The sequence below is a fragment of the Spirosoma areae genome (assembly GCF_054781775.1).
The window spans coordinates 230686-288356 of record NZ_BAAGTT010000023.1; the positions used below are offsets into that span (position 1 = coordinate 230686).

Below are 57671 nucleotides of genomic sequence, written 5' to 3' on the forward strand. Positions count from 1 at the left end.
CTGGCCTGGACGCTGGGCTTTGCGCTGCTGGGTGCCCTACTCTTCACGCTGACCCTGGTGCCGGTGCTGGCCAGTATGCTGCTCAACAAAAACGTGCGCGAAAAGCACAACCCGTTTGTCGAATTTATTACGCATCAGGCCACGCGGGCGTTTGCGTTCACCTTTGCCCATAAACGAATCAGTCTGCTGCTAACGGGTCTGCTCGTGCTTGTGGGGCTAATGGGCTTTAGCCTGCTGGGAACGGAGTTTCTGCCCGAACTCAACGAAGGGTCGATTTACGTGCGGGCGTCGATGCCGATGAGTATTTCACTGCCCGAATCGGTCCGGCTGACGACGCAGATGCGCCGGGTGTTTTCGCAGTTTCCCGAAGTGAAGGGCGTAATTTCGCAGACGGGCCGCCCCAACGACGGTACCGACCCCACCGGCTTCTACAACGTGGAGTTTCTGGTCGATATTTACCCGAAAGACGACTGGCCCGAACGTCGCAATGGTCACAGCGTCACGAAGCAGGAATTGATTGCCCAGATGCAGGATAAGCTGAAGGTCTTCCCCGGCATCGACTTCGGGTTTTCGCAACCCATCATGGATAACGTAGCCGAAGCGGTGTCGGGCGTGAAAGGGTCCATTGCCGTCAAACTCTACGGCAATGACCTGACGATCCTGGCCCGGAAAGCCAGTCAGGTAGAAAAGCAACTCGCCACCGTGCATGGAATTGAAGACCTCGGTGTGATCAAAAATCTGGGTCAGCCCGAAATGCGGATTGAACTGGACGAGTACAAACTGGCGCTCTACGGTGTGAACAAGGCGGATGCCCAGGCCGTCATCGAGATGGCTATCGGTGGTAAAGCCGCTACGCAGATTTATGAAGGCGAACGCAAATTTGACCTTCGGATTCGCTACGAGCCGAACTTCCGCAAAACCGAAGCCGAAATCGCCAGCCTGATGGTGCCCACCCAGAACGGTACCCAGATTCCGATCAAGGAAATCGCGAAAGTGTATACTCAGACTGGGCCGGTGCTGATTTTTCGGGAGGGCAGCCAGCGGTTCACCGCCGTGAAGTTTTCCGTTCGGGGCCGCGACATGGGCAGCGCCATTGCCGAAGCGCAGAAGAAAGTAGCGGCTGCCGTGACCTTCCCACCGGGCTACACGGCCAAATGGGCGGGCGACTTCGAGAATCAGCAGCGGGCCACCAAACGGCTGGGCCAGATGGTGCCCGTCAGTTTAATCATGATCTTTGTGATTCTGTTCGTACTGTTTGGCAATGCCAAAGACGCCGGGCTGGTGCTGGTTAATGTACCGTTTGCCATCATTGGCGGCATTGCGGCCCTGCTCATCACGCATGTCAACTTCAGCATTTCGGCGGGCATCGGCTTCATTGCCCTGTTTGGTATCTGCATCCAGAACGGCGTCATTCTCATTTCGGTCTTCAAGAAAAACCTGAAAAACAAGCTGACCCTGCACGAGTCAATCGTTGAGGGGGTCCTGTCGCGGGTGCGGCCCGTGGTGATGACGGCTATGATGGCAGCCATTGGTTTGATTCCGGCGGCCATCTCGACCGGTATCGGCTCGGAGACGTCGAAGCCGCTCGCCATTGTGGTCATTGGTGGCCTGCTAACCGCAACACTGTTAACGCTGCTGATCTTTCCGCTGATTTTCTATGTGTTTTACCGGAGCAGCACAAAAGAACGCGCGTCTGGAGAGAAGGAATTGGCGGATGCGTAGAAGTAGGCAACACGTTTTTGTCGTCCAGGCTAATCATCGTATTGCCCGCTAAATAGCCTCAATTCGTAGGCGCCCCAATGCCCAGTTCCGCTTTCACGCGCATGGCCTGATTCATATGCCGTTCGGTATGGGCCACTAACATTCGGAAAGCATCGCCAAGCCTGATTTTAAGCCAGTTACCAACCAGTGTCATTACTTTTTCCCGATTCCAGTCGAGGTAAACGGCTTTGTCGAGCAGGGTGCGGAGCAGGGTTTGAAGCTCAACAAACTGGCCCATCACATCGGTCGGTACCAGATCGGCGGCTGGGCGGGGGCGGGTTATTCCCGGTGCGGGCAGCTTGATTTTCACCTGCGGGTCAATGGCATACAGCATAGCTTTCCCCACCCAATCGCTTTCAATGAGTTGGTCGGTTGGGGTTGTCTGAATCAGGCCAAGTGTCTCTACTTTGTGCTGAAGGTTACGGATATAGAACCGTTCGGCCAGATTCAGGTGCTGCAGGCATTCCAGAATACTCCAGCGGTCGGGAGCGGGTTTCCAGCGCAGTTGGGCCTCGGTAAGCGTGGCAAATTCCCGGTCAACCGTTTCCAGAACTGTGGAAAGGCGGGTTTGCAAGTCGTGGGCGGTTTGGATTTTTTGCATGTGCAGTTAAACACGGAGAAAACAGAAATGGACACGGAGGTAACAGCGTTTCTGAAATACATAAGTAATCAGGCAAAATTGAGTTCAACTTTGACAAAGCTAATAACTCTGTTAATCAGGCGGTTAGACTTATCAGCTTTGTCAAAGTTTTTTGCACGGAGGTAACAGCGTTTCTGAAATACATAAGCCCCACAAAAGAATTATATGCGCTGTGTGACCGTAGCAACGGCCCGGCTTTATTACCTCCGTGTTTAAGCACTTATTGAACGTGGGCCAGCCCTTGCCTGAACAGGTCAACGTCGCGTTTGGAGTCTAAGTCGATGGCTCCGGCCTCAAACGGCACTTCCGAACAATCATCCCGGTGTCGGCCAACTACCCATTTTACGCCCTTATCGCCCGCTAACTGCAACAACTCGTTGATGTAGGAGCGGTCGAACAGAGCCGGAACGCTAAGCTGTGTATCGTAGCGGCAGGCCACAATGCCTTTGCCGCCATCCCGACGAACGTCGAGCATGTGAAGCAGCAACCCCAGCGACACCATGGGCTGGTCGGTATGCAGCACCAGCACAGCATCGATAGACTTGTTGGTCAGATACAGAGCCGCCAGCCCTGTTTTGAGCGAGGATGCCTGCCCCGTTGGCCAGCTTGCATTATCGACCAGTGTAACGGGCAACTCAGTCAGTTCCGGCACGATTCGGTCACGATTAGCACCCAGCACAACCACAACGGGGCCTCGCTGTAGGGCCAGCGCACTTTCCGTAATCCGACGCAGCAGCGACTGGCCTTTATACATCAGCAACTGCTTGGGTTCACCGCCCATGCGCGACGAATCCCCGGCAGCTAATATGATGGTTCCGATTGTCAAGAGAAATGCGTTTTGGTTGATGAAAGATAAGAAAAGGAATGATGAATGATGAATGATGAATGATTCTATAAAAAATAATCGCTCCGGCGACCCGGTCATCATTCATCATTCATCATTCCTTTTTTAAACACCTCCGCCGGGTAGCCCACTTCCATTAAAAACAGCCCGTCGGCAGGAGCCGCCCGTCCGGCCCGTTTTCGGTCTCGGGCCAGAATAATCTGCTCAAAATCGGCAACACTGAGCTGCTCCTGCCCGACGGCCAGCAACGTACCCACAATGGCCCGGACCATGCCGTGCAGAAATCGGTTCGCCTGAATATGAAAAATTAAATCGCCAGTAGGTTTTCGTTCCCACCCGGCCCGATCAATTCGGCAATCGAACGTCCGAACATCGGTTTTAACTTTACTAAAACTCTCAAAATCTGTGTGTTGCAACAGGGTTTGGGCGGCTTCATTCATTCGCTCAATAGCTACCGATACCGGAAATACATAAGCCATGTTCTCCTGAAAAGGGTCTTTTCGGTGGCTAATCCGGTACTGATAATACCGAAACGTAGCCGTATAGCGGGCATGGTCGTCGGCGCGGACAGGAAAACAGTCATACACCGCAATATCGCCCGGAACCAGGCTGTTCAGCGACCGCAACAGGTGAGCAGGCAGTGGCGTATCTATCTCAAAATGAGCAAATTGCTGCCCGGCATGAACGCCCGCATCCGTGCGACCACTGCCCACGATGGCGATGGGTTGCCGCATCACGGTAGTCAGTGCAGTTTCGAGTACCTCCTGCACACTTAACCCATTGGGTTGCCGCTGCCAGCCGTGATAGTTGGTACCCCGATAGGCTACCTGAAGAAAATAACGCATAACAGAGACAAAAATACGGCGCGTGGGTCGGCGAAAAAGAGAGGGGCCTTCGTTCCGGATGATTTCCTGAAACAAAAGCCCCTGCGTTAAAAAGAGGAAGGCACAAAAAAGTTGATTTGTAATTCTTTGGACTTAATTTTCTTCCCTAAGGATACAATTAAGAAGAAAAATATAGTGAATTACGTTAGTTTCCCTCTTAACTCCTTGTTTAAGTAAAAGTTTACTTTTTTCATCAGCGCAATACGTTGCCCTCTACAGCCGCTCGACTTCAAAGCGAAGTTCATCGACCAACTGCCGCAGCCGGTCTGTGTTGGGGGCCGGTGGAGGCAGTTTCTGACTAACAAAGGCGCAGACTTCCCATACTTCCAGTACGTCTTTCAGGGCTACCTCGCGATTCGGAACATCGGCGCGGTCAGCCGTAGTGAGCAGCGTTCCTTTCACTTTCACCTGATTGTACACCCGGCGGCAATAAATGCCCGACCCAGCGGATTGCTGGTGAACGAGCAGCACATAGAGTTTGCCATCGGCAATATCGAACCAGTTTTTAATGAATTTTCCGATGAGCAGTGCCCCCGGAAACGTAAAATCATCGCCCGCTTCGAAGGCACGGTAATGCCCTTCGGGTAGCGTAGGGAGGTGCATAGCCGGGAGCCGATGCAGAAAATCAGCCTGTTGGCTGCGTTGCCCATATTCGGCAAACTGACGCTGCATAACTACCGGAATGGTTTGGGCAACGGATTGAGTGGCCAGATTGGGGCGGGCAGCATTGCCCGTGCCTTCGTATATATTGTTGAACGTCAGCGTGTCGGCCTGTCGGGCGGGCGATGAGGACATACCCGACGAAAACTCGGGCTGCAGACTAAACAGTTCGTCGGCAGGCAAACGGCCAGCCGGTTTGGCCGGTCCCGATTGATAGGCAGTTGGTTGCAGACGCTCGGCTGCGGGCCTGGGCTGACCCGGCACAACCGGCGATGTAATGACCGGCGGAACCGGCCGGGGAGCGTCGTCCTGGGTTTTGTAATACTTATTCAGTACCGACGACAACGGCTGTGGTTCGGGGGCAGGAGGTGTTGGCTGAGCAAAAATATCCGGGAAGTCGGGGTGCTGAAAGGGGTCGTCTTCGTCGGGGTCGATTTTGCCATCGGTACGAATCGTTGGCGGGCGTGACTCTGCCGGTCTGCCGGCTTGCCCAAGCGGAATGCTCAGGTTTGGTGTTTCGCGAAGTTTGCGGAGGTCCTGCCGCGTCAGCAGTTCGACAGTTGTATTGAACGCTTTGGCAATGGCCTGCATATTCTGTCCATTTGGATTGGCCCGACCTTCTTCATAAGCGCCTAATAATGAACGCTTTATATTTATTTTTCGTGAGAATTGCTCCTGCGTTAAACCGTTCAGTTTGCGTAGGTAGCGGATGTTGTCACTAACGAGTGTCATCCGGTTCGGGTTTGCTAAAGTTTCAGCTAAGTTATACGATTCGTGATTTAAATCCATATCCCCCGCTTTTTTGTATTTTTAGCATAAAAATGTTCAATGTTTCAGGTTCGGTGTCCTGGAACATTGAACATTGAACAAAATGAGACTTTGACTAAAAAACGTCAAGATGACCACTCTTCCCCAAAAAACGGATTTCCGGGATGCGCTGCAAACGGTTTTCAACGCGCAGCGCCAGCACGCCCTCCCGATGGCGCTGACCTCCGCCAGCCAGCGGATCGAGCGCATCCGGCGCATTCAAACCTGGGTTACCAGCCACGAAACCGACATTCAGCGGGCGATGTACGACGATTTCAGGAAGCCGGTGGTTGAAGTGATGCTGGCCGAGGTGATGCCGCTTATGGCCGAAATCAAGCATACCATCCGGCATCTGAACCGGTGGATGAAGCCCCAGCCGCTGCCCACACCACTGTCGATGGTGGGCACCAAAAGCTACCTCCGCCACGAACCCAAAGGCAACGTGCTCATCATTGCGCCCTGGAACTACCCGTTTGTGCTCACGATTCGCCCATTGGTATCGGCTATTGCCGCTGGCAATGTGGCCATCCTGAAACCGTCGGAGATGACGCCCCACACGGCGGGGTTGATCAGCCGAATGATTACCGACCTGTTCCCAATCGAAGAGGTAGCCGTTTTTGAGGGCGATGCCGACGTGTCGCGTGCGCTGCTGGAGCTACCATTCAACCATATTTTCTTTACCGGAAGTCCTGCCGTTGGCCGAATCGTGATGGCCGCTGCCGCCAGCCATTTGGCCTCGGTTACGCTCGAACTCGGTGGTAAGTCGCCCGCCATTGTCGATGCGTCGGCCGATGTTAACCAGGCCGCCGGTCAGTTGGCCTGGGGCAAATGCCTGAACAACGGCCAAACCTGCATTGCGCCCGATTATCTGCTGGTGCATGAGTCGATTAAACAGCCGTTCATGCAGGCCATGACCCAGCGGCTGACGGGCATGTATAGCCCCGACGGCAAGCCCGTTGAGGCTTCCGACAGCTACGCCCGAATTGTGAACAGCAGCCATTTTGCGCGACTTAAAGCGTTGATCGACGACGCCGTGCAGAAGGGCGCAACCGTTACCGTTGGCGGGCAGATGAACGCCGACCAGAATTTTATGGCACCGACTCTTCTCGAAAACGTTACCGATGAGATGCGGGTGATGCAGGAAGAAATTTTTGGGCCGGTGCTGCCCGTGCTGACCTATTCAACCCTCGACGAGGCCCTCCAAATCGTGAACAGCCGCGAAAAACCTCTCGCTCTCTACATTCACAGCCGCAACCGAACCAACACGCAGTATATTATGGATCGGACCTCGGCGGGCGACACGGTGGTGAACGATACGATGCTCCAGTTTGGCAATGTTGAACTGCCCTTTGGTGGCGTCAACAACAGCGGCTTAGGTAAGTCGAATGGGTTTTTCAGTTTCCAGGAATTTTCCAACCAGCGGGGCGTAATGCAGCGCGACTTCGGCACCATGAAATTCGTTTATCCGCCGTATACAGACAAGGTGAAGAAGCTGGTGGATTTTCTGGTGAAGTATTTGTGAACTGGCTGGGGACTGGCCAATTCTAAAAATTAGAACCTTCCATGCCTATTACTGCCAGGCAGATCATCAAGCATGAAATTATAAGTTTCTTATGAATGTACTGTAAATGTTTTGCTAATCAGTTAACAACAAGGCTATGTTTTTTGCAATAATATTTGAAGTAAAGTTTAGCTTGAATATGGGTTCAGAAGTCTTCGATGATATAAAATGGGTTGAATGTGACGATTTCGACAAGGATAGGTTTATAGAATTGATTCAACAGGATTGGTATTACAATCATGAACAAGCTGACGTTGATGTTAGGATTATCAATACTACGCCCTTCACATCTAAGAAAAAACTATTACGATATATGAGTGAAGTAATAGATGAAATTAGACTGGATTGGAAAAGACCACTTCATGGAGAAGATTGGGAGTATTATCACAATTTATCTCCTGATAATTGGGTTTATTGATACTGATGTTTCAACGATGTTTTTCTTTGGCTCTTCTGCTGCTTGTTGCACACGCGGCCACGGCCCAAACCCTGCCCGTTCTCAACCAAAACCCGGCCAGCCTGCGCTGGTATCGGCTCGTAACGCCCCATTTTCGGGTGCTTTATCCGGCTGGATTCGACTCCACGGCTCAACGAACAGCCAACCGACTCGAAAGCCTGTATGAACCCGTCAGTGCGTCGCTGGAGAAACGGCCCCGGCCCATTTCGGTGCTGCTCCAGAACCAGACCACCAACAGCAATGGCTTTGTGACGCTGTATCCGCGCCGGTCGGAGTTTTTTGCGGTGATGCCACAGGACCCCAGTTTAGGCGGCACCTTCGACTGGCTCGATCTGCTGGCCGTGCATGAATACCGGCATGTTGTGCAGTATGACAAGGCCCTGCAAGGCTACGGGCGGGTGCTGTATACCCTGCTCGGCAACACGGGCCTGAGTCTGCCGCTCCTGACGGTGCCCGACTGGTTTGCCGAGGGCGATGCCGTTAGTACCGAAACACTCCTGAGCAGCGCTGGTCGCGGACGCATGCCCAACTTCGACCTGGGCATGCGGGCAAACCTGCTGGCCGGAAACCAATTTGACTACCCCAAAGCCGTTTGCGGCTCATTTCGAGACAACGTGCCGAATCATTATGTGCTGGGTTATTTCCTGACGACCTACCTGAAACGTACCCACAGCCCGGAGGTATGGAGCCGCATCCTGAACCGAAACTACCGCCGGTTTCCGTGGCCGTTTGCGTTTTCGGCCAGCATTAAAGACGAAACGAAGTTGCGGACGGAAGACCTCTATCGACAAACGATGGACGACCTGACCGAAACCTGGCAAAAACAACAGGAAGGTCTGGCTATCACGCCCGCAACCGGATTTGCCGTTACGGTCGAGAAGCAGCAAACAAACCCGGAACTGCAACGGCGGAACGGGCCGGTCTTTACCAACTACCAGCATCCGCAATTCCTGACCGATTCGACGGTGTTGTGTGTAAAAAGTGGACTCGGCGATACGCCCCGGCTGGTTGTTCTGTCGAAAAACGGGCGTGAGCGAACCCTGCACGTACAGGGTTTTCCGAACGATCCGGGCCTGTTATCGGCAACGCCGACGAAAGCCTGCTGGATTGAGTTTGGCTACGACCCGCGCTGGGGGCAGCGCATCTACTCGAACATTCGGCTGCTCGATCTCAAAACCGGAAAACTCACCCGGCTGACTCACCGCGCCCGCTACACGACGGTGGCACTCTCGCCCGACAACACGAAATTGGTTGTTGTGGAGAATACCGACCGCTACAAAACCCGGTTGCTCGTGCTCGACGCACAGACGGGTAAGTTGCTACGCCAGTTACCGAACCTGAACAACGAGTTTTATCAGCATCCACGCTGGCAGGCCGACAACCGAACCCTCGTAGCGGTCGTACTCAAAGATGGCCTGAAAACCATTCAACAACTTGATACCGAGTCAGCTACAGGTTTTGATTTGCTGCCCCGCGCGAACGAGAATATCAGCCACCCGCAGGCTTGGGGTAATTACGTGCTTTATAACTCTCCGCGCTCAGGCATTGATAATGTGTATGCCGTTGATGTTCGCTCGAAGCAGGTCGTTCAGGTTACGTCGCGGCCCTTAGCGGCCTATCACGCGGCTGTGTCGCCATCGGGCGCGCGGCTGGCCTTCGAGGATTTTTCGGCCACGGGCTTCCGTATTGCCGATATGCCACTTGATCCTGCCGACTGGAAACCCGTTACCAAACCTGTCCGCGATCAGGGCGTGTATTATTTTGGGGCCGGACTGAATGGGTCACTGATTCAGCGGGAACCGGGCGCGGCTCAGGGTCGGCAGATTCTGCGGAATGATTCGCTGGCCATCACGCCCTATGCTCCTACCCGGTTTCGGCGGTTAGCCAACGCGCTGAATGTGTATAGCTGGGGGCCAACCATTGGCAGCACGGGTCAGGCACTGTCGGTAGGAATCAGTTCGCAGGATTTGCTGAGCACAATGCAGGTTGGCGTTGGTTACACCTACAACCAGGCCGAGCAGGTTGGCAATGCCTACGCGCTGCTGAGTTATCAGGGACTTTACCCGATCATTGACGTAAGTTTTCAGCGCGGCACCCGCAAAACGGCGCTCTACATCGACAAAGTTACCCCGTTCGATAGCCTACGCACGGATCGCTGGCAGTATAACCAGTTGACTGCCGGTTTCCGGTTACCGCTGCAACTGACTCAATCCAAGTACATTCAGAGCCTGAGTTTGTCGGCGTATTACAATTACCAGCACGTAACCGGGTACGATTTGCCCGTGCGGTACATCACCGAAGTGGGTTCGTCGGGGTCACTTAACGCCATGACCTACGGGTTCAGCTATGCCCGTCAACTCCGGCAAAGCAAACGCGATGTAGCTCCCCGCTGGGGACAGGCCCTCTCGGCGACCTACCGGAACACACCCTTTGGCGGGAAACTAACCGGCGAACAGTGGGGCGTTCAGGGAAACTTGTTCCTGCCGGGTTTCGCCAAACACCACGCCATACGACTACGGGCGGGCTATCAGCAGCAGGCGCAGGGAACCTATCGGTTTAGTCCGGTTGTGTTTTATCCGCGTGGGCAATTGTACGTCAGTGATGATAACATCAGCACGGGCAGTGCCGAATACCGGCTGCCGGTAGCCGACATGCATTGGTCGATGGGGCGATGGCTGTACGTGCAGCGCATCAAAGCAGGCGGATTTTATGATTTGGCTCAGGGACAAAGTCGCGTAGACGTTCGGGATGGGACCGGGCAGTTGCGTGGCTACGAAACCCGCTCCCGCACGTTCCAGACAACCGGCGTCGATGTATCGGTTGTATTCAATGCCCTTCGGCAGCGGAATTCCCTGGAAGCTGGCATTCGCACCATCTATAACCGCACAACCGGCGAATGGGTCGTGCAGCCGTTAGTGATTGATATAGGGTTTTAGTTTACCCTTTATAAAACACCCACTTCGATAATTCGCGGAAGGAGACTTTTTTGCCGTACATCAGAATACCAACGCGGTAGATTCGGGCGGCTAACCAGGTTGTGCCCACAAAGCCCAGCACCAGCAGCAGCATCGACAGGGCGATTTCCCAGGCCGGTACGCCAAACGGAATGCGAACCATCATCACCACGGGCGATGTAAACGGGATCATGGATGTCCAGAATGCCAGTGGGCCGTCGGGGTCGCGAACGGCAATTTGCGCGAAGGCAATGGCGGCAATAATGGGCATCATAATTGGAAACATGAACTGCTGCGTCTCGGTCTCGTTGTCGACAGCCGCGCCAACAGCACCAAACAAGGCGCTGTAGAGCAAGTACCCGCCTAAGAAATAGAAGAGAAAACAAACGACGATGAGGGGAATGTTGAGCGTTTGAATGGCCTTCATCACCTCGGCGACGGGATTATTGGCCGATTCCATTTTACGCTGTACCTCCTGCTGACCGGGCATTCCGTTGGCCCGTGCGCTCAGCGTCGATACAGACGCCTGCGGTCGGCCCATAATGCTGGACCCAAGCGTTATCAGGCCCGCCGTCAGCACAATCCAGAGCATAAACTGGGTCAGACCCACCAGCGCCACCCCGATAATTTTGCCCAGCATCAATTGAAACGGCTTCACCGACGAGATAATCACTTCTACGATGCGGTTGGTTTTTTCTTCCATGACGCCCCGCATCACCTGCGTACCGTAAATCAGCACCGAAATGTAGATCAGCATGGCGCAAAACCCGCTGATGATAGTGGTGGCAATGCCGCTGTTGTTTTTTTCACCATCGTCGCTCAGGCTGATTGTCTGGGCGTCGACATTGACTTTCGCATCCTGAATAATTTTCTGGGTTATACCGGCTTCCTTGAGCTTAATGGTTTCAATTTCTTTCGAAATGGCTCGTTCGATGGTGCTTTGGAGGGATAAACTGACACTCTTTTCGGCAAAAATCCGGACCGTTTTCGGCTGCTCGATAACGTCTTTCGGAATGAAAACCAGCGCATTATAGCCCTGTTTCACAAACGTTTTTTTGGCGTTGGCCAGTGACTGTGTCGGGTAAGAAAATACCGTTTCGTCGTCGTTCCTGAACTTATTGGTAAACTGCCCGCTCTCGTCGATAATGGCAATTTTTTTCTGATTGATGGAGCTCACAGCCGCCCAGCCAATGATGGCATAAAAGCCAAAAATGAGCAGCGGCCCCAGAATCGTCATGATGATGAACGACCGTTTGCGAACCCGGACTAAGTACTCGCGCTTGATAATGAGTAGGATTTTGTTCATAGTTTCAATGAGTGAATGAGTGAATGAGTGAATGAGTGAATAGCTATGCCGGATGGTATTCGCTAATTCACTCACTCGCTCATTCACTCATTGGATTCGCCGACAGTTTTGATGAAGATGTCGTTCATACTGGGAATGTTCTCGCCGAAGGAACGGACGGCCACACGGTCGAGCAGGTAACGAATGAGGTCATTAACAGCCGCATCGGGCGGAATTTTAATATCGGCCCGCAGGAATCCGTCGTCGGTTTCGCGCGTATTCAGGACAGTAAAGGCGGCAGGCATCGTATCAAGCGCACCCTGATAGTCAACGTGGTAGGTATGCGTTTTGAACTGCTCTTTAATGGCCCGCTTCGACCCGTCGAGCACCTTATGCGACTGGTTGATGAGGGCAATGTAATCGCAGAGTTCCTCAACGGACTCCATGCGGTGGGTCGAGAAAATGATCGTTTTGCCCGCATCGCGCAATTCCAGAATCTCGTCTTTGATGAGGTTGGCGTTGATGGGGTCGAAGCCGGAAAACGGCTCATCGAGAATAATCAGGTCGGGGTCGTGCATCACCGTTGCGACGAACTGCACCTTCTGCTGCATGCCTTTAGAGAGGTCTTCCACCTGTTTGGTCCACCATGTTTTGATGTCGAACTTCTCAAACCAGATTTTCAGCTTTTCCATGGCCTGCTTCTCGGTCAAGCCCTTGAGTTGGGCTAAGTAGAGGAGTTGTTCGCCCACTTTCATTTTTTTATACAGCCCCCGTTCTTCGGGCAGGTAACCGATACGCCTGATGTGGTCGGGTTTGAGCCGTTCGCCCGCCAGGATGACCTCGCCCGAGTCGGGGGCTGTAATCTGGTTAATAATCCGGATGAGAGAGGTTTTACCCGCGCCGTTGGGGCCAAGCAAGCCAAAAATACTACCTTCCGGCACGACTAAACTTACGTCGTCCAAGGCCCGGTGTTGGGCATACTGTTTAACGATGTGATGCGTTTCAAGAATATTCATTCAGTTCAGGTTAGCCATTCGCTGGCATTGGCAGGCCCAAACTACGCATTTTAGCCATGCAAGGGCAATCAATTTACGGATAAACTGCCAAACGGCTATATGGGCGGTCATAAAAAAGCCACAACCCGGCTGGATTGTGGCCAAAACCCTTAAACCGACCCATCAGGATGAGAGGAGTAATGAAAGGCAGGAAAATAGGTTCTAACCCATTTTGATTACGTTTTAACTATAATCATACAACCCCTCCAGGGTTGAAAAGCAGGACCCGTCGGGTCGGTTTAGGGTTTTTTTAAAGTCAGGCTTTCACGACGATGGTTTTGGCCCATTTATCGCCAAACCGTTTCCGGTCATCGCTAAATACCATTAGGGCATCGACAATGTTAAACAGAGGAATTAACAATGACACCTGCCGGGTAATGGCGGTTCCGTAATCGCCCAGAAGGCTGCCCCCTGTTTCTTCCTTAATGGCTTTAATACCCATTAGTTTTTTACCGATACTTTGCCCCCCCAGAAAACCACCCGTAGCCGGTAGTGCATCCTTCGTAAGCAGGTAAGCAATCGTAATTATATACCCTATCATGGCCATTCTGGGCGATACCATAATCAGCAACCAAAAAGGTATGTTACCAATGATGCCGTCAATAAAAGCGGCAATGAACCGTTGGACAGGCGTAGCCTTAACGTGGGTACTGATGGAGGTGTAAGTGGGTTGCACAAGCGTAGGGGTTTAGGTGAAATAAAGGAATGATTATTCTCCCCGAACCTACGAAATCAGGCGGATTTCTTTATAGAATCCCGTATAAAGGGCAAATGATTTATTAAACGGTAATCTCTTCACTCTCAACAGGCTGCGTCCTGAACTCACCTTCCCATTTCGAGATCACACAGGTGGCCACGGCATTGCCGACCACGCTCGTGGCTGAGCGGCCCATATCGAGCACCTGATCGATGCCCAGCAGCAGGGCCAGCCCTTCGATGGGCAGGTTAAACAGCGACATCGTACCGGCAATAACTACCAAAGACGCTCGCGGTACGCCCGCAATCCCTTTGGAGGTAATCATCAGCGTGAGCATCATCGTAATTTGCTGTTCGATGCTCAGGGGAACATGATACGCCTGGGCGATAAAAGCCGTGGCAAAGGTCATGTAGAGCATCGACCCGTCGAGGTTGAAGGAGTAGCCCAGCGGTAGTACGAATGAAATAATGCGTTCGGAGCAGCCAAATCGGCGGAGAGCTTCGATGGTTTGCGGGAACGAAGCCTCCGAACTGGCCGTGCTGAAGGATAGAATAACCGCCGAGCGAATTTCCCGCATCAGGGCGAAGTACGGAATGCGAACAACTAAACAAATGACTGCCAGCACCACAAAAATAAAGAACAGCAGCCCGCCGAAGAAACACAAAATCAGGTAGACATAGCCGCCCAGAATACCCAGCCCCTGCTGGGCAACAATAGCCGCAATGGCACCCAGCACACCAAAGGGCGCAAAAGACATTACATAGCTGGTAATTTTGAACATGATGTGCGAGAGCGCGTCAAGGGCCTTTATCATGATTTTCCCCTGCGCCCCAACGGCCCCAACGGCTATCCCGAAAAAGATGCTGAAGACCACAATCTGGAGAATTTCGTTCGTGGCTAACGCGTCGATAAAACTGGTCGGGACGATGTGCTCAATAAACGTATTGAACGACATTTTCTGCACCTGTACACCCACATCCGTGCCTTTGGCAGGTAGTTGGGGGATATTCATGACCTCGCCCGGCCGCATAATATTGACCACTAATAAACCCACCACTAAGGAGAGGATGGTGGCAAAATAAAAGTAGGCTAATGTTTTCAGGCCAACCCGGCCAACCGTACCAAAATCACCCAGTTTCGCAATGCCAACCACGAGGGTGGCGAAGACCAGCGGCCCGATAATCATTTTAATAAGCCGCAGAAAAATCTTCGACAGAATATTCAGGTCGGTGCCCGAAAAGCCGGAGCCAGTGTCTGGAAAAAAATAACCAATCGCAATTCCGAGCACCATGCCCAAAAAGATACGTGTTGTCAGGTTCGGTAGTTTCATGCAGTGAAATTAGTAAAAACCGTATCAGGCAAATGTAACGGAATCCAGACAGTTCCAAAAGCGCGTTTATACCCCTTGTAGGTTTATGACAATGCAGACTATCACTATTTAAGGGAATACCGACCGTATAAGCTATTTTCTTGCTTTTTTTGAAATTTACACCGTATTATGCGACTTAGTCAGTGGACTAAGTAAACAAAACCAGTAGATAAGAAACTAAGCAAATAGTCGTCGGTATATGGGCTTCCGGCACGCAAATTGTAACCAGAGAAAGGGATACAGAAGATAATCTGTCAGGCCAAACGGTGTTTTGAACGTAATATCATCCGTGATGATGGTTTGTCCGCCGGTAGTGCCAGCAGGCACGCGCTGAAGGTGGTGCCGATGGTGCCAGCGGGTCAGAAAAAACGGCAGGCGCGTTCCCTGATCAATAAAATAAATGGCGTCGTCGGTGGTCTGCTGATCAACGATGAGGCTAATCCAATCCTGACGAAACAGGAAAAAATTTAACCGCAGATGCACGACGTCACCCGGGAGGCAGCCATCAAAGCGAACCACCTTCACGGGCGGGAAAGGTGGGGCAAGTTGCTCGAACAGGGTGCGATTAAATCCAGCCCAAACGGTAGGCAATGATTGGTCAACTGAGGTTTTAAGGACAAGACGCATGACAGGTGAACAAATTGTAGCGTATAGTAGTAAACGTAAACTTTACCTTTTACAAAATAATACTCCTCTAAAGTTGATTGTAACAACTAAAAGGGATACTTTGTCTTTGCATTGCCGATTCATACTGGCTCGTGTTGTGCAACTACCTACCCTATTTATGTATCGGTTTCATTGCTGGGCGGTTTGCTGGCTGGTTATTGGCTTACTAAGTGGTGCATCCCGCACACACGCCGGGATGCCCGAACCCGAGTACATTACCGTGCGAAATGGCCTGCCGCAGGGCCTGGTTAACTCCCTGATTCAGGATAAGCAGGGGTTTATCTGGTTGGCCACCCGCGATGGCCTCTGCCGGTACGACGGTATCCGATTCCGCATCTACACACACGACCCTCAAAAAGCCAACTCACTGTCGTTCAGCAGCATCTATGAAATAAAAAACAATAATAAAGGGCAACTCTGGATTCGGACGGAAAACAATAAAATTGATCGGTTCGACCCGGTAACCGAGCAGTCAAACCGAATGTCTAACTCACCCGCGTTTCAGCATGTGCTGGGCCGGGACCAACTGGTGGGTATGCAGCCCGACCGCTCCGGGAATGTCTGGGTGGCCACACAAACGAACGGCTTTTTTCGGCTGAATGCAAACGGGTCGATCTCGCAGCGCCATTGGGCGCCCCAGGGCGATTCGGCTCAGCAGTTCATCCACACCATGCTGCTTGACCGCTACAACCAACTGTGGCTGGCTACCCGAACGGGTCTGTTTCGCTACAACGTTGCCTCGGGGCAGTTTACGCTTTTTACCGTGGCTCAGGGCCTGCCGGGCAACGATGTCTATCGGCTGCATGAACGGGCCAATGGCGAACTAATGCTGGGATTTCCAGGGCATTTTGCCATTCTCGATCCCGATGGCGGGCGCGTTCGGCAGGTGGTTCCCGTAGCGGGCAATCGGATCACCGTTCCGCTGTTTGCCAGAGACAGCCGGGGCGTCGACTACGTGAATCAAAGTCCGTATACCGATCAGACCGGCTTCGTATTAATACCGCCTGACCCTAAATTTGCCCGTTTTTCGGCCCTTTCGCTACTCGTTGACCGAACGAACGTTCTCTGGATTGGTCTGAATGGGGATGGCGTGATCAAATATGACCTGACTAAACGACCCTTTCAAACCTGGCCCTACGTCAATAATTTTCAGACTGACTGGCTCACCCAACAGGCTAACGTGCCGCTGGAAGCCATCCCCGCCCTTATCCGCCAGCAACCGTCGCGGGATATTCGCTACCAGTTCGACCGGCGTAAAAACCTCTGGCTCAGCAGCCCGCTAACCGATCCCTACCGCTACGACAGTTTCCGGAAAACGTTTGTCCCGGTGCGACCAACCGGCATAGAGGCCCGCTGGTTACCCAACGGTATGTTCCGGTTGACGGCCCTGTCGACCGGGGCGGAGGGAGAACTTTGGGGGTTACTCGGCCCTGCAAATCAGGCCGTTGTGCGTCACAATCCCGATCAGGAAACGTTCACGGCGTTTCCGTTGCCGTTGCCCCCCAACCATCCGTATGTCATTACAGCCATGGTGATCGATGGGGGCCGCGTGTATATGGCTACGGAGAATCATGGCCTGCTTCGGGCCGACCTGTCGGCGAAGCGACTGATTCACTGGCATGGTGGCAGTATGGGCACCCATTCGCTGCCGGGCGACGCACTCTTATGCCTGGCACAGGACCCGCTCCAGTATAATTTTCTGTGGATTGGCACCCTTGGCGAAGGGCTGTGCCGACTCGATAAAATGACGGGGCGGATTCAGCGGTTCACGGTTGGGCAGGGGCTGTCCAATAACGTCATTTACGCCATCCGTACCGATGCGAATGGCCATCTTTGGCTGAGTACAAATCGGGGGCTTTGCCGCTTCGATACCCGCACCTACGAAGTCAGGAACTACATGTCGGACGATGGGCTGCCGAGCGACGAATTCAGGCAATTTCATGACATAACCTTACCCGATGGGCGGCTCATTTTTGGTGGTATCGGCGGGTACACGGTGTTCGACCCGCGCCGGGTCAGTGAAGACTCCGTAAAACCAGTGGTGGCGCTAACCGCCCTGCGCCTGAACAACCAACTGGTTACGGTCAATACGCCCGATTCACCCCTTCAGCAGGACATTAACCAAACCAGTGCGATCACGCTGGACCACCGCCAAAATTTTCTCTCCATTGATTTTGCGGCCCTTGAATTCAACCAGAGTCACAAAAATCAGTACCGGTATAAACTCATCGGCTTAGATAAGGATTGGGTCTATAGTGGCAATCAGGCCAGCGCTACCTACACCAATCTCACGCCCGGCACCTATACCTTTGTGGTCAACGCGTCCAATACGTCGGGCATCTGGAGTCCGCACTTGCACCAGCTACAGCTTCGTATTGAGCCACCCCTCTGGGCAACCTGGTGGGCCTACTCGGCCTACATTTTTCTGCTGCTGGGAGCTATCGTTTTATTTCTGCGGGTCCGAATACGACGCATTCAGCAGAAAAGCCAGAGTCGACTACGCGAACAGGAATCCATTCAGCTAAAGCAGCTTGATGAGGTAAAGTCACGCTTTTTTGCCAACATCACGCATGAGTTCCGTACGCCGTTAACCTTAATTCTAACACCGTTAGAACAAGTATTAAACGACTCAACCGATTCGCCCTACCACGGGCGGCTCTCCCTGATTCACCGAAATGCCAACCGGCTTCTGCGGCTCATTAATGAGTTGCTCGACCTGGCTAAACTCGACGCCGGAAACCTCACCATTACCCCAACACCCGCCGATTTGCAGGAGTTTATCCGACGAACCGTCCTGGTTTTTTCCGAAGAGGCCCAGCGCAAACAGATTCAACTGCATTTTACGCCTGAGTTCGCCCAGCCTTTTTACTGGTTCGACCCGGATAAGATCGAAAAAATACTGAGCAATTTGTTATCTAATGCACTGAAATTTACAGCGGAGGGCGGGTCCATAACGGTTTCTGTGATCACGGCTCCGCTGGACCCGGAATTAACCAACCCGGCAAACACCGACCTGCTCCGGTTGAGCGTCCATAACACCGGAGCATTCGTTTCTGCCCACCAGCTACCGCACCTGTTCGACCGTTTCTACCAGGCCGACCCGTCGCCCGAGCAGGCCGTGACCGGGTCAGGTATTGGGCTTGCTTTAGTTAAAGAATTAGTTGAGATGATGCAGGGCACTATCTCCGTAGAAAGCCTGCCCGTCTACGGAACAACCTTCACCGTCGAACTCCCCTGTCGGCAGGCTCGTGCCGACCTTGTCGCTTCCACGAACACCAGCAATTCGTTTCCCCTATCATTCACCGCGCCTGAGCCTGCCAGCGCCGATACATCTGCCGAAAAGGTGCATCAATTGCTGTTGGTTGAAGACAACGACGAACTGGCCGACTACATTATCACGACGCTGAATACGGAATGGCGGGTGAAACGGGTTGGCAATGGTCAGGCAGGTATCGACGCGGCCGTTGCCGACGGACCCGATATGATTATCAGCGATGTGCTGATGCCTCAGGTAGACGGCTATGAACTCTGCCGGCAACTAAAGAGCAACCCCATTACCAGCCACATCCCGATTTTGCTCCTGACCGCTAAAGCCTCCGTGGAGAGCCGCCTTGAGGGGCTAACCGCAGGAGCCGACGATTATTTAGCCAAGCCGTTTCAGGTTGATGAACTCCGGGGGCGGGTTCGGAATCGACTGGAGCACCAGCAACGGATTCAACAGTTTTATCGAACCCGGCTCCTGCGGGAAGGCAACCTGCCCATGGCCAGCCAGAATCCCGGCGACGAATTTATGAACCGGGTTTATGCCATTCTGGAAAACCGGTTGGACGACTCCAGCTTCGGAGTCGAACCGTTAGCCACCGCCATGGGCATGAGCCGTATGCACCTCAACCGCAAAGTGAAAGCCATGACCAGCCTGACCCCAAACGAATTGATTCGGGTGGTTCGGCTGAAGCGAGCGGCCGAACTACTGCTAACCGGAGTGTCGGTTTCGGAAGTTGCCGACCGGGTTGGGTTCGACACACCAGCCTATTTCTCCAAAGTCTTCAAAGATCAATTCCACCTGACACCGTCCGAATACGTCGACCAAAATCGCCACGAAGTCGCCTAAGGCGACAAATCGTTTATTCCTTGTCGTTAAAGGCTAATTACACCTTCCAAAAACATACTCGATTATGTTTTTGGAGACATAACGACATTTATCATATGACTTCTCCTGGTGATGTTACAAATTTTATAGCCCTTGTTACGAAAGAGCAAGAGATGGGTATTCGTTGGACTTAGTATTGCAGTATCAATACATACTCATACTTCGTCCACTTCTGAAGCGATTTATATCTGTTAGCCCATGACGTTTCTCTCTTTCTCCGTTCGCACAAAACCGGCAGAATGGCCGCCCCTCAAACTTTACCTTCGCGAAACTGGCCGACAGCTTTTTTCGGTCGATGATTTAGTGTATTTGCAGGCTGTTGCCAATTATAGCTGGCTGAACTGGGTGGATGGTCGCCGGATGCTGATGCCCCGTACCCTTAAATATTATTCTCCTCAGTTGCCCACCGAGTTATTCATCCGGCTCCACCGCAATTGTGTTGTTAACCGGCAATTTGTGGAGCGTCTGGAACGCACCGATACGGGTGGGCTGGTTCATTTAACCACTGGCGACGTATTACCCGTTTCGCGTCGGCGGTGGAGTATGGTTCGGCGGCAGTTGACCAACAATAAAGTAGCCTATTTGAACTAATCGTTTTTCCGCTTCTTATCCAGCAGCCTTACACCCAACCCGCCGGTCCAGCATGATACCGGCGGGTTGGGTGTAAGGCTTTTTTGCGTCTTCCCTCACCCGCTGCGAAAACCCATGCCTGTTTTTGCGGGTTATTACCGTTACTTTGCTTTTCTTACCTTTCCCTATATGCTATCACAGTTGCCTTCGGCGTTTCGCCCTCCTTACCAAATTGACAGTCGTTATACGAAGTCAGTCGCTTATTTCTCCATGGAAATTGCCGTCGACCAGGCCCTCAAAACCTACTCCGGCGGGTTGGGGTTTCTGGCCGGTTCGCACATGCGAAGTGCGTTTGAACTAAACCAGAATCTCATTGGCATCAGTATGCTGTGGAAGTATGGGTATTATGATCAGATGCGAAAATCCGACAATGCCATGGACGTGCAGTTTCGGGAAAAGATCTACTCGTTTTTGCAGGATACGGGCATTACCTTCACCATCGACATTGGTAATCAGGCTGTTGGAGTTCGGGCTTATTTCTTACCGCCTACGACATTCCAAACGGTTCCCCTGTTTTTTCTGACTACCGATATCGACGGAAACGACGATGCAGCCCGGTCCATTTCCTACCGGCTCTACGACAACGATGCCCGCATGAAGGTTATCCAGTGTATGGTACTCGGAATTGGGGGCGCTAAACTCATCGACGCCCTCGACTACTCGCCAGACGTGTATCACCTCAACGAAGCCCACGCCTTATCGGCCGCTTTTTATCTATATCAGAAGCTGGGTTCTGCCGATGAAGTACGCCGGCGGCTGGTGTTCACGACCCACACCCCCGAAGAAGCGGGCAACGAAAAACATGATATAAACCTGCTGAACGAACTGGGCTTTTTCGGCGGAATGCCACTGGCGAAGGTTCGGGAACTGGGTGGCATTCAGGACAATGTATTTAACCATTCGCTGGTTGCCCTGCGGCTGAGCCGGCAGGCCAACGGCGTGTCTAAATTACATGGCGAAGTAGCCCGGCAAATGTGGGGTCGTTTTGACGGCATTTGCCCCATTACGCACGTTACCAACGCCCAAAACAGCCGTTACTGGACCGACCCCGACATCGAAACGGCCCGGCTGGCGGGTGATACGCAGGCCATTGCGGCCCGTAAAATCAGCCTAAAAAAACCCCTGTTTCGGGTCGTGGCCGACCAGGTTGGTAAACTCTTCGACCCGAATGTACTGACGCTGGTGTGGGCGCGTCGGTTTGCGACCTACAAACGGCCCGATTTGCTCACGCAGGACATGGAGCGGTTTACCCGACTGCTCAACCAGACCAGGTATCCCATACAGATTATCTGGGCAGGTAAACCCTACCCAATGGACTACGGGGCCGTCGAGGTGTTTAACCGGCTCTATTACATGAGCCATCTGTTTCCGAACATGGCCGTGCTGACGGGGCATGAGTTGGGGCTGTCCAAACTCCTCAAAGACGGCTCCGACGGTTGGCTCAATACGCCCATCGTAAACCGCGAGGCCTCCGGCACCAGTGGCATGACAGCCGCCATGAACGGGTCGGTGAATATCTCAACCAACGATGGCTGGATTCCAGAGTTTGCCAAACCCGGCAACAACAGTTTCTTAGTGCCCACGGCTGACCCACTTCTGCCCTACCACGCCCGCGACGAGCAGGACCGCGACCGATTGTTCGACCTGATCGAGAACGAGATTCTGCCCATGTATTATGACCGGCCCGCCGACTGGCAGGCCCTCGTTCTTCGCAGCATGAATGATGTGAATGCCTATTTTGAGGCCAACCGGATGGCTCGTGAGTACTACGAGCACGTGTATTAAGAGGTCCAGCCTGTTTCAGATGCAACCCAACGTTAGTTTAGCTGCCAAAACGTTCGACGCCCATGAGCGCCTGAATGCGGCCTATGGCATTCAGGCGATTCAGGGGTATGCCGACCCCATGCATGAACTCATCGGCACCATTTTATCGCACCGCACCACCCACGCGAATGAAGTTACGGCCTACCGCACCCTGCGGGAACGGTTTCCGACCTGGGAGCAGGTGCGCGATGCACCCCTCTCCGCTCTGATCGACGCCATCCAAACGGCGAACTACCCCGACGTAAAAGCACCGTATATTCAAAATCTGCTGACGCACCTTTTCCGGGAAACGGGTAGCGCTAACATTGATTTTCTGGGTGATTTATCCACCGAAGCAGCCATGAACTGGCTAACTACGCTGCCGGGCATCGGTTTAAAAACAGCGACGCTCCTGTTACTTTTCACGTTTCATAAGCCCGTATTGCCCATCGATACGCATGTGCATCGCGTTACGCAACGCCTGGGGCTTATTGGCCCGAAAGTGAGCGCCGAAAAGGCGCATTCGATTCTGCTGGCTTATCTGCCACAAGATGCTCTGTTGCTGTTCAACTTTCACAAACATTTTTACTGGCATGGCCAACGGGTCTGCACCTGGTATTATCCCAAATGCACCAACTGTGTTCTGCGGGATATGTGCGACTTTTACCAATCGGGTGGAACGGCATTACTAAGCAGCACACCCCGGAGAAAGACGAAATCGACAGATTCTTAAATTAACGTCAATACGGAATTATCCAGAAATAGTCAGCCCTGGTTCATGTTGATGAACCAGGGCTGACTATGAAGTTGTTAGTAAGCACCGTTAAGTCTTTCTACCGTGCTTGCGGGTATGGAAGTCTTTCGCCTGATCGACCCAGTTGTCGCGTTCGATGCGACCGGGAAAGAACTCGATCAGTTCGTTCACTTTATCAATGTCCTCTTTCGTGAAGTTGGCAACCTGACGAAAGGTATAAATACCCAAACTATGTAGTTTACGCTCCAGAAAAGGCCCCACCCCCACAATATCTTTCAGATCATCGGCTTCAGAAGCTATTGCCCGGCCAATTCGGTCGAAGTTAACTTCGCTGGCACGAGCTGCAATTCGGCTCAGTACAGCCGCTTCCGAATTATCCGTCTTGCCCGATCCAGCCGATCCGGGCGGCACATAAGGCATTGGTGGAGTTACGGGTGGCACCGCTACGGTGGGCACGTCGAGCGCTGAACTGACTGTTGGTACGGCCACATCCGCATCGATCAAGTCCGGTGTATCGTCGTTCGTTAACAGGGGCAGCAAGGGGTCGGCATGAACAAAGGCCGGGGGTTCCTGCAAACGAGGCTCCGGGCGGGTTGGCGCCCCACTAACGGCAGCACGGCCACCTGCTTTTGACCGACGGCATTCTTCCAGTTCGGCCTCTTTATCGGCAACTGATGAACGGAGCGCACTGATGCGGCCAGCCAGCACCAACCGGCCCAACAACCAGCCAACAAAGGCGGCAAGGGCCAGCAAGAGCAGTATTTCGGTGACGGCCACCGTGGGGTTAAAAGGGTCTAATCCAAACATGGCAGGCTTGTCGTTTAAATGGGTTTGACTGAAGTTTCAGCCGGGTCGCCGGAGCGGTTCCATGTTTCAGATGCAAATTTACGCGTCATGTTGAACTTGAAACATAGAACCACTCCGGCAACCCGGCTGACGCTTACCTTTTTTTGATAAATTCTTTCGATTGGCCAACCCAGTTATCACGGTCAATTCGACCGGGGAAAAATTCGATAATATCGTTCACCTTGTCGATGTCTTCGGGGGTAAAACTGGCAATCTGTCGGAACGTATAAATTCCGATAGCGTGGAGTTTCTTCTCCAGAAAAGGCCCCACCCCCACAATGTCTTTCAGATCATCGGCTTCGGCAAGGGAGGCTAACCCGATGCGGGTGAAGTTAAGTTCACCCGATCGGGAACGGATGCGGTTCAGCACAAGGGTTTCTTCATCGCCCGACTCGACCGCAGCCGTTGGCATCCGGTGGCAGTCATCAACGGCCCGACCGGTGCTGGCCAGGTCGCCTTCAAGCTGACGGATGGTTCGCTGCCGGGAAACATACCCGATGATAAAGCCCAAAATGGCACTCACCACCAGCATACCAAGGTGCTGTAGCTGGGCGTTGGGCAGGTTAAGCGGGTTCATCTCAAACATAATTTCTACTTATTTATGGTTTTTCCGTTTTCAGGTTCAACGGTTCAACGTTCCAGCCTGAAACCTGAAACGTTGAACTTTAAACATAAACCTTAGTGAACGACTACCGTTACACGGCGATTTGCTTTACGCCCCGAAGGTGTGCTATTATCGGCTTTCGGCGCCGTTTCGCCTTTGGCCTCCACCTCAATCTGACCTGGTTCGATACCCGATTTACGCAGTTTACTCTTCACATCATTGGCCCGGTCGAGCGAGAGCCGTTTGTTCACCTCGTCGGGGCCGGAATTGTCGGTATGACCGGTTAGGAGCAGTTTTTTATCTTTATTGGCCGCCAGAAACTTAACCGCTTCGTTAAAAAACTTCTGCGTTTCGGCTGTTTTGATGTAGTTAGCCTCACTTAACGGAAAATACAGATCTATTGGCTTAAATACTGACGTAAACTTCTGGGATTCAGCCAGTTCCTTCTCCGTCGTCGGCTCTGTTAGGGTGACCGTGGCTGGTGGCGTTGCCGCAACTGTAGTGGGAGTGGTTGACACACTGGGATCAGTACCGGCAAAAGCAAGGTCGATACCCCCATAGAGGGAGTCACCTTTTGCCGTAAAGGAAAGCGTTCGTTCTTCCCCTTTCGTGCTTATCGACGCTGCCGAAACACCCTGCTGCACTACGTATTGTTTTAAACCTTCGGCACGGGCCAGCCCCAGGTTTGCAAAGCTGGTTGTGTTGGTTTCTGTTGGGGCATAATAGCCCGTGATCGTGAGCGTCCGACCGGGATTGGCTTTCAGATACGTGACCATCGACGCCAGCGAGTTTCCCGGTGCGGTGGATTCGCCCCGCGTGGATTCGCCCAGTGTGTTCAGGTTGGCATTGGCCCCCGATTTTGCAAAACTGAAGTTGCCGGGTAGCGCCAGCCGGAAGCGGTCGCCATCCGCAATCGTGTAGCCAGTGGCCCCTGGTGAGGTTGTCGGTAGTTCGGAGTCGGTCGAAATAGCTTCCGGCTGTGGTTCATTCCCACACTGTTGCTTTATCTTGCAGACGTGCCACCAGGTTGAGCCAATCATCCAGAGAACGAGCAGGACGATCCAGGGCGCTTTGTTTGTTAGCATAATGAAGGATGATGGTTTGGACAGGCTCCGAATACGAACCGCTGCCTGTGGCGGAATAGCGTAGAATGGTTGCCCAAAAATACACGGAGTCCGTACAAATGCAACACCATCGCTGATTTTGATCTTGTTTCTTCATCAATTAATCCTGTGTTGGCCGCCCAAATCAGACGGTCGGGATGTGTTGGGGAACAAAAACAAAACGGAGCCGCCGTATGGTAGCCCCGTTTTGTTTTTGTCCCGTTCTGCGCCTTAGCTCGCCAGAAAATTGACTGCCTGCTTCAGGGTGCGCTCGTTGTGCGTTTCGGGGTCGGTGTAGGAACGCTCCCCTACTTCAATGTCAATTTGCTTACCAATCAGTTGGTTGGTATCTAACTTAGCGCCTTCCTGTACGTCGATGCCCGCCTGCTCAAACAGGCCCACGATGTTGGGCATACCGGCCCGCGACTGGTAAAACCGGTGCGACACGTAACCCTCGTCATTTTCAAAACGGACGGCAAAAAATGGAATGCCTTTATTCTCACTCGTGCCTTCCTCAATGTCCGTGATGGTAACGGTGTGCGGCCCATCAGCCAGCAATGCCTTATCCTGCCCTTTTTCTACTGCGATTTTCATAACGATATGTTTTATATGTATCATAAAAACAGCTCATTCATTTATTTGTTTACAAAAAATAGTGCACACAAAGCTAAAACAAGGTAACTCATTAATTTTTCGTATTTTACTTATACGATACAAGGTACCTTAAGATGGACCGTTTAGCGTTAAAAGTTAATCGCATAGGCCCGATCAATAGTAGGTGCCCCCAGATGTTGCTAACTTGCGGTTTAACTACTACCAAACCGGCGAACGTCGGCAGCAAGCTTATCTTCTTTATGCGTATTGATCTGCGTAGCGATACCGTTACCCAACCTACGCCCGCCATGCGTGAGGCCATGTTTAGCGCCCCACTCGGCGACGATGTGCTGGGCGACGACCCCACCGTGAATGCCCTCGAAGACAAAGCGGCACTGCTGTTCAGCCTGGAAGCGGCTCTGTTTTGCGCGTCGGGCACGATGACCAACCAACTCGCCATTCGCACCCACACCCGCCCCGGCGACGATGTGATCTGCGACTACCTGTCGCACGTCTATCAGTACGAGGGCGGGGGCATCTCGGTGAACGCCCTGGCCTCGGCAAGTCTGGCGCACGGCGAACGCGGCAAACTCACCCCCGACCTCATCCGCGAACATATCTACAGTCCCGCCGACTCCCACAAACCCCTGTCGCGGCTGGTAGTACTCGAAAATACGATTAACAAAGGCGGGGGTTGTTATTACACCATCCCCGAAATTGCCGCCATCCGGCAGGTCTGCGACGAAAATGGATTGCTCCTCCACTTGGATGGCGCCCGGCTTTTCAACGCCCTTGTCGAAACCGGCGAACCGACCGAAGCCTACGGCCACTTGTTCGACTCCATCAGTATTTGCCTGTCAAAAGGACTGGGGTGCCCGGTGGGGTCGCTCCTGTTGGGGAAAGCAGACTTCATTCGTCAGGCCCGTCGGTACCGTAAACTCATGGGCGGTGGCTGGCGGCAGGCGGGTTTTCTGGCGGCTGCGGGCATCTACGCCCTCGATCACCACATCGACCGGCTGAGACAGGACCACACCCGTGCCCGCCGAATTGGCACCATCCTCGACCGACTGCCCGAAGTGGAAGAGATTCTTCCCATCGACACGAATATTGTCATTTTCAGGCTTCCCGAAACCATCTTAGCTGCCGATTACGTTGCTCAGTTAGAGACCAAAGGCATTCGGGGCATTGCCTTCGGCAAGCACTTAGTGCGGTTCGTGACGCATTTAGACTTCACAGACGAACAATTAACAGAAATGGAAAACAGATTGTAGTTGATAGTCGATGGTCGTTCACCTTCTTAGTACGAACAACTATCAACCAATGACTATCGACTATTGACTACTTATCATGCATATTCAAACCAGAACATTACAGAAAGAAGATTATCATGACCTGAAAGAGGCCATGATTGAGGTATATAGCGGAATTGGGGGCGACTACTGGCCCAAAAGTTCGATTACCAAGTTGCTCAACATATTCCCCGAAGGCCAGTTTTGCGTGGAGGTCGATGGGAAAGTGGTGGCCAGCGCACTGGCCATTCGGGTGAAATACGCCGATTTTGGTGATAACCACACCTACCACGAAATTACGGGCGGCTATACCTTTAAGACTCATAACGACGAGGGCGACTATCTCTACGGTATTGAGGTGTTTGTTCACCCCGACTACCGGGATTTGCGGCTGGGCCGGCGGCTATACGATGCCCGCAAGGAACTCTGCGAAACGCTCAATTTAAAAGGCATTCTGGCAGGAGGGCGCATTCCGAATTACAATAAATTCGCCGACGATCTAAGCCCCCGCGAGTACATCGCAAAGGTGAAGCAAAAAGAAATTTATGACCCCACGCTAACCTTCCAGTTGTCGAATGATTTCCACGTGAGGAAGGTTTTGCGTGGCTACCTGCCCGGCGACACCGAATCGAAGGAGTACGCGACGTTGCTGGAATGGATTAATATCTACTATGTCGCCGAAAAAGACAAACGGCCCCATACAGACTCCATTATCCGGCTGGGCGTAATTCAATGGCAAATGCGCCTGTTCAAGAACCTCAGTGCCTTTCTGGATCAGGTCGAATTTTTCGTGAATGCCGTTAGTGACTATCGGGCCGATTTCATGGTGCTGCCGGAGTTTTTCAACACGCCCCTGATGGCCGATTTCAACGATCTGCCGGAGCCGGTCGCCATCCGCAAATTAGCCGATTTCACGGTGCCGGTGCGCGAAAAACTCTGCCAACTGGCCATCTCGTATAATGTCAACATTGTTGGGGGCAGTATGCCACTCGTCGATGACGACGGGAAACTTTATAATGTGGCATACCTCTGCCGACGCGACGGTTCGTTTGAGGAATACCGAAAGATTCACATCACGCCCAATGAGGTACGACACTATGGCATGGTTGGTGGCTATGAGATTCGGGCGTTCGACACGGACTGCGGTAAAATTGGAATGCTCATCTGCTACGATGTCGAATTCCCTGAACTGGGCCGGATTCTGGCGCAGCAGGGGATGCAGATTCTATTCGTGCCGTTCCTGACCGATACGCAGAACGGCTACTCGCGGGTGCGGCACTGCGCCCAGGCACGAGCTATCGAAAACGAATGTTACGTGGTTATTTCGGGCTGCGTGGGCAACCTGCCCAGAGTCCAAAACATGGACATCAACTACGCCCAGTCGGCGGTGTTTACGCCTTCGGATTTCCAGTTCCCAACCAATGCCGTGAAAGCCGAAGCCACCACCAACACCGAAATGGTGCTCATTGCCGACGTAGATTTGAGTTTGCTCAAAGAACTGCACGAACACGGTTCGGTGCAGGTGCTGAAAGATCGCCGGACGGATTTATACGACGTGACGCTGAAAAAAGCGGCAAAAAAAGCCATAAATCGGGTTGCCAGCCAGCCAAAGAAAGCCTCCCCCGACAACGACCCCGAAGAGGTGGCGCCTTTGATTGTGGTGGCGGATTGATTAAACCCTGCTATCAACAGAGGCTCAGCGCGTAGTGAATTCACTACGCGCTGAGCCTCTGTTGATAGCAGGGTTTATTAAGCTTTTTGTTTTCTTCCCGATAGCAACAATTCAAGAGCTTCGGGCGTCAACTCAGCCAAATCGTCATTTGCTTTATCTAATTTACGCTGGACGGACGGAGTTCGTTGCGGACGAGTAGAAGGCACTGGTTTAGGCTCCGGACGCTGGGGTTTTTGGTCTAAGCTTTCCACATTTTTAGTCTTTAAGTTGAATGAAGAATCGCCGGTAATTCTCATTAGGTTGAAAACGCTCGGCCTGGCCATTATCAAGTTGGCCAGATACCAGAAACCTCTTCTGAATTTTATCCAATCCCCGGCTAATTACAATCCGGTACAGACGTGTTCGGCGTTCATCGCTTCCGCTGAAGGTAACAATCTTGTCAGGAAATTTAGTCAAAAAATTATCAACAATTGGCATCACGGTAGCCATTACTGTTCGCAGGTCGTCGTTGTTGGTGATGCTCAGGTCACTTTCTGACCCATCGTCAAGTAGGTCCAGCAACGGCAGGTTAAAACGTTTGGCAGATTCGTTTCTGTAAACCGAACTACTTTATTAAGCGTTTTGGCGTCACTTATGCTCGCAAAATCATACCGGATTTCAATAGGTTCACTAAAAAAGAGTAGGCTATTTCGTCCATCAGGTCGTCAAATTTTCGCCTAAACTTACCAATTTTAATCAAAATGACTACTTAAGAACCGCCAACCTCCAGCAAAGTGCTTCACCGATGAACCCTAACAACCTCCCAAACATAAAAGCCCCCTGTCGACAGAGGGCTTTTGTTTTATGTAATTATTAAGGAAATACTACTATTAATTTAAGAATATGATTCGTTTCATAACCTTACGTTTATTTTTATCCGGTAAATTCTGAAACAAACTTTATCCCATCATTTTATGCGCTTCATACTTATACTTCTACTCGTTACGGGAGTTGGGAACCACTATGCTCGTGCCCAGGTAACGACCTCCTCCATTGCCGGTGTCATCAGCGACGAAACCGGAAAAGGGCTGCCTGGCGCAACCGTTGCGGCTGTTCACTTGCCAACCGGCACGCAATACGGTGTAACGACCCGCACCGAAGGGCAGTTTAACCTCCCGAACATGCGTATAGGTGGTCCCTACCGCATCACGATCAGCTACGTTGGGTACCAGACCGAAACCGTCGAGAATGTTACGTTAAGCCTGGGGCAGAAATTGCCGCTAAATCAAGTGTTGAAAAGTGGCTCAAGAGAACTCTCGGAAGTTGTTGTGCGCTCCAGTGCCAACGATGTGCTGAACAATTCCCGGACCGGCCCGCAAACCAACATCAGCAGCGAACAACTCCGCACGCTGCCAACCATTAAACGCTCCGTATTCGATTACACCCGCCTGAACCCGATGGCCGGGGGCGATGGCTCGTTTGGTGGCCGCAACAGCCGTTTCAACAACTTCGCCCTGAACGGGGCCATTTTTAATAACCCCTTCGGGCTGGACGCGTCTACGCCGGGCGGTCAGGCCGATGCTCAGCCGGTATCGCTCGATGCCATTGAACAGATTCAGGTGGCCCTGTCGCCCTACGACGTAACGCAGTCGGGCTTTACGGGTGCGGGCGTGAATGCCGTGACCAAGTCGGGAACGAACCAGTTTCACGGCACACTCTTCGGGTTCTACCGAAATCAGGACCTGACGGGCAAGAAAATTAAAGGCACCGACATTATTGTGCCCGATTCGGACCAGAAGCAGTATGGCGTAAGTCTTGGCGGACCGATTATCAAAAACAAACTGTTTTTCTTTGTCAATGCCGAATTTGACCGTCGGTCAGACCTGGGTACGGCGGGTTGGGTAGCCGCCCGGCCCGGCCTGTCGGGTGCAAACGTAGCGCGGGTGACGGCCTCCGATTTTGATTTGGTGTCGAATACACTTAAAAACTTGTCTACCTTTCCAATCTACGAAAAGAATACCCTGTATAACTACGAAACTGGCCCTTACGAGAATTTTACGCATAAAACGCAAAACACGAAAGGCATTGCCAAACTCGACTGGAACATCAACCAGACGCACAAACTGTCGATCATCTACAATTTCTTAGATGCGTTTCAGGATAAACCAGCTAACCCGTCGGCCATTGGTCGGCGCGGCCCGGATTTCCTGACGCTGCAGTTTTACAGCTCTGGCTACCGGATTAATAACAAGCTGAACGGTGGTATTATCGAGCTGAACTCGAACTTCAACGGCAAATTCGCCAACAAACTTCAGGTAGGCTACACGGCCTTCCGCGACACGCGCGACCCGTTCTCATCGCCCTTTCCAACCATAAATATCAACAAAGATGGGGTGCGCTATATTGTGGCCGGACACGAACCCTTCTCCATCAATAACCGCCTGACGCAGGACGTTCTCCAGTTCACCGACAATTTTAACATCTACGCTGGTAAACACACGATTACGCTTGGGGGCAGTTTCGAAAAGTTTAGTTTCGATAATTCGTTCAACCTGGGGGCGTATGACGGTGTATTTGGGCCGGGCTTCGAGTCGGTACAGGCGTTTGTGACGGCGGCTGCGGGGGCAGATTTCAAGAAAACCGTCGATGCGGCAAAGGCAACTTTTCAGGCAGGCCAGTGGGCGTTAGCCGAAACCAACGTTGGGCAATTGGGTATTTACGCACAGGACGAATTTGCTGTTACGCCCAAACTCACGCTGACCTATGGGTTGAAAGTAGATGTGCCGCTTTATTTTGATACAAAGGATAAAATTCAGGAAAATATAAGCCGCAACTGCTGTTATACGCCTGACGTTCAGTACCATGATGAGAACGGTACACCCGTTAAACTGAACTCATTGGAATTACCGAAGCAAACACCCCTGTTTTCGCCCCGAATCGGTTTCAATTACGATATCAAAGGCGATGGCACCCAAAAACTGCGCGGAGGAACAGGAATTTTTACGGGCCGGTTCCCCTTTGTCTGGATTGGCAATCAGGTAGCCAACCCGAACGTCTACTTTTACTGCACCACCTCGCCCGACTTTAAATTTCCACAGGTCTGGAAAAGCAGCCTGGGTTATGACCACAAGTTCCGCAACGGCTGGATCACCTCGCTCGATGTACTGTATAATAAGGACATCAACGCCATGCTGGTTCGTAACTACGGCCTGAATCTGCCAACGGGCAAATTACAAGGCCCCGACACGCGCCCCTATTATCAGACCACCGACCGGGTTAATGATGCGTATGTGTTTACCAACACGAATTTAGGTTACTCGTTCAATACCAGCCTTCAGGTACAGCGGACCTGGGCCAGCGGTTTTTACCTGAGCGTTGGGTATAATTTCCTGACGGCCCGGGAAGCCTCGTCGCTTAGCGCCGAAATTTCGTCGGATGCCTACGACCGCAACCCCACGTATGGCAATGTGAATCAGGCCCTGAACGGGCAGGCATCCTATGGCAACCGCCAGCGCATTGTGGCTTCGGCGGCCAAACGGTTTGTGTACGGAAAAGCGTGGGCAACGACCCTCTCGGCCGTGACTGAATATACCGAGGGTAGCCGGTTCAGCTTCACCTACGCGGGCGACCTCAACAACGACGGTGGTTTTTCCAATGACCTGCTATTTATTCCAACAAGTTCCCAACTGGCCCAAATGAAGTTTTCGGGTTCCGATGCCCAGCAGTCGGCGCAACGGGCGGGGTTTGAATCGTATATCCAGCAGGATGCCTACCTGAGTTCGCACCGGGGGCAGGTGGCCGAGAAATTTACCAGTTTGGCGCCCTGGTTCTCAACCCTCGACGTACGCGTGTTACAGGAATACATGCTGCCCAACAAACACGCCATTCAACTCAGCGTCGATGTGCTGAATTTCGGTAACCTGCTGAATAGCAACTGGGGTGTCCGGCAGTTTGCGTCCTACACAGGTCTGGCTCAGCCGCTGGGTGTATCGACCGACAGCAAGGGTGTGCCGACGTTCAGTTTCGATGCGAACCAGAAAACAACGTTCTTCAACGATTCGCAGTTGACCTCGCGCTGGCGGATGCAGGTCGGACTTCGGTATTCGTTCTAAGCGTTTTCAACCCGAATTCATGATAAAAAAAGGCTCCTCCCACGTGGGAAGAGCCTTTTTTCTTATTCATTCAATAGATTACATGCTTGTCAGTAGCGTAGGTTTCGTCTTGCTCTGATAGCGGGTCGGAATTAAGTAGGTTTCGGCGAATGAGCCGATGAGCGCGCCAATGCTATAACAGAGCAGGTCGCTCCACACGAACGTAAAGCCCAATACCAGCCCGCCTAAGGTCGTGTCCCGCAGGTTATCAATCCAGGGCGCATGATATAACTGACTAAGCTCAATGCTGAATGAGACCAGCAAGGTTGCCAGCACAATGGCTTTCGTGGGCCGTCGGTTGAACATGAAGGCCAAACCAAAAAATACCATCAGCGCCCACAGAATATCACCTATGTAAGCCTTAACAACTGAAATATCTCCAAGAAAACGTCTCGACGCGAAACCAATAAGCAGGACACTTATCGTTAGCAATCCGTAAACAATTCGGTTTCGATTAATAGACAGCATTTTGGCAGGCAACTAATAGCGGCTATCTGGATTGAAATCAGTTTATTTTTGTTAATCAGGAAATCAACAGGTTGTTATGATTCCCTTTTCAATTCTGGATTTATCGCCCATCGTAGAAGGCAATACCGCTACGCAGGCCCTGCAAAATACGTTAAATCTCGCTCAACACGCCGAGCAGTTGGGCTACCGTCGCTACTGGTTAGCCGAACACCATAATATGCCGGGCATTGCCAGTGCGGCTACGTCGGTCGTGATTGGGTATGTGGCAGGTGGCACCCAAACGATTCGGGTAGGTTCGGGTGGAATTATGCTGCCAAACCATTCGCCGTTGGTCATTGCCGAACAGTTTGGTACCCTCGAATCACTCTACCCTGGCCGAATTGACCTGGGCCTGGGGCGCGCGCCGGGTTCCGATCAGGCAACGGCGCGGGCGTTGCGCCGGGATGCTACCGGGCCGGATACGTTTCCGCAGGATGTAGTTGAGTTACAGCGTTATTTTCAACCCGATGAGTCCAATCAGTTTGTGCAGGCGGTGCCGGGCAATGGGCTGAACGTACCCATCTGGATTCTGGGGTCCAGCCTGTTTAGGGCGCAGTTAGCCGCGATGCTTGGCCTTCCGTATGCCTTTGCGTCGCATTTCGCCCCGGCCGACCTGATGCGGGCGTTGCACGTTTACCGAACGCAGTTCAAACCCTCTGCCAATTTGAAGCAGCCCTATGCGATGGTGGCGGTCAATGTAGTTGCCGCCGACACAGACCGGGAAGCCGAGCGGCTGTTTACGTCTGTGCAGCAACAGTTTCTGTACATCCGGCGCGGAAAAGCCCGACAGATGCAGCCGCCGGTCGATGACCTCGCGTCGCGCTGGCCCGAGCATGAACTGGCGGGTATTGATCAGGTATTAGGTTGCTCGGCAGTGGGTTCGCCCGAAACGGTGCAGCGCGGACTGGCGGGTTTTATTTCCCAAACAAAAGCGGATGAGCTGATACTTACGGCTCCTGTTTTCGACCATCAGGCCCGCAAACATTCGCTTACGCTCACCGCACAGGTGCGCGATGCGCTGGCGGCTCAGCAATCGGAAGCGGTTGCGGTTGCGGTGTAACGCAACGTGGGGTCGGTTTTGAGAAACCGACCCCACGTTGCGTTAAATCACCACATTCACAATTCGCTTCGGCACGACAACGACCTTTTTTGGGGCTTTGCCTTCGAGCCATTTCTGCACGATCTCGTCGGCCAGAACCTCCCGCTCGATTTCAATTGGGGCGCGGTCGATGGCGAAGCTGATGGTTGTGCGGACTTTACCGTTGATCTGAATCGGGTACTCAAACGCATCTTCGACTAAATAATTCGGGTTGAATGTCGGGAATTCGGCTTTTGAGATTGTACCCGGTTCGTTGCCCAACGCGGCCCAAAGCTCCTCCGTAATGTGGGGCGCATACGGCGACAGAATCAGAACCAAATCCTGCAAAATAGCCTGTTTGTGGCAGTTCAGCGTGGCCAGTTCATTAACGCAAATCATGAAGGAACTGACCGACGTATTGAACGAGTAGGCCTCGATGTCGCTTTCGGTCTTCTGAATGGTTTTGTGCAGAATTTTCAGTTCAGCAGGCGTTGGTGGCGGTCCGCCGTTGCGGTCGTCCGTCACAATCCACTGACTTTCTCCGGCGGCATTGTCTTTATAAAACAACCGCCAGAACTTGCGTATAAAGCGATACACGCCGTCGATGCCGTTGGTATTCCAGGGTTTGGCCTGTTCCAGCGGCCCCAGAAACATTTCATACAGCCGCAGCACATCGGCCCCGTATTTCTCAACGATGTCATCAGGGTTTACCACGTTGAACTTCGACTTCGACATTTTTTCAACTTCCGCCCCAACGATGTAGCGGCCGTCTGTTTCTAAGATAAACTCCGCATTTTCGGTCAAATCCGGGCGTGCTTTTTTAAACGCTTCAATATCCAGCACGTCGTTTTCGACAATGTTAACATCGACATGAAGTGGAGTAACATCTTTTTCATCAATCTGATTTAGAGAAACGAAAATTGGCGCAATATTTTCCTGTCCCGTTCCTTTTAACCGGTACACAAAATTGCTTCGCCCCTGAATCATGCCCTGATTAATCAGTTTCTTAAACGGCTCTTCCTGCGGCACATAGCCCCGGTCTTTCAGAAACTTATTCCAGAAACGGCTGTAGAGCAGGTGGCCCGTCGCGTGTTCGGTGCCGCCGATGTAGAGGTCCACGTTCTGCCAATAGTTGATGGCTTCTTTGCTCGCAAAGGCAGTATCGTTCTGCGGGTCCATGTAGCGATACCAATACCACGACGACCCCGCCCATCCGGGCATGGTGCTCAGTTCGTAGTCGTAGCCTTCTCCCTCACCCCCTGCCCCCTGAAGGGGGTTCCTTGAGTCCCCTTTAGGGCGGTCCGGCGTACCGGATTTAGGGGTATACTTCCATCCTTCCGCGCGACCCAACGGTGGTTCGCCGGTTTCGGTAGGCAGGTATTTATCGACAACGGGTAATTCCAAGGGCAGGTCGCTTTCGTCAATTAAGTAAGGTAGACCATCTTTAAAGTACACTGGCACGGGTTCGCCCCAATAGCGCTGGCGACTAAAAACGGCGTCGCGCATTCGGAAGTTGATTTTGCCCCGGCCCAAACCCCGCTCTTCCAGCCACGCAACCAGTGTTTCAGTAGCCTCTTTATAACTCATGCCATTGATGATGCCGGAGTTGATATACTGGCCTTCTTTGGTGTTGTCGGCTTGCTGATCAATGTCTTTCTGGGCATCCAGAATCGGGATGATGGGCAAACCAAAATGTTTGGCGAAGTTCCAGTCGCGCTGATCGCCGGAGGGAACAGCCATCACCGCACCTGTGCCATAGCCCGCCAGCACGTAGTCGGCCAGAAAGATCGGCACCTTCTCCTCGTTGACCGGATTGAGGCAGTAGCTGCCCGTAAACACCCCCGAAACGGCTTTTGTGTCGGCCATGCGGTCACGTTCGGAACGAAGTTTGGCCGCATTTACGTAAGCGTCAACGGCATCGCGCTGCTCCGGCGTCGTCAGTTCAGCCGCCAGTTCGTGCTCAGGCGCCAGCACCATGAACGTAACGCCGTAGATGGTATCGACGCGGGTGGTGAACACTTCAATAGCCCCCCCCAAGGGGGGGGCTATTGGAAATTTAACACTGGCACCTACACTTTTCCCAATCCAGTTGCGCTGCTGCTCCTTCAGCGATTCGGTCCAGTCGATGGTGTCTAAGCCCGTCAGCAGGCGGTCGGCGTAGGCGGTGATTCGCATCATCCACTGGCGCATGAGTTTCTGCTCGACGGGGTAGCCACCCCGCTCCGACACGCCATCTTTCACCTCGTCGTTGGCCAGCACTGTGCCTAAGGCGGGGCACCAGTTCACCACCGCATTGGCCAGATAGGTCAGCCGGTATTTAAGGGTAATTTCGTAGGATTCCCGCGTCGACAGGGCATTCCACTCAGCGGCCGTAAACGTTAGGGTGTCCTCCGGTCCGTCGCCACGGTCGCAAACGGCGTTGACGTCGGTGGTGCCGTTGGTAGCGAATTTTTCCAGCAGCGTTTCGATGGGTTCGGCCCGGTCAGTGTCTTTGTTGTACCACGAGCGAAACAACTCCATGAAAATCCACTGCGTCCACTTATAATAAGCCGGGTCGGAGGTGCGAACCTCGCGTGACCAGTCGTAGCTGAACCCGATATTTTTCAGTTGCTCGATGTACCGTTTGAGGTTCTCTTCGGTCGTGACCGCCGGGTGCTGACCGGTCTGGATGGCATATTGCTCGGCGGGCAATCCGAACGAGTCGAAGCCCATTGGATGCAGCACGTTATAGCCTTTGAGCCGCTTATACCGCGAGACGATGTCCGACGCAATGTATCCCAGCGGGTGCCCAACGTGAAGCCCCGCCCCCGACGGATAGGGGAACATATCGAGGACGTAGTATTTGGGACGGTCCGTCGCACGGTTGCTGGTGTTCTTTTCTGGTTTAAATGTGTCGTTCTTGTACCAAAAGTCTTGCCAGTCTTTTTCTATTTTGGAATGGTTGTAGTCGGCCATGAAAATAGTTAATGAGTAATGGATAATGAACAATGGATAATGAACAAAGGCGGCTGTCCATTATGCATTATCCATTGTTCATTATCCATGAAGTTGGTTTTCTTGCAAAAATAGCCGTTTACCAAGACTTTTGCCTATCGGCGATGTCGATGACTGTATAAACTCCCGAATGAATCAGGTTCGCCCGCCCGTTAGTGCCTCCACCAGAAACCGACTCCCGGCTAACCCCGGCCGGCCAACCTGGATTTGGGCAATTATCATCGGCCTCCTGACAGCACTTCTGAGCATCTGGGTAGTAGGTGATTTTCAACATCCCCTCTCCGATGGCAACGACACCGATCAATATGAGTATGTCGGCTATTTTTTCGGCAAGAACCTCACACTCTGGCCTTTCCCGCATCTCAACTTGCTCAATACGCAAACCTTCTATCCCTACGGCACTAATCAGGTTTTTTTAGACTGGGGCTTCGAGCGCGATTACTGGTATGCGTTCTGTTACCGGCTGTTTGACGGTCCCGGCCCCTATCTGCAATTTTATTACGTATACAGCCTCACGGTTACGGCCGTTGGCACCTTTCTTATCCTGCGCTCTCGGTTTGGGGTAGGCAAATCGTTTGTCGTCGGTCTGATTGTGTCGGTGTTCAATTTTTATGCCCTCTACAAATTTCCGGTCCACATGAACGTCTGTGTTGTTCACTGGACAACGGTATGTATTGTGGCGACGTATGGGCTTCTGTATGATGTGGTTAGGGAAAAGCCTGTTTCGCTGGTTTACGTGCTGTTCTGGATGTGGCTGCACGTTCAGGTATTAAGTCAGGAACTGGCGTATGTTGCCGGGTTCGCGCTGGCCTTCACCACGCTGACGCTGCCTATTTTAGCTGTAGTGCTCTATCGTCGTTTTGCATATGCCACTACGCCAGGTTTAAACCCGGCGCAGAACAGGTTTGCACTTGTCGGTCTTTATCTTCGCCAACAAGTCAGTCAGCATAAACGGTGGGTTCTGTTTTGGTGCGTGCTACTCAGTGTCAGTCTGTATTTATATTTGCCGCTAACGCTCCAAATCGCCTTTACGGCCTGGCAATTCGACTTTAGCACAGTGCCCGAACTACGCGCCTGGTCGCATCCGGCCCGGTTGTTCATTCCGTATCTGCCCGGTCTGGATGGGTACGGCTATCAGCGCTGGCTACATGACACGTTCGAGAGCTACGGGCAGGGAAGCCCCGGCTTGTACCTGACACTGCTGGCAGGCATCGGCTGGTGGCAAATCCGCCGACGGGTGCTGCTCTGGCTGCCCATCGTGCTGTTGCTGCTATTGTGTCTGCTCTATCACCCAATTCTGCTGCCAACGCTCAAAGTTTTTCCCTGGTTCGATTTCAACCGACATGGCGGGCGGGCCAGTTTAATTTACCCCGTTCTGCTGAGTTTGTTAGTCCTGCCCGTTCATTGGCCCCGCCGACTACCTGGACAGTTTGTGGGCCTGCTTTTGGCTGGGCTGATGGGTCTGGAGTGGTACACGGGCTATTCGCAGCGGTTGGTTATGCGGCTTCCTGTGGCATCGGAGAGCCTGGTACGGTATTGTGCCGTTATGCGGCAACAGCCCGGCGCTGCTGTGCTCGACTGGCCATTCTGCACGGTTGGTGCCAATGGTGTGGGCGACAAAGAAGGGCTTTGCCCCTATTACACCCAGCAGAATGCAGTCTTTACGTTCCGGCGGTTTTACGACAAGAGCGTCGTCGGGCAATATTTCGGGCGGCTCCACCCCGACCAGATTCAGCCTTTCCTGCGTGATGGCTGGCCCCGGTTATTAAAACCCGGCCATTCGTTTACTGAAGCGGACTGGCAGTTTCTGGATTCGTTTCTTCGAACAAATAACTTCGCCGGTATCAATCTCTACCCTGATTTACTAACCCCCGAACAGGTGGCTCAATTTTACCAGCGTTACGGTCAGCCCATCGCCGAAACGCGGTTTCCGGCAGCGGGGCGCGTGGTCTTTATCACCCTGCAAAACAGCCCGAAAAGAAACCTTGATGGACACCAAATCAGGTAATTTTTCGTTCTTCTAACAGAGCAAAACCATAAGCCCCGTTGCCGCATGAATTGACCTTGTACGAGACATTCTTCACTTCTGATTTCGTACTGACTCATGCGTCAATTTATCCCGTTTGCAACGCTCACGAACGTTGTTGTTCTGGGCTTCAGCCTGCTTGGCTGTCAGGCCGACACTGATGTGCAGCCAGCCGGAATTTCGGCCGATTGTCTGGTCAAAGCCTCCGCCAACAACGGCCAACTTATTACCGGTTCGTACATTGTAACCTACCGCCCCGACCAGCCATTGCCCACTGCACCCAACGCCCGTGTTGGAGCCGCCCAATCCACGTTTCAGCGATTGTTGACCCGCCACCAGATTGTCGATGAGCAGGCCGACCTGGTAGCCACCGGCGAAGAACCGAGTTTTCTGACCCACCTTACGGCTGCGGAGTCGGCCCAACTAAGCCAGGACCCGGCAGTTGAAACCGTTGAGCCAGACCGGATTATGTCAATTTGCAGTTGCATCGACGTTGCAGTGTCCAATACACTGCTCTGGAACATTCAGCAAACTGGCTTCGGGCGGGGCGACCTACAGGCGGGAAAAACCGTTTGGGTTGTCGATACCGGCATCGACCTTGATCACCCCGATTTGAACGTAGATGCCGAACGCAGCCGGTCATTCGTGAGCGGGCAAACCTCAGCCGATGACCAGAACGGACATGGCACCCACGTAGCGGGGATTATTGCGGCCAAAAACAATAGCATTGGCACGACGGGCGTGGCATCGGGCGCCCGGTTGGTTGCCCTGAAAGTCCTGAATCAATTGGGCGAAGGAAAACTTTCGGGTATTATTCAGGCCGTAAACTACATTTTACAGAATGGCAAAGCTGGTGATGTGGTCAATATGAGTCTGGGCGGTGATGGCATTTCGGCGACACTCGAACGGGCGGTCAAACAAGCTGCCGATGCCGGAATTCTGTTTGCCATTGCTGCTGGTAACGACGGTGAGAACAGCGATGACTCGTCGCCCGCGCGAGTCAATCACCCAAATGTATTTACGGTTTCGGCGATGGACCGCACCAATCAGTTTGCCAGTTTCTCCAATTTTGGCAGCAGCATCGACGTTTGTGCCTACGGCGTTCGCATTACCTCGACCTATAAAGACGGTAAATATGCGACTCTCTCCGGCACCTCGATGGCGGCTCCGCACGTTGCCGGGTTGTTACTCATTCGCGGCAACAAATTCCCGACGCATGGTGCCGTGAAAGGCGACCCCGACGGCAAACCCGACCCAATGGCGGGGGAATAAACGACCCCGGCTTAACGCAAAAAGCGGGTATCAGATTGAGTCTGATACCCGCTTTTTGTTCACTCTGTTTCTGCGTCTGACTTACGGATTCTGCAAATCCCAGTTAACTTCAGCAACGGGCTTTTCCAACCGTTCCAGCACTTTCATGCCAGTAACGGGTAGGTAGATCTCGCCGAGTTTATTGTACCGGCGCATATCGACCCAGCGGTGGCCTTCGTAGAACAGCGAGTAGAGCCGCTCTTTCAGGATGGCGTTGATGAGTGCGTCTTTGGTCGTTGCACCCGCATAGGCTGCCAACCCGGCATTGGTCCGAACAATGTTGATGTTCTTCGTAGCTTCCGCCGTGTTACCCTGTTGAGCCGCAATTTCAGCCGCAATCAGGACCAGTTCCTCATTTTTAATAATTGGTACGACATCATTCGCCGAGTTGTATATATTTTGGATATACTTCGTAGAATAGCTAGCTCCGGCTGCACTGTACGTTGCTGGAGCAGGAAGTACCCGAACCTTAGCCAGCCGCTTGTCGCCCGGCTCAATCTCATTCCAGAGTTTCTCGATACCGACAATACGCAGGGTAGCCGTATTAATCAGCGGATTGGCAATATCAGGCGGGGTAGCGCTGAACGTATGCTTCGGCCCAACACTCAGGTCGCCCGTTGGATTGTAGAACGTTAGCGGGAGCAGCGTTGCCGCTTTCGCCCAGTCGGCCTGGTAGATGGCGACCCGCAGGGCAATAGCCCGGTTGAATTGCTTAAACGTAGCCGGGGTAGTAAATCCGGCAAAGCCCGATGGCACAGCAAACGGAAACGCCGTTCCAGCCTGGTCGAGTTGGGTGGCGCCGTCGTCCAGAATTTTGGCAATACCGGCTAACGATTCGGCATAGCTGGCGGATTTGCTGGGCTTGTAGGGGTCTTCGATGCTTAACCGAACACCGTTGGAACCCTGTGCATTCAGCATGTACAAATACGCCAGCCCCTTAAACGTGTTGGCCATACCCCGGTAGCCGTTCTTCTGCGGGTCAGTGACGGTATTCGTAGCGGCAACCGAGGCCAGGATGATATTAGCCTGGCGCACCGGCAGACCGAAGTTTATCGTCGCGTTATTATAGAAAGCCGAGTTGTCGATGGGCCGTAAGCCATTGAGTTCGGTAAACCAGCGCGATTCCGTCGTATTGAAGTTAAACAACTCCTTCCCGATAACGCCCACGGCCTGTGTATAGACGGCCAGGCCATTGCGGGCCAGCGAGAACTGACCGATAGCTAAGTTATCCAACTGGCCTTTGGTGGCATTCGTCTGAACCGACTCGACTGACGCGAAGTTGGGGTCAGGCAGCAAGTCGGTTTTTAGGGGATTACAGGCGTTCAGGCTCAATAGAACTGACGCCGTAAGTATAGAATATCGAATGAATTTCATAGATGAAAGATACGAAATGTATGGTTGAGAAACAACTCAGAATCATCAAAAGTCAACGGCAATGTGGAACATGACCCGGCGGGCCAGCGGAGGACTTCCGATGTCGACACCGCTACCCAGCGCCAGCGAACCGAAGTTCGAGTTTTCGGGGTCATAGCCCGCTTTGTAATCCGTCCAGCGAAGCAGGTTCGAACCCGACACACCTATGCGAATATTCTGCACAACGTTACGAAAAGCCGACTGAAGGATTGGCTTCGGAACGCGATAATACAGCGAGGCTTCGCGCAGTTTCAGGAAACTGGCTATTGATGGATTGTAGCCCGGTTTTGGAACACCATCTTCGCCTAAGCCATTCACATTCTGCCGATAGAGCCCGTTGGGGTCTGTACCCGTGTTGCCGGGTCCGCCCTTTTCATTCCAGTCGGATGTATTACCGCCTTCATCCCACAACACGCGTTGCAGCGATACCACCGTAAACTTATGCCGGTAATGCAGCAAAGCCGACAACTCGAAGTTTTTCAGGAACGTAATCCGCTGATTCAGTGAGAATTCGTACTTAGGCTGCTGATCGCCATAAACCGTCCAGGAGTTCGGGTTAGCCGGATCGGTGCGTGGCTGACCAACGATCTGCGTGGGTGAGAAGCCCTGTTTCACGCGCCACTGACCAAACGTAGCCCCGAATCCGCCCGTCAGACGCTCTGGAATAGCCAAGCGGGTGATTTCGGAGCGGTTATACCAGAAAATAGGCTGCACAAACCAGGTAATGGCCGGGCTGCGGACAATATCAGCGCCGAGTGTCAACTCCAACCCCCGGTTAACCAGGTCAGCCGCGTTAATGTTGGTAGAAGTAATCCCTACCGTTGGGGCGAAATTGAGCGGCTGAATGAGGTCAATTACTTTCTTGTTATACAGGGTGAATTCGCCCGTAATTCGGTTATTGAACAGCCCAAAATCCAGGCCATATTCAAGTTCGGTAGCCCGCTCTGGTTGAATAGTCGGATTACCCAGCGTAATCGTTGGGTTTACCGGAAGTACCCCACTGATGCCGCCAATGCCGGTAATATCCAACTGCGAGTAGGGCGTTCCCCAGTTGGGCAGACCCGCCGTTGACCCGTAGGCAATGCGCGGCTTTAACTGGCTAATCACCCCGTTTGTCCCGGCCCAATCGCCAAAGCGGGTTAAGTTAACGGCAAGAGACGCTTTCGGAAATGCATAAAACTTGTTGAAGTTATTGCCATTCAGCGTCGATTTATCAAAACGAACCCCAACGGTTCCAATGATTTTGTCATCGTAGTTCGCTTCCTGCTGGGCAAAAACACCCACGTCGGTATTTAGCTGGTATTCAGTCCCTAGCTGCTGCACACCGCCCCGCGCCGGGTTCGATACACCCACCGGCAGGTTGCGTCCACGGGTGAAGTTGTAACGAAAATCGCGGTGGAGTCGCACAGCCCCAGCCGAGGTGGTCAGGTTTAATTTACCACCCACCGGTGCATAGGTGAACACACCCGCTACCTGAATGTTGGAGTTATAGACTTCAGTACGGGTATCCTGGGCAAAACCCGGATTGGCTTCGGCCCGCTGCGACTGCAAATCGGTTGGCAACCAGATGAACGCGAACCCACTCTGGTAATCCAGCCCCCCGTTGACTTTCAGCGTCAGCGATGTCGTTTGATTATTAATCAACCGGAAATTGGCGTTAAATCCCTGAATGAAGCGATTGACTTTCTGGTTGTTAACTCCCCGGTCACGAATGGCCAGCGGGTTTTCGCCAACGCTGGGGTCATTATCAGGATAAACGCCATTGGCATCGGGATACAGGTTGTTGTAGGGCCGGGTATAGGGCAGCGAATAGCCATAGTTGATGTTCGAGTTGTCGTTACCCGTCCAGCCCCGGTCGTTATTGGAGTTGACGTAGTTCGACGAGATACCAAAATCGATCCAGTTGTTGAGCTTGTGGTCGACATTGGCCCGAATCGAGTAGCGCGTGAAGGCGGTGTTTTTGATAATACCCGTTTCGTTGGACGCACTGCCATTTACATAGAACTTGGTTTTCTCGTTGCCGCCCGTTACGCTCAGGTGCGTATTTTTGATCGACCCCGTTTCGCCGTACACGACCCGCTCCCAATCGGTATAACTGCCATTCTGCTTAGCCGCCTGCAATTTTGGAATGTCGGCAGCCGAAAAATAATCGGTTAGTTTCTGTTCGGTCCAGTCGGCCCCGCCGAAAAAGCTGTACGCCTTCGAGAACCCCAAATCCTGCCCGAACGAAACGCTGGTGCGTCCGCCTTTGCCCCGCTTGGTGGTGATAATAACGACCCCAGCATTGGCACGCGTACCATAAATAGCGGCCGCCGACGACCCTTTCAGCACTTCCATGCTTTCAATATCATCGGGGTTGATGTCAGCTAAGCGGTTGGCATTGTTATCCTGCGAAGCCGTCGATGACCCAGCCCCGGCCTTGTTGGCATCCGAACGGCCAACCGAGTACTGTCCATTGTCGATATACACCCCGTCGACGATGTAGAGCGGCTGCGAGGCCGATGAACCCAGCGTAGACACGCCACGCAACTGAACGTTGAAGCCCCCACCCGGCACTGAGCCGTTCGACTGGATATTGGCGCCGGCAATTTTACCCTGCATGGCTCCATCGGTTGTGACCGGAGCTGTTACGCCGGTCAGCGTTTTGGCCGAGAGTGTAGCCACCGCATTGGCTAAGTTCGTGCGCTTCACGTTGGTAGCCAGACCACTGATGACGACCTCTTCCAACTGGCGGGTGTCTTCGAGCAGCGTTACATTGACAACCGATTGATTGCCAACCGTTACCTCTTTGCTCAGGAAACCAATGTAACTAAAACCGATCTTGGCATTGGCCGCTGCCGACACCTGGTAGTTCCCCTCGGCATCGGTTGTGGCCCCCTGGTTGGTTCCCCGAACCACAACCGAAACCCCCGGCAGTGGCGTACCGGCCTGGTCGGCTACTTTACCGGTTATCGACTGATTTTGAGCCATTGCCAGGCTCATAAGCCCGAAAAATAGCCACAGACTGACTAGTAATTTTCTGTTCATTTGGCGTTTATTTAAATTAAGAAACGATAAAAAACCTGGCACAAAGTAACTACCTGTTTCGCAAAAACAATCTTTTACAATTGAATATTTTATAGATTAGTCGTTCGCCCCTATCTTATTTTGTTGTCTGCGTTGCCTTACGGGAAGGGTCTGTTAGGATCGATTCACAAATCCAACTTGCCGAATAGATAGATTACAGCCGTTTTTGCGGTGATGATATGTTCGCGATTTTGAGGCTAAAACGGTACGGCCCGGATGGATATGTACTGATGACTTCTTGCATATTTCCGGTAATCTGTCTTATCTTTGCACCACATTTATACCGATTAGGTTTTATCGGTCCATAAACGATGCAAGTCCATGCGGCAAATTGAAGTGCCGTTTTTCATAAATACTATAATCCAGTAAGTCGATAGGATTTATACTGTATGAAGCACCTGATAGCCTCGCCGGCTGCCCCACCCCTCACCGAACTCCCCCCGAAACCAGCAATCGATCTGAATGGATTGACAATTCGTCTTCAGGGTCAGCAGGCGAAGCAGCAGGCCGACATACTGAAAGCCTTGTATCCTGGCGCAACAGTGGAGGTAAATTTGGCCAAACCGTTCCTGAGTCAACCCCTGCTGCGTCGCCGTACCCGCACCGAAATCGCGATCTATGTCTTTTCGGCTCTCGCCCTAATGGTGGTGGGCCATTTGCTGTTCAGCTATTTCACGCTCGACCGGCTAACGCTCATTGCCAGCACGATTGACCTCACACCCGATATTTTTTACTTTATTCTGGCTGGCTTTGTTGCTCAGATGATTGACGGAGCATTAGGCATGGCCTATGGGGTTACGGCCACGACTTTTCTAACCAGTGTGGGCATCAGTCCGGTATTTGCTACGGCCAGTGTGCATAGTTCCGAAATTTTCACATCGGGCGTGTCGGGCTACATGCACCTGAAATTTGGCAACGTCAATAGCCGGTTGTTCAAGGTTGTGCTGATTCCGGGGGTCGTTGGGGCCGCGCTGGGGGCATTCCTCATCACCAAACTCGCCGATCTTGAGGTTGTTGCAACGTATTTAGGTCCGGCCATATCGGTTTATACGGCTATTCTGGGGATACTGATTCTCAGAAAAGCTTTGGCGAAACGCATCAAGAAAAAACCCGTCCGGCGGATTGGTCTGCTGGCGTGGTTCGGTGGGTTTGTCGATGCTATCGGCGGGGGTGGCTGGGGCCCTATCGTTAACTCGACCCTGATTGCGTCGGGGCGGCACCCGCGTTATACGATTGGCTCGGTCAATCTGGCCGAGTTCTTTGTGTCGTTTGCCTCATCGGTCGTCTTCGCCCTGTATGCCGGATTAGAAAACTACGGCATGGTCATTCTGGGGCTAATTCTGGGCGGTATGATTGCCGCTCCCATTGCCGCTCGTTTGTCGCAGAAGTTACCGGTCAAAACCATGATGATTCTGGTCGGAATTGTCGTTATCCTCGTAAGTTTGCGGAAGATTATTCTATTTTTTTAAGTTGATGTGATGTCGGTTTCTCAAAACCGACATTGGTAAACTGATGTCGGTTTTGAGAAACCGACATCACACGCAACATGCAAAAACAAACCAAAGCCATCCGTATCCAGGCAGAGAAGTCGCAGAACCGCGAGCACTCTGTACCGCTGTACCTGACATCGAGTTTTGCCTTCGACAGTGCCGACCAGGGAAAAGCACTGTTCGATGAAACCGAAGAAGGCAATATTTACTCGCGCTTCTCAAACCCCAACGTCTCGGAGTTTGTCGAAAAGGTGTGTATGCTGGAAAATGCCGAAGATGGTATCGCAACGGGAACGGGCATGGCTGCCGTATTTGCCAGCATGGCCGCGCTGTTGAAATCGGGCGACCATTTGGTAGCCTGCCGTGCCCTGTTCGGGTCGGCGCACCAGATTATCACGCAGATTCTGAGCAAATGGGGCATCACGCATACCTATGTGGATGCCACCGCCACCGAAGCCGAGTGGGAAGCCGCCATGCAGTCCAACACCCGGATGGTTTATCTGGAGACACCCTCCAACCCTAGCCTCGAACTGGTCGATTTGGAGATGCTGGGTCGCCTGAAAGAAAAATATGGCTTCATTCTGAACGTCGATAACTGCTTTGCCACGCCGATTCTGCAGACACCGATTGATTTTGGGGCCGACTTATCGGTGCATTCGGCCACGAAGTACATGGACGGACAGGGGCGCGTACTGGGCGGCATTGTTGTGGGCCGCGCCGACCTGATTCAGCCCATTCGGTTTTTTGCCCGGCACACGGGGCCGTCGCTCTCGCCGTTCAACGCCTGGGTGTTATCGAAAAGCCTGGAAACGCTGGACCTGCGGATGGAACGGCACTGCCGCAACGCTCTGCAATTGGCCGAAGCCCTGGAAACGCATCCCGACGTGGAGCGGGTATTGTATCCGTTCCTGCCCTCCCACCCGCAGTATGACCTGGCCAGACAGCAGATGAGCGCGGGCGGGGCCATCGTGACGATTGAACTCGAAGGTGGTTTTGAGCGGGTAAAAGCTTTTTTCGATGCGCTGACGATTCCGACCCTTTCCTCCAACCTCGGCGACTCCCGCACCATCGTTACCAACCCGAATACAACGACCCATGCCAAACTCAAACCCGATGAAAAAGCCGCCCTGGGCATTACACCGGGCCTGATTCGGATTTCGGTAGGCTTAGAGGCTATTGACGATTTGATTGACGACTTCACGCAGGCCGTCGAAAAATCGTCGGAGGTGTTGAAAGAAAACGTAGCCTGACTCCATGAAGTCACTACATGACTGTGTGGCTACACTGACGGAATTGATTCGGCAAGGCCAGACCATTGAAGCGATGGAACGGTTTTATGCCGACGACATACTCATGCAGGAGAACAAAACACCGCCCCGCATTGGGAAAGTGGCTTGTCTGGCGCATGAGCGTCGCATGCTGGCAGGTGTGACGGACATGCAGGCGAGCCTTGTTAATCAGGCGATTAACGAAGAAGCAGGCGTGGTTTTCAGTGAATGGCAGTATGCGTTTACGGACCTGACCGGTCAGCAGTTTTTACTGACAGAAGTGGCCGTTCAGCACTGGCGAAATGAACTGATTTACAAGGAAACGTTTTATTACAACAAAATCCTGACGGTGCCATGAAAACGCTGACACTCAACGTTTCCGATACATTAGATCCTGCCGAAGCCCGCTGGGAGATGGCACGTGCGCTGTACGAGAAAGGCAGTTTGACACTGGAACAGGCCGCTTCGTTAGCTGAGCTGGCTCCGACGTATTTTAAAATGCGATCAGAGGGTATACTGACGGGAGAAAAACTATCATCCATCCAGTAACTCACCTGTCCGGCCATTTGATCCCGACCGAATCAGTAAGATTGCTAAAGAAATGAATATCCAGGAATCTTGGGAAGAGATTAGTAGCTTAGATTGGTAACTGCTCTATTTCTTCAATACTAATTTTGTTTTGGCAGGTGCCTTATTAATAACCACAGATAAAGACTTCGATCATCTGCAAGGACACTTTGTTGAAGTTATCTGGCTTGATCTTAATCTATACAAGTAATGGCAATCGTTCGGTATACAATTCTCGGGTTATTACTCCTCGCCCAACTCGCAGACGCGCAAACCGCGCCGAAGAAACTTCGCGTGGGGGTGGTGGGCATGGTACATTCGCACGTGCACCAGATTCTGCGGCTGAACGGGCAGAGCATCGACATCGTGGGCATTGCCGAACCCAATCGCGAATTAGCCGAGCGATTCGCGAAGCAGTATGGCTACAGCCTGAGTTTAGTGTATCCGACCGTTGCCGAGATGCTCGACAAAACCAAACCCGAAGCCGTCACGGATTTTGGCCGGATCATCGACCACAAAAAAACGGTGGAAACCTGTGCCCCGCGCGGCATTCACGTCATGGTCGAAAAACCACTGGCAACGAGTTTTGCCGATGCCCAGCAAATGGCCGCGCTGGCCCGAAAGCACAACATTCAACTGCTGACCAACTACGAAACGACCTGGTATGGCAGCAACCATAAAGCCTACGCCATCGCCCATACCGAAAAATCCATTGGCGACTTGCGAAAGATCGTTGTTCACGATGGGCATCAGGGGCCGAAAGAAATTGGCGTTAACAAAGAATTCCTGGACTGGCTGACCGACCCCGTCACCAACGGTGCGGGCGCCCTCTTTGATTTCGGCTGCTACGGGGCTAATCTATCTACCTGGCTTCTGGGCAATCAACGTCCGCTGTCGGTGCTGGCTGTAACGCAACAGATCAAGCCCGACATTTACCCGAAGGTTGACGACGAAGCGACCATTGTTCTGACCTATCCAAAAACGCAAACCATTATTCAGGCGTCGTGGAACTGGCCGTTCGGTCGGAAAGACATGGAAGTGTATGGCCAAACCGGGTACGTATTCACGCTCGATGGTTCGCGAATGCGGATTCGGCTCAAGGACGACAAAAGCGAACGTACTGCCGATGCCCCTCAGACCGACGCCCCCGCCACCGACCCCTTTACCTATCTGGCGAAGCTGCTGCGGGGCGAAACTAAACCCGACCCGTTAACGTCTTTAGAAAATAACCTCATCGTCATGGAGATTCTGGACGCTGCCCGGCAGTCGGCCAAAACCGGCAAGGCGGTGAACTTGAAATAGATAGTATGATTGCCGAACCTACCTCATACACACTCGAAAGCCTGACCGAACAACTCCGCGGCCTGGGCAACGTCGACGCCTTACGGACGCTGGCCGAACTATTCCCCGGCGAGGTCGTTTTTTCGACCAGTTTAGGCTACGAAGACCAGGTTATTACCGATCTGATTCTGGCTAACGACATCCCCATCCGAATTTTTACGCTCGATACGGGCCGGATGTTTTCGGAAACGTATTCGGTCTGGAAGAAAACCAACGACCGCTACGGCACGCAGATTGACGCCATGTTCCCGAAGCAGGACATGGTCGAAAGCCTGATGACTGGCAAAGGGCCATACAGCATGTACGATTCCATTGAAAATCGTAAAGAGTGCTGCTTCATCCGTAAAATCGAACCCCTGAACCGGGCTTTAAAAGGGCAGAAAGTCTGGATTACGGGTATCCGCGCCGAACAGTCGGTCAACCGCCAGACCATGACACAACTTGAATGGGACGACGCGCACAATCTTTTCAAGTTCCACCCCCTGATGGACTGGACATTTGACGAAGTAAAACAATACGTAAAAGAACATAACGTACCGTATAATCCGCTTCACGACCGGGGGTTTGTCAGTATTGGTTGCCAGCCCTGCACCCGCGCCATACAGGAAGGCGAGGATTTCCGCGCCGGACGCTGGTGGTGGGAAGATAACTCGAAGAAGGAATGTGGTTTGCATACACACGAGGAAGCGTTTAAACCGTAACTTTTCAGGCTCAGAATAGAAGAACTTCAAATCATCAACCTATTATTAATGATTTGATACGACAATCGAATAACAAATGAAGTTAGATTATTTAGATCAGCTCGAATCCGAAGCCATCCACATCATGCGGGAGGTAGCCGGGCAATTTGAGCGGCCCGCCCTGCTGTTCTCGGGCGGAAAAGATTCTATTACGCTGGTGCATCTTGCGTTGAAAGCCTTCCGTCCGGGTAAATTCCCGTTTCCGCTGGTGCATATCGACACGGGTCACAATTTCCAGGAAGCACTCGACTACCGCGATAATCTGGCGGAACGGATTGGCGAAAAACTCATCGTTCGCTACGTGGAAGACACCATCCGGGAGAAGAAATTAAAGGAACCAACCGGCCGCAACGCAACCCGTAACGGTCTGCAAACCTTTACGTTGCTGGATACCATCGAAGAATTTGAATTCGATGCCTGCATTGGTGGCGCCCGTCGGGATGAGGAGAAAGCGCGGGCCAAAGAGCGCGTTTTCTCCGTGCGCGATGAGTTCGGCTCCTGGGACCCCAAACGCCAGCGACCCGAACTCTGGAACCTCTATAACGGGCGGATTCACAAAGGTGAAAACGTGCGGGTGTTCCCCATCTCGAACTGGACCGAACTCGACGTCTGGAACTACATCCGGCGCGAGAAAATCGACCTGCCCAGCATCTACTTCGCTCACGACCGCGAGTTGCTCATTCGCGATGGCAAACTGATGGCTACAGCCGGGGGCGTTATCAAACCCGAAGCCGACGACCAAATCGTCATGCGCCGGGTTCGGTTCCGCACCGTTGGCGACATTTCCTGCACGGCGGCCTCCGAATCGCAGGCCGATACGTTAGATGAGGTCATCGACGAAATTCAGGCCACACGCATTTCCGAACGGGGCGAAACCCGTATGGACGACCAACTTAGCGAAGCCGCTATGGAAGATCGCAAGAAAGGCGGCTACTTTTAAAGAGTGAAAGAGCGTAATTTTATATGCCTACCGTAGTTTTTGTTGATGGAGTCAAGATAGAAATGTATTATGATGACCACGCCCCTCCTCATATTCACGCAAAATATGCGGGGTACGAGGCATTGCTTGTCATTACTGATGGTAGTGTTTACCGAGGTTTTTGCCAGGTAAACAGTTGAAAAAAGCACAGGAATACATTCTTGATCCTGTAAAAAATAAGCAGTTGATAAAACGATGGAAACAATACAACGGCACATGATTCGTCCCAAAAAACTTATACAAGTTGAGCCATTCAACGTCGTATTATTATGGTCGAACAACGAGATTCGCTCTAACGATTTTTCAGAAAAGGTGGAGCAATGGAAGCATGGACTTAATAAGCAGTTAGCCAAACTGGCTAATCGCGATGTGTTCATGTCAGCTACAATACATAATAATGCGTTGGCTTTCAAAAAAATAAAGCTTCGTGTGCCTGGCATAGCTGGCACACAACCGCTTGATCTTGATCCAGATGTAATGTTTCAAGAAAGTGTAAAACTGGGTCGGACTGTCTCTACTGGAAAATCCTTAAAAACTCACCGAAAGAAGCTTTTGTCCACACCACCAATAGGAGAAATTAGGTTTTCATCTCAGGGCAGTGACCTTGATTTAGGAGGGAAATCGTATCACTTTTCATCTGCCTGCCCATTAATTCAGATTGGAGATGAGCTGATTGAAATTGATACTTAAACGATGGCTATTCCCGAAAGTCTTGAGGATTTATTAATCCAGAAAGTAAAGCTTGAAAAAGAGATTGCGAAGTTGGTTTCAGATAAAAACCCTATTCGGTTCAGTTACAAAAAATTCGTAGCTGATTTAGGTGAATATTATTTCTATCGAGAATGCAATCATCTGTTCGTTCCCAGCAGTTTACTACAATCAACAAAGTCAAACGCTCCTGCTGATTTTGTTGGCCAACTGATCGAGTCCATAGCAAGACAAATAAGGGTCGATGAAAATGTAAGAATCGAAATCAAAACCAGATAGCATCAATCTGGGAATCCACACATTCGCGGATTAGATGCTTCTAAATTTGATATTCTTGCGTTCATAGCTCTTGATGAGAGCTACGGCTTCGATTATGTCGGTTTATTAAGATCAGTTGATATCAAACCAGATAACCAGAAAAGAATTAGGTTTGGCGACTACAAAAGCAAAGTGGTCTGGGAGAACAAACTTTTTACCCCCTACTTATAAATGGACCTCTTACGCTTTATAACCGCCGGTTCGGTTGACGACGGCAAAAGTACGCTCATTGGGCGGCTGCTCTACGATTCCAAATCTATTCTGGCCGACCAGCTTGAAGCCATCGAACGCGCCAGCAAAAGCCGCGACGACGGCGAGATAGATTTAGCTCTTCTGACCGATGGACTTCGTTCCGAGCGCGAACAGGGTATCACGATTGACGTAGCCTATCGGTATTTTCAAACGCCAAAGCGCAAGTTTATCATTGTCGATGCGCCGGGACATATTCAATATACCCGCAACATGGTCACAGGGGCGTCGAACTGCCAGTTGGCCATTGTGCTGGTCGATGCCCGGCACGGTGTGGCCGAACAAACCCGTCGGCACTCGCTGATTGCGTCGCTGCTGGGTATTCCGCACATTGTGGTGGCGGTCAATAAAATGGATTTGGTGAATTACTCGCAGGATGTATTCTCCGACATCTGTATTCACTATGCCGAATTAGCCAAAAAGCTAAATGTCAGGCATGTGACGTATATTCCGATGAGTGCGCTCGACGGCGACAATGTGGTCGACAGGTCTGTCTCAATGCCCTGGTACGACGGGCAAACGCTGCTTGAGCATTTGGAAACAGTAGTCATCGACAACGATGTAAATGGTGAAACGGAAGGCCATCACACGGGCCAATCCAGGCCGGCCCGCTTTCCAGTACAATACGTCATCCGTCCGCAAACGGCTGAACTGCACGATTATCGGGGTTACGCGGGTAAAATTACCAGCGGCCTGTTCCGCAAAGGCGACGCGGTCACGGTGCTTCCCTCCGGCGAAACCTCGACCATCGACGCTATTGAAATCGCCGACAGGCATCTGAGCGAAGCGGCCACACCCATGTCGGTGGTGCTGCACTTAGCGACGGATGTCGACATCAGCCGGGGCGACCTCATCGTGCGTTCCGACAGCCAGCCCATCAGCAGTCAAACCGTCGAAGCGATGCTGTGCTGGATGGCTACGAAGGAACTTAAGGTGGGCAGCAAGTATGTGTTGCAGGTGGGCACGGCCCGCACCCGCTGCTCGGTGCGCGAGATTGTGTATCAACTGAATGTGAACACCTACGAGGAAATTGAGGACGTTGAGAGCCTGAGACTGAACGATTTAGCGAAAGTCGTGCTGCGAACGGCTCAACCCATCAGTTTCGACCCTTATCCTACTAACCGCGCAACGGGTGGGGCCATTCTGATTGATGAAACCTCGAACGTAACGGTCGGCGCACTGATGCTTGTAGGCGAAGCGTAAGGACGCTTACTTTTTCGTATATTTGGGTAAGACCTGATAAAATGCTCATGACGGAGTTAGCCGCCCAACTACTCGAATCGCCCAAAGCCCCGCAGATAATTCAGCAGGTGCAGGCCATCCTGAACGACGAAAAAAACCGTCGTCAGGCGTTTTATGAGTGGATGGACGACGACGTGAAGGCCGAGTTCATCAACGGCGAAATTGTTGTTCATTCGCCAGCTCTACATAAGCATAATGCCGTAGTGATGTTGCTGGGCACACTGCTAAGTGCATTCGTAAACGAACGAGAAATAGGTGTTGTACTCGTTGAAAAAGCCTTAGTCGAGCTAACCCGCAACAGCTATGAACCCGATATCTGCTACTTCGGGCCAGCCAAAGCCGCGATGATCAAGCCCGATTTACTCTATTATCCGGCCCCCGATCTGATTGTCGAAGTGTTATCGAAGAGTACCCAGAAAAATGATCGGGAGATAAAATTTGAAGATTATGCAACGCATGGCGTGGCCGAATACTGGATTATTGACCCAACCCGCCAGACCATTGAACTTTTTACGCTCGATGCCGACACGGAAGCCTATGCTTTAGCTGGCTTGTTTCGGGTGGGGCAAACGGTGAGCAGTCAACAGTTGACGGGCTTTACAATCCCCGTCAAAGCGGCCTTCGATGCCGGTGCAAATGTGGCTGCACTACGGACGTTGCTTCTACGGTAACTTTTTTGGTATTCCGAAGCATGAGGAATCTTAAAACATCCTTACTTGTAAGCCAGGAAAGTTTAAGATTCCTCATGCTTCGGAATACCAAAAATCCCCTTACTTACATCTTCTCCAGCAACCGCTCCATCGAAACCTCCTGGCCAATATAGGCTTTCAGTTCGCTGATTGGGATACGGATTTGTTCGGTTGTGTCGCGGTGGCGTACTGTTACCGTGTTGTCCTCAATTGTCTGATAATCAACGGCGATGCAGAACGGCGTACCGATTAAATCCTGCCGGGTGTAGCGTTTGCCAATGGCATCACGCTCTTCCATAATTACCCGAAATTCGGAGCGTAATAACTTCATAATCTCCTCCGCTTTTTCGGGCAGACCGTCCTTCCGCACGAGTGGAAACACAGCCGCCTTCACCGGAGCCAGTGCGGGGTGTAGTTTCAAATACGTCCGTTCTTTCTGCTGATCGCCTTCCCCAACAACCTCTTTCGTAAAGGCGTTACAAAACACGGCCAAAAAAAGCCGGTCGGCCCCAACCGACGTTTCGACCACGTAGGGAATGTAGTTTCCGTAGGGTTTTTCGGTGGCCGGGTCTACGTCATTATCGAAGTATTGCTGTTTTTTGCGACTCAGTTCCTGATGCGATTTCAGATCGAAATCGGTGCGGGAGTGAATCCCCTCCATTTCGCGGAAACCAAACGGAAATTTATACTCGATGTCCACAGCCGCGTTGGCGTAGTGAGCCAGTTTTTCGTGGATATGGAATTTGAGTTTTTCGGCGGGAAGTCCTACCGCCTGGTGGAACTTCATCCGCGTGTCGCGCCAGCGTTCATACCACTCCATTTCGGTGCCGGGGCGCACAAAAAACTGCATTTCCATCTGTTCAAACTCGCGCATCCTGAACGTGAACTGCCGGGCAACAATCTCATTCCGAAACGCCTTGCCAATCTGGGCAATGCCAAACGGAATCTTCATCCGGCCTGTTTTCTGTACGTTCAGGAAGTTCACAAAAATGCCCTGCGCCGTTTCGGGGCGGAGGTAAATCAGGCTGGCATCTTCGGCTAACGAACCCACCTGCGTCGAGAACATCAGGTTAAATTGCCGAACTTCCGTCCAGTTATCCGTACCCGAAACGGGGTCTTTTATGCCCTCGGCAATGATCAGATTTCGAACGCCTTCGAGGTCGTTATTGCCCAGCAACCGGCCCATTTCCTGCAACAGAGCCGTGCTTTTGGCTTCGTCACCGGCATTGGCGTAGGCTTCGGCTTTGAGTTCGAGAAGTTGGTCGGCGCGGTAGCGTTTTTTAGAATCGCGGTTGTCGATCATCGGGTCGTTGAACGAATCGACATGCCCCGACGCTTTCCACGTCAGCGGGTGCATGAAAATCGACGCATCAATGCCCACTACATTGTCGTGGAGCTGCGTCATGGCCTTCCACCACAGTGTTTTGAGGTTATTTTTTAGTTCAACGCCATTCTGCCCGTAATCATACACGGCCTGCAGGCCATCATAGATTTCGGAGGATGGAAACACGAAGCCATATTCTTTGGCGTGGGCAATAATGTCCTGTAAAGAAGTTGCCGGGGAAACTTTCTGCTCTGTCATAATCTGTTACTGATACCGCAAAGATAGCGTTTGCGCCGAAAATCCCCGAAAATGGCTCACATTCGCCACCGGCTCTACGGACAAACAGCCATGCCGGTTAACTAACCCGCCCTAAAGAAATTTACGTGTTTTGGCGAAGGAACTACCCTTCGGACTATCAGTAGACCAATCAACACAAGATGGGCTGATTCCGATCACAGAGCGGGTCCGATCTTAACCAGCCCGGCAACAGGAAAACCGTCTGAACCAGCCAGGGGGCACCCGTGTCAGGACTGGTTCAGACGGTTTTAATTTATCTAAATTAACAGCAACCTCGCCTTCCTCACACCCTCAACTTCTGCACGTTTTTGTAACTGATGGCAATAGATTCTAAGGGCGGGAGTTTGCAGACGTCCTGCTCCACAAAATAGTGGGTCATACCCGCCGTTTTCTTAGCGTCGAAGATGCGCTGGAAATTGATGGAGCCGGTCCCGACGGGTGCGAACGCGCGTTCGGGAGTTTTTTCCATGTCTTTCACGTGCCAGAGCGGGAACCGGCCCGGATGTTTTTTGAATAGCGCAACCGGGTCCTGATTGGCGAAGGTAGCCCAGTATAAATCGAGTTCGAGTTTCACCAGATTCTTATCAGTTCCGCTCAGGAGCACGTCGTAAGGTACTTTGCCATCCATTTCTTTAAACTCAAAATCGTGGTTGTGGTAGGCAAACTGAATACCAGCGGCTTTGCATACCTCCGCCGATTTATTGAACAGATCGACAAACTGTTTATAGTCGTCAAGTTTGGTCCGTTCGTTAGGAAACAGGTACGCGCAAATCATGTATTTCTGCCCAATGGCAGCCGCATCGTCAACCGCTCGTTTCCAGTCGTTGGTGAGCGTACCTTTCTGATTGG

General features: G+C 52.3%; 45 protein-coding genes and 1 pseudogene (2 of these 46 only partly in view). 26 read left to right on the forward strand and 20 right to left on the reverse strand.

Annotated elements, in window-relative coordinates; genetic code table 11:
• Nucleotides 1-1722, forward strand: the 3' portion of a protein-coding gene (locus tag ACYVI1_RS09750; protein WP_460909335.1) for an efflux RND transporter permease subunit. Its footprint begins 1422 nt before the window's first position; 1722 of the gene's 3144 nt are visible here — the last part of the coding sequence; its start codon lies off the left edge, out of view; its stop codon occupies nt 1720-1722.
• A 58-nt stretch (nt 1723-1780) separates the two neighbouring features.
• Here the strand turns inward: ACYVI1_RS09750 and ACYVI1_RS09755 are convergent, their stop codons facing one another.
• The 4 genes from ACYVI1_RS09755 to ACYVI1_RS09770 form a co-directional block, all read right to left on the reverse strand.
• A complete protein-coding gene (locus ACYVI1_RS09755; protein ID WP_460909337.1) occupies nt 1781-2362 on the reverse strand; it encodes a DinB family protein in 582 nt (193 codons plus the stop codon).
• A 259-nt stretch (nt 2363-2621) separates the two neighbouring features.
• Nucleotides 2622-3227: a nucleotidyltransferase family protein gene (locus ACYVI1_RS09760; protein ID WP_460909339.1), complete on the reverse strand. Its 606-nt coding sequence runs from the start codon at nt 3225-3227 to the stop codon at nt 2622-2624.
• A gap of 98 nt (nt 3228-3325) precedes the next feature.
• Entirely contained in the window at nt 3326-4090 is a 765-nt protein-coding gene (gene truA, locus ACYVI1_RS09765) for a tRNA pseudouridine(38-40) synthase TruA (protein ID WP_460909341.1), read from the reverse strand.
• Nucleotides 4091-4342: 252 nt separating this feature from the next.
• Complete coding sequence (locus ACYVI1_RS09770) at nt 4343-5521, reverse strand: helix-turn-helix domain-containing protein (protein ID WP_460909343.1); 1179 nt, start codon at nt 5519-5521, stop codon at nt 4343-4345.
• Nucleotides 5522-5687: 166 nt separating this feature from the next.
• Between ACYVI1_RS09770 and ACYVI1_RS09775 the strand changes: the two genes are divergently transcribed.
• The 3 genes from ACYVI1_RS09775 to ACYVI1_RS09785 all read left to right on the forward strand — a co-directional run bounded on the left by ACYVI1_RS09775 (nt 5688) and on the right by ACYVI1_RS09785 (nt 10550).
• Nucleotides 5688-7118 (forward strand): aldehyde dehydrogenase family protein, encoded by a 1431-nt coding sequence (locus ACYVI1_RS09775; protein ID WP_460909345.1) that lies wholly within the window; start codon nt 5688-5690, stop codon nt 7116-7118.
• A gap of 136 nt (nt 7119-7254) precedes the next feature.
• Nucleotides 7255-7575 carry a hypothetical protein gene (locus tag ACYVI1_RS09780; protein WP_460909348.1) on the forward strand — a complete coding sequence of 107 codons (321 nt, stop codon included), beginning with the start codon at nt 7255-7257 and terminating at the stop codon, nt 7573-7575.
• Between the two features lie 5 nt (nt 7576-7580).
• Nucleotides 7581-10550 carry a TolB family protein gene (locus tag ACYVI1_RS09785; protein ID WP_460909350.1) on the forward strand — a complete coding sequence of 990 codons (2970 nt, stop codon included), beginning with the start codon at nt 7581-7583 and terminating at the stop codon, nt 10548-10550.
• A 1-nt stretch (nt 10551) separates the two neighbouring features.
• Here the strand turns inward: ACYVI1_RS09785 and ACYVI1_RS09790 are convergent, their stop codons facing one another.
• The 5 genes from ACYVI1_RS09790 to ACYVI1_RS09810 form a co-directional block, all read right to left on the reverse strand.
• Nucleotides 10552-11874, reverse strand: coding sequence for an ABC transporter permease (locus ACYVI1_RS09790; RefSeq protein ID WP_460909352.1), 1323 nt, complete (start codon nt 11872-11874; stop codon nt 10552-10554).
• Between the two features lie 83 nt (nt 11875-11957).
• Nucleotides 11958-12869 carry an ABC transporter ATP-binding protein gene (locus tag ACYVI1_RS09795; RefSeq protein WP_460909354.1) on the reverse strand — a complete coding sequence of 304 codons (912 nt, stop codon included), beginning with the start codon at nt 12867-12869 and terminating at the stop codon, nt 11958-11960.
• Nucleotides 12870-13164: 295 nt separating this feature from the next.
• The gene (locus ACYVI1_RS09800; RefSeq protein WP_460909356.1) at nt 13165-13584 is read right to left on the reverse strand and encodes an RDD family protein; all 420 of its coding nucleotides are present in this window, start codon (nt 13582-13584) and stop codon (nt 13165-13167) included.
• Nucleotides 13585-13687: 103 nt separating this feature from the next.
• Nucleotides 13688-14935, reverse strand: coding sequence for a dicarboxylate/amino acid:cation symporter (locus tag ACYVI1_RS09805; RefSeq protein WP_460909358.1), 1248 nt, complete (start codon nt 14933-14935; stop codon nt 13688-13690).
• Between the two features lie 216 nt (nt 14936-15151).
• Entirely contained in the window at nt 15152-15601 is a 450-nt protein-coding gene (locus tag ACYVI1_RS09810) for an SRPBCC family protein (protein ID WP_460909360.1), read from the reverse strand.
• 157 nt (nt 15602-15758) lie between these two features.
• Between ACYVI1_RS09810 and ACYVI1_RS09815 the strand changes: the two genes are divergently transcribed.
• From ACYVI1_RS09815 to ACYVI1_RS09830, 4 genes are all read left to right on the forward strand, one after another.
• Complete coding sequence (locus ACYVI1_RS09815; protein ID WP_460909495.1) at nt 15759-19751, forward strand: hybrid sensor histidine kinase/response regulator transcription factor; 3993 nt, start codon at nt 15759-15761, stop codon at nt 19749-19751.
• Nucleotides 19752-19988: 237 nt separating this feature from the next.
• Entirely contained in the window at nt 19989-20381 is a 393-nt protein-coding gene (locus ACYVI1_RS09820) for a LytR/AlgR family response regulator transcription factor (protein WP_460909362.1), read from the forward strand.
• 168 nt (nt 20382-20549) lie between these two features.
• Nucleotides 20550-22205: an alpha-glucan family phosphorylase gene (gene glgP, locus ACYVI1_RS09825; RefSeq protein ID WP_460909364.1), complete on the forward strand. Its 1656-nt coding sequence runs from the start codon at nt 20550-20552 to the stop codon at nt 22203-22205.
• Between the two features lie 19 nt (nt 22206-22224).
• A complete protein-coding gene (locus tag ACYVI1_RS09830) occupies nt 22225-22956 on the forward strand; it encodes an endonuclease III domain-containing protein (protein WP_460909366.1) in 732 nt (243 codons plus the stop codon).
• Between the two features lie 90 nt (nt 22957-23046).
• On the opposite strand, the gene ACYVI1_RS09835 is transcribed toward ACYVI1_RS09830, so the two are convergent.
• The 4 genes from ACYVI1_RS09835 to ACYVI1_RS09850 all read right to left on the reverse strand — a co-directional run bounded on the left by ACYVI1_RS09835 (nt 23047) and on the right by ACYVI1_RS09850 (nt 26124).
• The gene (locus ACYVI1_RS09835; protein WP_460909368.1) at nt 23047-23784 is read right to left on the reverse strand and encodes a hypothetical protein; all 738 of its coding nucleotides are present in this window, start codon (nt 23782-23784) and stop codon (nt 23047-23049) included.
• Nucleotides 23785-23917: 133 nt separating this feature from the next.
• On the reverse strand, nt 23918-24409 hold the full coding sequence (locus ACYVI1_RS09840) for a hypothetical protein (RefSeq protein WP_460909370.1): 492 nt from the start codon (nt 24407-24409) through the stop codon (nt 23918-23920).
• Between the two features lie 92 nt (nt 24410-24501).
• Entirely contained in the window at nt 24502-25512 is a 1011-nt protein-coding gene (locus ACYVI1_RS09845; protein WP_460909372.1) for an OmpA family protein, read from the reverse strand.
• A 249-nt stretch (nt 25513-25761) separates the two neighbouring features.
• On the reverse strand, nt 25762-26124 hold the full coding sequence (locus ACYVI1_RS09850; protein ID WP_460909375.1) for a hypothetical protein: 363 nt from the start codon (nt 26122-26124) through the stop codon (nt 25762-25764).
• A 260-nt stretch (nt 26125-26384) separates the two neighbouring features.
• On the opposite strand from ACYVI1_RS09850, the gene ACYVI1_RS09855 reads away from it, so the two are divergent.
• On the forward strand, nt 26385-27395 hold the full coding sequence (locus tag ACYVI1_RS09855; RefSeq protein ID WP_460909377.1) for a threonine aldolase family protein: 1011 nt from the start codon (nt 26385-26387) through the stop codon (nt 27393-27395).
• A 76-nt stretch (nt 27396-27471) separates the two neighbouring features.
• On the forward strand, nt 27472-29085 hold the full coding sequence (locus ACYVI1_RS09860; RefSeq protein ID WP_460909379.1) for a GNAT family N-acetyltransferase: 1614 nt from the start codon (nt 27472-27474) through the stop codon (nt 29083-29085).
• A gap of 255 nt (nt 29086-29340) precedes the next feature.
• Here the strand turns inward: ACYVI1_RS09860 and ACYVI1_RS09865 are convergent.
• Nucleotides 29341-29658: pseudogene (locus ACYVI1_RS09865) on the reverse strand (DUF6934 family protein); the annotation flags it as partial.
• A 380-nt stretch (nt 29659-30038) separates the two neighbouring features.
• On the opposite strand from ACYVI1_RS09865, the gene ACYVI1_RS09870 reads away from it, so the two are divergent.
• Nucleotides 30039-33176 (forward strand): TonB-dependent receptor, encoded by a 3138-nt coding sequence (locus ACYVI1_RS09870; RefSeq protein ID WP_460909381.1) that lies wholly within the window; start codon nt 30039-30041, stop codon nt 33174-33176.
• Between the two features lie 78 nt (nt 33177-33254).
• Here ACYVI1_RS09870 and ACYVI1_RS09875 read toward each other — a convergent pair whose 3' ends face one another.
• Entirely contained in the window at nt 33255-33647 is a 393-nt protein-coding gene (locus tag ACYVI1_RS09875) for a ribosomal maturation YjgA family protein (protein ID WP_460909383.1), read from the reverse strand.
• Between the two features lie 112 nt (nt 33648-33759).
• On the opposite strand from ACYVI1_RS09875, the gene ACYVI1_RS09880 reads away from it, so the two are divergent.
• The gene (locus ACYVI1_RS09880; protein WP_460909385.1) at nt 33760-34782 is read left to right on the forward strand and encodes an LLM class flavin-dependent oxidoreductase; all 1023 of its coding nucleotides are present in this window, start codon (nt 33760-33762) and stop codon (nt 34780-34782) included.
• Between the two features lie 42 nt (nt 34783-34824).
• On the opposite strand, the gene leuS is transcribed toward ACYVI1_RS09880, so the two are convergent.
• Nucleotides 34825-37755 carry a leucine--tRNA ligase gene (gene leuS, locus ACYVI1_RS09885; protein ID WP_460909387.1) on the reverse strand — a complete coding sequence of 977 codons (2931 nt, stop codon included), beginning with the start codon at nt 37753-37755 and terminating at the stop codon, nt 34825-34827.
• Nucleotides 37756-37924: 169 nt separating this feature from the next.
• Between leuS and ACYVI1_RS09890 the strand changes: the two genes are divergently transcribed.
• Together ACYVI1_RS09890 and ACYVI1_RS09895 are read left to right on the forward strand one after the other, a co-directional pair.
• Nucleotides 37925-39802: a hypothetical protein gene (locus ACYVI1_RS09890; protein WP_460909389.1), complete on the forward strand. Its 1878-nt coding sequence runs from the start codon at nt 37925-37927 to the stop codon at nt 39800-39802.
• Between the two features lie 96 nt (nt 39803-39898).
• Entirely contained in the window at nt 39899-41092 is a 1194-nt protein-coding gene (locus ACYVI1_RS09895) for a S8 family peptidase (RefSeq protein ID WP_460909391.1), read from the forward strand.
• 81 nt (nt 41093-41173) lie between these two features.
• On the opposite strand, the gene ACYVI1_RS09900 is transcribed toward ACYVI1_RS09895, so the two are convergent.
• Together ACYVI1_RS09900 and ACYVI1_RS09905 are read right to left on the reverse strand one after the other, a co-directional pair.
• Nucleotides 41174-42505, reverse strand: a complete 1332-nt coding sequence (locus ACYVI1_RS09900) for a RagB/SusD family nutrient uptake outer membrane protein (RefSeq protein WP_460909393.1) — start codon at nt 42503-42505, stop codon at nt 41174-41176.
• A gap of 45 nt (nt 42506-42550) precedes the next feature.
• On the reverse strand, nt 42551-45571 hold the full coding sequence (locus ACYVI1_RS09905) for a SusC/RagA family TonB-linked outer membrane protein (RefSeq protein ID WP_460909395.1): 3021 nt from the start codon (nt 45569-45571) through the stop codon (nt 42551-42553).
• Between the two features lie 428 nt (nt 45572-45999).
• On the opposite strand from ACYVI1_RS09905, the gene ACYVI1_RS09910 reads away from it, so the two are divergent.
• From ACYVI1_RS09910 to ACYVI1_RS09965, 12 genes are all read left to right on the forward strand, one after another.
• Nucleotides 46000-47079, forward strand: a complete 1080-nt coding sequence (locus ACYVI1_RS09910; RefSeq protein ID WP_460909397.1) for a sulfite exporter TauE/SafE family protein — start codon at nt 46000-46002, stop codon at nt 47077-47079.
• A gap of 77 nt (nt 47080-47156) precedes the next feature.
• Nucleotides 47157-48350, forward strand: a complete 1194-nt coding sequence (locus ACYVI1_RS09915) for a trans-sulfuration enzyme family protein (RefSeq protein ID WP_460909399.1) — start codon at nt 47157-47159, stop codon at nt 48348-48350.
• Between the two features lie 4 nt (nt 48351-48354).
• Nucleotides 48355-48726, forward strand: a complete 372-nt coding sequence (locus ACYVI1_RS09920; protein ID WP_460909401.1) for a nuclear transport factor 2 family protein — start codon at nt 48355-48357, stop codon at nt 48724-48726.
• Entirely contained in the window at nt 48723-48917 is a 195-nt protein-coding gene (locus tag ACYVI1_RS09925) for a hypothetical protein (RefSeq protein ID WP_460909403.1), read from the forward strand. Before ACYVI1_RS09920 ends, ACYVI1_RS09925 begins: the two co-directional genes overlap by 4 nt.
• Nucleotides 48918-49145: 228 nt before the next feature.
• Complete coding sequence (locus ACYVI1_RS09930; RefSeq protein ID WP_460909405.1) at nt 49146-50237, forward strand: Gfo/Idh/MocA family protein; 1092 nt, start codon at nt 49146-49148, stop codon at nt 50235-50237.
• A 5-nt stretch (nt 50238-50242) separates the two neighbouring features.
• Complete coding sequence (locus ACYVI1_RS09935; RefSeq protein WP_460909407.1) at nt 50243-50977, forward strand: phosphoadenylyl-sulfate reductase; 735 nt, start codon at nt 50243-50245, stop codon at nt 50975-50977.
• A gap of 76 nt (nt 50978-51053) precedes the next feature.
• Nucleotides 51054-51956, forward strand: a complete 903-nt coding sequence (gene cysD / locus ACYVI1_RS09940; protein WP_460909409.1) for a sulfate adenylyltransferase subunit CysD — start codon at nt 51054-51056, stop codon at nt 51954-51956.
• Between the two features lie 23 nt (nt 51957-51979).
• On the forward strand, nt 51980-52135 hold the full coding sequence (locus ACYVI1_RS09945) for a DUF4160 domain-containing protein (RefSeq protein WP_460909411.1): 156 nt from the start codon (nt 51980-51982) through the stop codon (nt 52133-52135).
• A 55-nt stretch (nt 52136-52190) separates the two neighbouring features.
• The gene (locus ACYVI1_RS09950; protein ID WP_460909414.1) at nt 52191-52685 is read left to right on the forward strand and encodes a hypothetical protein; all 495 of its coding nucleotides are present in this window, start codon (nt 52191-52193) and stop codon (nt 52683-52685) included.
• A gap of 3 nt (nt 52686-52688) precedes the next feature.
• Nucleotides 52689-52982, forward strand: a complete 294-nt coding sequence (locus tag ACYVI1_RS09955; RefSeq protein ID WP_460909416.1) for a hypothetical protein — start codon at nt 52689-52691, stop codon at nt 52980-52982.
• 210 nt (nt 52983-53192) lie between these two features.
• On the forward strand, nt 53193-54473 hold the full coding sequence (locus ACYVI1_RS09960) for a sulfate adenylyltransferase subunit 1 (protein WP_460909419.1): 1281 nt from the start codon (nt 53193-53195) through the stop codon (nt 54471-54473).
• Nucleotides 54474-54520: 47 nt separating this feature from the next.
• On the forward strand, nt 54521-55183 hold the full coding sequence (locus ACYVI1_RS09965; protein ID WP_460909421.1) for a Uma2 family endonuclease: 663 nt from the start codon (nt 54521-54523) through the stop codon (nt 55181-55183).
• 103 nt (nt 55184-55286) lie between these two features.
• Here ACYVI1_RS09965 and ACYVI1_RS09970 read toward each other — a convergent pair whose 3' ends face one another.
• Together ACYVI1_RS09970 and ACYVI1_RS09975 are read right to left on the reverse strand one after the other, a co-directional pair.
• Entirely contained in the window at nt 55287-56783 is a 1497-nt protein-coding gene (locus ACYVI1_RS09970; protein WP_460909424.1) for a glycine--tRNA ligase, read from the reverse strand.
• A 322-nt stretch (nt 56784-57105) separates the two neighbouring features.
• On the reverse strand, nt 57106-57671 hold the 3' portion of the coding sequence (locus ACYVI1_RS09975) for a sugar phosphate isomerase/epimerase family protein (RefSeq protein ID WP_460909426.1). Its footprint extends 325 nt past the window's final position; 566 of the gene's 891 nt are visible here — the last part of the coding sequence; its start codon lies off the right edge, out of view; it ends in the stop codon at nt 57106-57108.

Coding starts and splice junctions, on each gene's coding strand:
- ACYVI1_RS09830 (WP_460909366.1), top strand. CDS start 22,225: ATGCAACCCAACGTTAGTTTAGCTGCCAAAACGTTCGACGCCCATGAG.
- ACYVI1_RS09785 (WP_460909350.1), top strand. CDS start 7,581: ATGTTTCAACGATGTTTTTCTTTGGCTCTTCTGCTGCTTGTTGCACAC.
- ACYVI1_RS09775 (WP_460909345.1), top strand. CDS start 5,688: ATGACCACTCTTCCCCAAAAAACGGATTTCCGGGATGCGCTGCAAACG.
- ACYVI1_RS09845 (WP_460909372.1), bottom strand. CDS start 25,512: ATGCTAACAAACAAAGCGCCCTGGATCGTCCTGCTCGTTCTCTGGATG.
- ACYVI1_RS09935 (WP_460909407.1), top strand. CDS start 50,243: ATGATTGCCGAACCTACCTCATACACACTCGAAAGCCTGACCGAACAA.
- ACYVI1_RS09855 (WP_460909377.1), top strand. CDS start 26,385: ATGCGTATTGATCTGCGTAGCGATACCGTTACCCAACCTACGCCCGCC.
- ACYVI1_RS09810 (WP_460909360.1), bottom strand. CDS start 15,601: ATGCGTCTTGTCCTTAAAACCTCAGTTGACCAATCATTGCCTACCGTT.
- ACYVI1_RS09955 (WP_460909416.1), top strand. CDS start 52,689: ATGGCTATTCCCGAAAGTCTTGAGGATTTATTAATCCAGAAAGTAAAG.
- ACYVI1_RS09915 (WP_460909399.1), top strand. CDS start 47,157: ATGCAAAAACAAACCAAAGCCATCCGTATCCAGGCAGAGAAGTCGCAG.
- ACYVI1_RS09780 (WP_460909348.1), top strand. CDS start 7,255: ATGTTTTTTGCAATAATATTTGAAGTAAAGTTTAGCTTGAATATGGGT.
- ACYVI1_RS09755 (WP_460909337.1), bottom strand. CDS start 2,362: ATGCAAAAAATCCAAACCGCCCACGACTTGCAAACCCGCCTTTCCACA.
- ACYVI1_RS09820 (WP_460909362.1), top strand. CDS start 19,989: ATGACGTTTCTCTCTTTCTCCGTTCGCACAAAACCGGCAGAATGGCCG.
- ACYVI1_RS09900 (WP_460909393.1), bottom strand. CDS start 42,505: ATGAAATTCATTCGATATTCTATACTTACGGCGTCAGTTCTATTGAGC.
- ACYVI1_RS09840 (WP_460909370.1), bottom strand. CDS start 24,409: ATGTTTGAGATGAACCCGCTTAACCTGCCCAACGCCCAGCTACAGCAC.
- ACYVI1_RS09970 (WP_460909424.1), bottom strand. CDS start 56,783: ATGACAGAGCAGAAAGTTTCCCCGGCAACTTCTTTACAGGACATTATT.
- ACYVI1_RS09795 (WP_460909354.1), bottom strand. CDS start 12,869: ATGAATATTCTTGAAACGCATCACATCGTTAAACAGTATGCCCAACAC.
- leuS (WP_460909387.1), bottom strand. CDS start 37,755: ATGGCCGACTACAACCATTCCAAAATAGAAAAAGACTGGCAAGACTTT.
- ACYVI1_RS09930 (WP_460909405.1), top strand. CDS start 49,146: ATGGCAATCGTTCGGTATACAATTCTCGGGTTATTACTCCTCGCCCAA.
- glgP (WP_460909364.1), top strand. CDS start 20,550: ATGCTATCACAGTTGCCTTCGGCGTTTCGCCCTCCTTACCAAATTGAC.
- ACYVI1_RS09815 (WP_460909495.1), top strand. CDS start 15,759: ATGTATCGGTTTCATTGCTGGGCGGTTTGCTGGCTGGTTATTGGCTTA.
- truA (WP_460909341.1), bottom strand. CDS start 4,090: ATGCGTTATTTTCTTCAGGTAGCCTATCGGGGTACCAACTATCACGGC.
- cysD (WP_460909409.1), top strand. CDS start 51,054: ATGAAGTTAGATTATTTAGATCAGCTCGAATCCGAAGCCATCCACATC.
- ACYVI1_RS09895 (WP_460909391.1), top strand. CDS start 39,899: ATGCGTCAATTTATCCCGTTTGCAACGCTCACGAACGTTGTTGTTCTG.
- ACYVI1_RS09850 (WP_460909375.1), bottom strand. CDS start 26,124: ATGAAAATCGCAGTAGAAAAAGGGCAGGATAAGGCATTGCTGGCTGAT.
- ACYVI1_RS09860 (WP_460909379.1), top strand. CDS start 27,472: ATGCATATTCAAACCAGAACATTACAGAAAGAAGATTATCATGACCTG.
- ACYVI1_RS09920 (WP_460909401.1), top strand. CDS start 48,355: ATGAAGTCACTACATGACTGTGTGGCTACACTGACGGAATTGATTCGG.
- ACYVI1_RS09890 (WP_460909389.1), top strand. CDS start 37,925: ATGAATCAGGTTCGCCCGCCCGTTAGTGCCTCCACCAGAAACCGACTC.
- ACYVI1_RS09965 (WP_460909421.1), top strand. CDS start 54,521: ATGACGGAGTTAGCCGCCCAACTACTCGAATCGCCCAAAGCCCCGCAG.
- ACYVI1_RS09770 (WP_460909343.1), bottom strand. CDS start 5,521: ATGACACTCGTTAGTGACAACATCCGCTACCTACGCAAACTGAACGGT.
- ACYVI1_RS09870 (WP_460909381.1), top strand. CDS start 30,039: ATGCGCTTCATACTTATACTTCTACTCGTTACGGGAGTTGGGAACCAC.
- ACYVI1_RS09960 (WP_460909419.1), top strand. CDS start 53,193: ATGGACCTCTTACGCTTTATAACCGCCGGTTCGGTTGACGACGGCAAA.
- ACYVI1_RS09950 (WP_460909414.1), top strand. CDS start 52,191: ATGGAAACAATACAACGGCACATGATTCGTCCCAAAAAACTTATACAA.
- ACYVI1_RS09790 (WP_460909352.1), bottom strand. CDS start 11,874: ATGAACAAAATCCTACTCATTATCAAGCGCGAGTACTTAGTCCGGGTT.
- ACYVI1_RS09925 (WP_460909403.1), top strand. CDS start 48,723: ATGAAAACGCTGACACTCAACGTTTCCGATACATTAGATCCTGCCGAA.
- ACYVI1_RS09945 (WP_460909411.1), top strand. CDS start 51,980: ATGCCTACCGTAGTTTTTGTTGATGGAGTCAAGATAGAAATGTATTAT.
- ACYVI1_RS09805 (WP_460909358.1), bottom strand. CDS start 14,935: ATGAAACTACCGAACCTGACAACACGTATCTTTTTGGGCATGGTGCTC.
- ACYVI1_RS09880 (WP_460909385.1), top strand. CDS start 33,760: ATGATTCCCTTTTCAATTCTGGATTTATCGCCCATCGTAGAAGGCAAT.
- ACYVI1_RS09905 (WP_460909395.1), bottom strand. CDS start 45,571: ATGAACAGAAAATTACTAGTCAGTCTGTGGCTATTTTTCGGGCTTATG.
- ACYVI1_RS09910 (WP_460909397.1), top strand. CDS start 46,000: ATGAAGCACCTGATAGCCTCGCCGGCTGCCCCACCCCTCACCGAACTC.
- ACYVI1_RS09835 (WP_460909368.1), bottom strand. CDS start 23,784: ATGTTTGGATTAGACCCTTTTAACCCCACGGTGGCCGTCACCGAAATA.